53 protein-coding genes (2 of these 53 cut by a window edge) are annotated in these 55,775 nt (G+C 71.2%); 24 read left to right on the top strand and 29 right to left on the bottom strand.

Annotation, left to right across the window (positions count from 1 at the left end; translation table 11 throughout):
• A protein-coding gene (locus KUF83_RS17080) for a site-2 protease family protein (protein ID WP_217455547.1) crosses the window boundary here: on the top strand, positions 1-432 show its 3' portion. It extends 369 nt beyond the left edge of the window; 432 of the gene's 801 nt are visible here — the last part of the coding sequence; its start codon lies off the left edge, out of view; the stop codon is at positions 430-432.
• Here the strand turns inward: KUF83_RS17080 and KUF83_RS17075 are convergent.
• The 3 genes from KUF83_RS17075 to KUF83_RS17065 all read right to left on the bottom strand — a co-directional run bounded on the left by KUF83_RS17075 (position 422) and on the right by KUF83_RS17065 (position 2,561).
• On the bottom strand, positions 422-610 hold the full coding sequence (locus KUF83_RS17075) for a hypothetical protein (RefSeq protein ID WP_217455546.1): 189 nt from the start codon (positions 608-610) through the stop codon (positions 422-424). The genes KUF83_RS17080 and KUF83_RS17075 overlap by 11 nt on opposite strands.
• A gap of 129 nt (positions 611-739) precedes the next feature.
• Positions 740-1,444, bottom strand: coding sequence for an NADPH-dependent F420 reductase (gene npdG / locus KUF83_RS17070; protein ID WP_217455545.1), 705 nt, complete (start codon positions 1,442-1,444; stop codon positions 740-742).
• 37 nt (positions 1,445-1,481) lie between these two features.
• Positions 1,482-2,561 (bottom strand): exo-alpha-sialidase, encoded by a 1,080-nt coding sequence (locus KUF83_RS17065; protein WP_217455544.1) that lies wholly within the window; start codon positions 2,559-2,561, stop codon positions 1,482-1,484.
• Between the two features lie 103 nt (positions 2,562-2,664).
• Between KUF83_RS17065 and KUF83_RS17060 the strand changes: the two genes are divergently transcribed.
• A complete protein-coding gene (locus tag KUF83_RS17060) occupies positions 2,665-3,267 on the top strand; it encodes a hypothetical protein (protein ID WP_217455543.1) in 603 nt (200 codons plus the stop codon).
• 152 nt (positions 3,268-3,419) lie between these two features.
• Positions 3,420-4,694 (top strand): MFS transporter, encoded by a 1,275-nt coding sequence (locus KUF83_RS17055; RefSeq protein ID WP_217455557.1) that lies wholly within the window; start codon positions 3,420-3,422, stop codon positions 4,692-4,694.
• An 89-nt stretch (positions 4,695-4,783) separates the two neighbouring features.
• On the opposite strand, the gene KUF83_RS17050 is transcribed toward KUF83_RS17055, so the two are convergent.
• A complete protein-coding gene (locus KUF83_RS17050) occupies positions 4,784-5,014 on the bottom strand; it encodes a hypothetical protein (RefSeq protein WP_217455542.1) in 231 nt (76 codons plus the stop codon).
• Between the two features lie 58 nt (positions 5,015-5,072).
• Between KUF83_RS17050 and map the strand changes: the two genes are divergently transcribed.
• Positions 5,073-5,930: a type I methionyl aminopeptidase gene (gene map, locus KUF83_RS17045; protein ID WP_217455541.1), complete on the top strand. Its 858-nt coding sequence runs from the start codon at positions 5,073-5,075 to the stop codon at positions 5,928-5,930.
• 200 nt (positions 5,931-6,130) lie between these two features.
• Positions 6,131-6,790, top strand: coding sequence for a heme oxygenase (biliverdin-producing) (locus tag KUF83_RS17040; protein WP_217455540.1), 660 nt, complete (start codon positions 6,131-6,133; stop codon positions 6,788-6,790).
• A 184-nt stretch (positions 6,791-6,974) separates the two neighbouring features.
• Here the strand turns inward: KUF83_RS17040 and KUF83_RS17035 are convergent, their stop codons facing one another.
• From KUF83_RS17035 to KUF83_RS17025, 3 genes are all read right to left on the bottom strand, one after another.
• The gene (locus KUF83_RS17035; protein WP_217455539.1) at positions 6,975-7,619 is read right to left on the bottom strand and encodes a PhzF family phenazine biosynthesis protein; all 645 of its coding nucleotides are present in this window, start codon (positions 7,617-7,619) and stop codon (positions 6,975-6,977) included.
• Between the two features lie 91 nt (positions 7,620-7,710).
• Positions 7,711-9,192: an HtaA domain-containing protein gene (locus KUF83_RS17030; RefSeq protein WP_217455538.1), complete on the bottom strand. Its 1,482-nt coding sequence runs from the start codon at positions 9,190-9,192 to the stop codon at positions 7,711-7,713.
• A gap of 64 nt (positions 9,193-9,256) precedes the next feature.
• Positions 9,257-10,672: an HtaA domain-containing protein gene (locus KUF83_RS17025; RefSeq protein ID WP_217455537.1), complete on the bottom strand. Its 1,416-nt coding sequence runs from the start codon at positions 10,670-10,672 to the stop codon at positions 9,257-9,259.
• Between the two features lie 238 nt (positions 10,673-10,910).
• Here KUF83_RS17025 and KUF83_RS17020 point away from each other — a divergent pair, with 238 nt between their 5' ends.
• From KUF83_RS17020 to KUF83_RS16990, 7 genes are all read left to right on the top strand, one after another.
• Positions 10,911-11,903: a hemin ABC transporter substrate-binding protein gene (locus KUF83_RS17020; protein WP_217455556.1), complete on the top strand. Its 993-nt coding sequence runs from the start codon at positions 10,911-10,913 to the stop codon at positions 11,901-11,903.
• Positions 11,900-13,009, top strand: coding sequence for a FecCD family ABC transporter permease (locus KUF83_RS17015; RefSeq protein ID WP_374106082.1), 1,110 nt, complete (start codon positions 11,900-11,902; stop codon positions 13,007-13,009). The genes KUF83_RS17020 and KUF83_RS17015 overlap by 4 nt, the downstream gene beginning before the upstream one ends.
• Positions 13,006-13,839, top strand: a complete 834-nt coding sequence (locus KUF83_RS17010; protein ID WP_217455536.1) for a heme ABC transporter ATP-binding protein — start codon at positions 13,006-13,008, stop codon at positions 13,837-13,839. The genes KUF83_RS17015 and KUF83_RS17010 overlap by 4 nt, the downstream gene beginning before the upstream one ends.
• Positions 13,840-14,016: 177 nt before the next feature.
• Positions 14,017-15,168: an iron uptake system protein EfeO gene (gene efeO / locus KUF83_RS17005; RefSeq protein ID WP_217455535.1), complete on the top strand. Its 1,152-nt coding sequence runs from the start codon at positions 14,017-14,019 to the stop codon at positions 15,166-15,168.
• Between the two features lie 12 nt (positions 15,169-15,180).
• Positions 15,181-16,599, top strand: a complete 1,419-nt coding sequence (efeB, locus tag KUF83_RS17000) for an iron uptake transporter deferrochelatase/peroxidase subunit (RefSeq protein ID WP_254643960.1) — start codon at positions 15,181-15,183, stop codon at positions 16,597-16,599.
• A gap of 3 nt (positions 16,600-16,602) precedes the next feature.
• Entirely contained in the window at positions 16,603-17,460 is an 858-nt protein-coding gene (gene efeU, locus KUF83_RS16995; RefSeq protein ID WP_217455534.1) for an iron uptake transporter permease EfeU, read from the top strand.
• Positions 17,461-17,611: 151 nt separating this feature from the next.
• Positions 17,612-18,616, top strand: coding sequence for a hypothetical protein (locus KUF83_RS16990; protein ID WP_217455533.1), 1,005 nt, complete (start codon positions 17,612-17,614; stop codon positions 18,614-18,616).
• A 253-nt stretch (positions 18,617-18,869) separates the two neighbouring features.
• On the opposite strand, the gene KUF83_RS16985 is transcribed toward KUF83_RS16990, so the two are convergent.
• Complete coding sequence (locus KUF83_RS16985; RefSeq protein WP_217455532.1) at positions 18,870-19,601, bottom strand: bifunctional DNA primase/polymerase; 732 nt, start codon at positions 19,599-19,601, stop codon at positions 18,870-18,872.
• A gap of 167 nt (positions 19,602-19,768) precedes the next feature.
• Here KUF83_RS16985 and KUF83_RS16980 point away from each other — a divergent pair, with 167 nt between their 5' ends.
• A complete protein-coding gene (locus KUF83_RS16980; protein WP_217455531.1) occupies positions 19,769-20,596 on the top strand; it encodes a glycerophosphodiester phosphodiesterase in 828 nt (275 codons plus the stop codon).
• An 80-nt stretch (positions 20,597-20,676) separates the two neighbouring features.
• Here the strand turns inward: KUF83_RS16980 and KUF83_RS16975 are convergent, their stop codons facing one another.
• A complete protein-coding gene (locus KUF83_RS16975) occupies positions 20,677-21,333 on the bottom strand; it encodes a TetR/AcrR family transcriptional regulator (RefSeq protein ID WP_217455530.1) in 657 nt (218 codons plus the stop codon).
• A 102-nt stretch (positions 21,334-21,435) separates the two neighbouring features.
• Here KUF83_RS16975 and KUF83_RS16970 point away from each other — a divergent pair, with 102 nt between their 5' ends.
• Complete coding sequence (locus KUF83_RS16970; RefSeq protein ID WP_217455529.1) at positions 21,436-21,669, top strand: DUF6243 family protein; 234 nt, start codon at positions 21,436-21,438, stop codon at positions 21,667-21,669.
• Positions 21,670-21,791: 122 nt separating this feature from the next.
• On the opposite strand, the gene KUF83_RS16965 is transcribed toward KUF83_RS16970, so the two are convergent.
• The 3 genes from KUF83_RS16965 to KUF83_RS16955 all read right to left on the bottom strand — a co-directional run bounded on the left by KUF83_RS16965 (position 21,792) and on the right by KUF83_RS16955 (position 25,331).
• Positions 21,792-22,775, bottom strand: a complete 984-nt coding sequence (locus tag KUF83_RS16965; RefSeq protein WP_217455528.1) for a small ribosomal subunit Rsm22 family protein — start codon at positions 22,773-22,775, stop codon at positions 21,792-21,794.
• Positions 22,776-22,857: 82 nt separating this feature from the next.
• Positions 22,858-24,036: a serine hydrolase gene (locus KUF83_RS16960; protein WP_217455527.1), complete on the bottom strand. Its 1,179-nt coding sequence runs from the start codon at positions 24,034-24,036 to the stop codon at positions 22,858-22,860.
• Positions 23,988-25,331 carry a Bcr/CflA family multidrug efflux MFS transporter gene (locus tag KUF83_RS16955; RefSeq protein WP_217455526.1) on the bottom strand — a complete coding sequence of 448 codons (1,344 nt, stop codon included), beginning with the start codon at positions 25,329-25,331 and terminating at the stop codon, positions 23,988-23,990. The genes KUF83_RS16960 and KUF83_RS16955 overlap by 49 nt, the downstream gene beginning before the upstream one ends.
• A 112-nt stretch (positions 25,332-25,443) precedes the next feature.
• On the opposite strand from KUF83_RS16955, the gene KUF83_RS16950 reads away from it, so the two are divergent.
• On the top strand, positions 25,444-26,445 hold the full coding sequence (locus tag KUF83_RS16950) for a Gfo/Idh/MocA family protein (protein WP_217455525.1): 1,002 nt from the start codon (positions 25,444-25,446) through the stop codon (positions 26,443-26,445).
• A 165-nt stretch (positions 26,446-26,610) separates the two neighbouring features.
• Here KUF83_RS16950 and KUF83_RS16945 read toward each other — a convergent pair whose 3' ends face one another.
• Positions 26,611-28,257: an alkaline phosphatase gene (locus KUF83_RS16945; protein WP_217455524.1), complete on the bottom strand. Its 1,647-nt coding sequence runs from the start codon at positions 28,255-28,257 to the stop codon at positions 26,611-26,613.
• A 149-nt stretch (positions 28,258-28,406) separates the two neighbouring features.
• Between KUF83_RS16945 and KUF83_RS16940 the strand changes: the two genes are divergently transcribed.
• Complete coding sequence (locus KUF83_RS16940) at positions 28,407-29,195, top strand: SDR family oxidoreductase (protein ID WP_217455523.1); 789 nt, start codon at positions 28,407-28,409, stop codon at positions 29,193-29,195.
• Between the two features lie 73 nt (positions 29,196-29,268).
• On the opposite strand, the gene KUF83_RS16935 is transcribed toward KUF83_RS16940, so the two are convergent.
• Complete coding sequence (locus KUF83_RS16935; protein ID WP_217455522.1) at positions 29,269-29,595, bottom strand: nuclear transport factor 2 family protein; 327 nt, start codon at positions 29,593-29,595, stop codon at positions 29,269-29,271.
• Positions 29,596-29,745: 150 nt separating this feature from the next.
• Between KUF83_RS16935 and KUF83_RS16930 the strand changes: the two genes are divergently transcribed.
• A complete protein-coding gene (locus KUF83_RS16930; RefSeq protein ID WP_217455521.1) occupies positions 29,746-30,312 on the top strand; it encodes a DoxX family membrane protein in 567 nt (188 codons plus the stop codon).
• Between the two features lie 147 nt (positions 30,313-30,459).
• The gene (locus tag KUF83_RS16925) at positions 30,460-30,783 is read left to right on the top strand and encodes a MazG-like family protein (RefSeq protein ID WP_217455520.1); all 324 of its coding nucleotides are present in this window, start codon (positions 30,460-30,462) and stop codon (positions 30,781-30,783) included.
• Between the two features lie 46 nt (positions 30,784-30,829).
• On the opposite strand, the gene KUF83_RS16920 is transcribed toward KUF83_RS16925, so the two are convergent.
• From KUF83_RS16920 to KUF83_RS16900, 5 genes are all read right to left on the bottom strand, one after another.
• Positions 30,830-32,053 carry a GTP-binding protein gene (locus tag KUF83_RS16920; RefSeq protein WP_217455519.1) on the bottom strand — a complete coding sequence of 408 codons (1,224 nt, stop codon included), beginning with the start codon at positions 32,051-32,053 and terminating at the stop codon, positions 30,830-30,832.
• A gap of 105 nt (positions 32,054-32,158) precedes the next feature.
• The gene (locus tag KUF83_RS16915; RefSeq protein WP_217455518.1) at positions 32,159-32,851 is read right to left on the bottom strand and encodes a response regulator transcription factor; all 693 of its coding nucleotides are present in this window, start codon (positions 32,849-32,851) and stop codon (positions 32,159-32,161) included.
• Positions 32,852-33,256: 405 nt separating this feature from the next.
• The gene (locus KUF83_RS16910; RefSeq protein ID WP_217455517.1) at positions 33,257-35,278 is read right to left on the bottom strand and encodes an FtsX-like permease family protein; all 2,022 of its coding nucleotides are present in this window, start codon (positions 35,276-35,278) and stop codon (positions 33,257-33,259) included.
• 47 nt (positions 35,279-35,325) lie between these two features.
• Positions 35,326-36,051 carry an ABC transporter ATP-binding protein gene (locus KUF83_RS16905; RefSeq protein WP_217455516.1) on the bottom strand — a complete coding sequence of 242 codons (726 nt, stop codon included), beginning with the start codon at positions 36,049-36,051 and terminating at the stop codon, positions 35,326-35,328.
• 141 nt (positions 36,052-36,192) lie between these two features.
• A complete protein-coding gene (locus tag KUF83_RS16900) occupies positions 36,193-36,561 on the bottom strand; it encodes a DUF4333 domain-containing protein (RefSeq protein ID WP_217455515.1) in 369 nt (122 codons plus the stop codon).
• Between the two features lie 179 nt (positions 36,562-36,740).
• Between KUF83_RS16900 and KUF83_RS16895 the strand changes: the two genes are divergently transcribed.
• On the top strand, positions 36,741-38,048 hold the full coding sequence (locus KUF83_RS16895) for a sensor histidine kinase (RefSeq protein WP_374106080.1): 1,308 nt from the start codon (positions 36,741-36,743) through the stop codon (positions 38,046-38,048).
• Positions 38,049-38,138: 90 nt separating this feature from the next.
• Here KUF83_RS16895 and KUF83_RS16890 read toward each other — a convergent pair whose 3' ends face one another.
• Entirely contained in the window at positions 38,139-38,654 is a 516-nt protein-coding gene (locus KUF83_RS16890) for a YceI family protein (RefSeq protein ID WP_217455513.1), read from the bottom strand.
• Between the two features lie 105 nt (positions 38,655-38,759).
• Between KUF83_RS16890 and KUF83_RS16885 the strand changes: the two genes are divergently transcribed.
• Positions 38,760-39,281, top strand: a complete 522-nt coding sequence (locus KUF83_RS16885) for a MarR family winged helix-turn-helix transcriptional regulator (RefSeq protein ID WP_217455512.1) — start codon at positions 38,760-38,762, stop codon at positions 39,279-39,281.
• Positions 39,282-39,419: 138 nt separating this feature from the next.
• Here KUF83_RS16885 and KUF83_RS16880 read toward each other — a convergent pair whose 3' ends face one another.
• Together KUF83_RS16880 and KUF83_RS16875 are read right to left on the bottom strand one after the other, a co-directional pair.
• The gene (locus KUF83_RS16880) at positions 39,420-40,727 is read right to left on the bottom strand and encodes an SGNH/GDSL hydrolase family protein (protein ID WP_254643970.1); all 1,308 of its coding nucleotides are present in this window, start codon (positions 40,725-40,727) and stop codon (positions 39,420-39,422) included.
• Positions 40,728-41,006: 279 nt separating this feature from the next.
• Positions 41,007-42,353 (bottom strand): PHB depolymerase family esterase, encoded by a 1,347-nt coding sequence (locus KUF83_RS16875; protein WP_217455510.1) that lies wholly within the window; start codon positions 42,351-42,353, stop codon positions 41,007-41,009.
• Between the two features lie 344 nt (positions 42,354-42,697).
• Here KUF83_RS16875 and KUF83_RS16870 point away from each other — a divergent pair, with 344 nt between their 5' ends.
• Positions 42,698-43,369 carry an enoyl-CoA hydratase-related protein gene (locus KUF83_RS16870; RefSeq protein WP_217455509.1) on the top strand — a complete coding sequence of 224 codons (672 nt, stop codon included), beginning with the start codon at positions 42,698-42,700 and terminating at the stop codon, positions 43,367-43,369.
• Positions 43,370-43,399: 30 nt separating this feature from the next.
• Here the strand turns inward: KUF83_RS16870 and KUF83_RS16865 are convergent, their stop codons facing one another.
• Complete coding sequence (locus KUF83_RS16865) at positions 43,400-44,167, bottom strand: SDR family NAD(P)-dependent oxidoreductase (protein WP_217455508.1); 768 nt, start codon at positions 44,165-44,167, stop codon at positions 43,400-43,402.
• Positions 44,164-45,141, bottom strand: a complete 978-nt coding sequence (locus KUF83_RS16860) for an alpha/beta hydrolase (RefSeq protein ID WP_217455507.1) — start codon at positions 45,139-45,141, stop codon at positions 44,164-44,166. The genes KUF83_RS16865 and KUF83_RS16860 overlap by 4 nt, the downstream gene beginning before the upstream one ends.
• 450 nt (positions 45,142-45,591) lie before the next feature.
• Between KUF83_RS16860 and KUF83_RS41965 the strand changes: the two genes are divergently transcribed.
• Positions 45,592-46,338 (top strand): TetR/AcrR family transcriptional regulator, encoded by a 747-nt coding sequence (locus tag KUF83_RS41965; RefSeq protein WP_254643959.1) that lies wholly within the window; start codon positions 45,592-45,594, stop codon positions 46,336-46,338.
• 41 nt (positions 46,339-46,379) lie between these two features.
• Here KUF83_RS41965 and KUF83_RS16850 read toward each other — a convergent pair whose 3' ends face one another.
• The 4 genes from KUF83_RS16850 to KUF83_RS16835 form a co-directional block, all read right to left on the bottom strand.
• Positions 46,380-48,053 (bottom strand): 5'-methylthioadenosine/S-adenosylhomocysteine nucleosidase, encoded by a 1,674-nt coding sequence (locus tag KUF83_RS16850; protein WP_217455506.1) that lies wholly within the window; start codon positions 48,051-48,053, stop codon positions 46,380-46,382.
• Between the two features lie 8 nt (positions 48,054-48,061).
• Positions 48,062-48,664, bottom strand: coding sequence for a hypothetical protein (locus KUF83_RS16845; RefSeq protein ID WP_217455505.1), 603 nt, complete (start codon positions 48,662-48,664; stop codon positions 48,062-48,064).
• Positions 48,665-48,830: 166 nt separating this feature from the next.
• On the bottom strand, positions 48,831-49,532 hold the full coding sequence (locus KUF83_RS16840) for a hypothetical protein (RefSeq protein WP_217455504.1): 702 nt from the start codon (positions 49,530-49,532) through the stop codon (positions 48,831-48,833).
• A gap of 1,155 nt (positions 49,533-50,687) precedes the next feature.
• On the bottom strand, positions 50,688-50,945 hold the full coding sequence (locus KUF83_RS16835; protein ID WP_217455503.1) for a hypothetical protein: 258 nt from the start codon (positions 50,943-50,945) through the stop codon (positions 50,688-50,690).
• 459 nt (positions 50,946-51,404) lie between these two features.
• Between KUF83_RS16835 and KUF83_RS16830 the strand changes: the two genes are divergently transcribed.
• Positions 51,405-51,668 (top strand): GntR family transcriptional regulator, encoded by a 264-nt coding sequence (locus tag KUF83_RS16830; protein WP_254643958.1) that lies wholly within the window; start codon positions 51,405-51,407, stop codon positions 51,666-51,668.
• Between the two features lie 219 nt (positions 51,669-51,887).
• On the top strand, positions 51,888-53,069 hold the full coding sequence (locus KUF83_RS16825) for a hypothetical protein (protein WP_217455501.1): 1,182 nt from the start codon (positions 51,888-51,890) through the stop codon (positions 53,067-53,069).
• A 61-nt stretch (positions 53,070-53,130) separates the two neighbouring features.
• On the opposite strand, the gene KUF83_RS16820 is transcribed toward KUF83_RS16825, so the two are convergent.
• Positions 53,131-55,775, bottom strand: partial view of a type I restriction endonuclease subunit R gene (locus tag KUF83_RS16820; RefSeq protein ID WP_217455500.1) — the 3' portion only. It continues 661 nt past the right edge of the window; only the last 2,645 of its 3,306 coding nucleotides appear in the window; the start codon falls outside the window, past its right edge; its stop codon occupies positions 53,131-53,133.

Raw genomic sequence — 55,775 nt, 5'->3', positions numbered from 1 at the left:
TGGAAGCACACCTTGATCTCGGCGGCGGGCCCCCTGACGAACGTGCTGTTCGCGGTGGTCTGCACGGCCCCGTTCTGGCTGGACGCGCTCGACGGCGTCCCGGCGGACTTCCAGTTCGCCCTGGCGTTCCTGGCGTTGCTGCAGGTCACGGCCGCGCTGCTGAACTTTTTGCCGGTGCCGGGCCTGGACGGCTACGGCATGATCGAGCCCTGGCTGTCGTACAAGATCCGCCGCCAGGTGGAGCCGCTCGCACCCTTCGGGCTGCTCCTCGTGATCGCGATCCTGTGGATCCCGGCGGTGAACGGCGTGTTCTTCGACATGATCGACGCACTGCTGCGCGCCCTGGACATCGACGAGATCCGTACGTACTGCGGGCAGAACCTCTACCGGTTCTGGACGGAGACCGACCAGTACTGCTCGGTCAGCCCGTGACGGACGACGCCCTGCGCCGCGCGCGGTCCCGGCGCAGGTAGTACCAGGTGGTGTTGGACGACAGGCCCGCGAGCAGCACCCACACGATCCCCAGCCAGCTGCCCTGGGCGAAGGAGACGACGGCCGCCGCGACGGCGAGGACGCAGACGACGAGGGCGTAGAGGGCGAGTCGGGACATGGGGGTCGGCTCCTGTCGGGGAACTGCGGGCGCGCGGCGGAACCCGGAGGGGGACACTGCTCGGCTCCAGTGTCCCCCACGTCCGGAGCGCGCCCGCACGCCCTCCCCTGCACCCTCGGGTGCGCACGCCTACACGTCGGTCAGGCGCAGACCCGCGTGGGCCTTGTACCGCCGGTTCACCGAGATGAGGTTCGCCACGAGCGACTCGACCTGGTGGGCATTGCGCAGGCGGCCCGAGAAGATGCCGCGCATGCCCGGGATGCGCCCGGCCAGCGCCTGGACGATCTCGACGTCCGCCCGCTCCTCGCCGAGCACCATCACGTCGGTGTCGATCTCGGCGATCTCCGGGTCCTGGAGCAGGACGGCCGACAGGTGGTGGAAGGCGGCGGCGACCCGGGAGTCCGGCAGCAGCACGGCGGCCTGTTCGGCGGCGCTGCCCTCCTCGGGCTTCAGCGCGTACGCGCCCTTCTTGTCGAAGCCGAGCGGGTTGACGCAGTCGACGACGAGCTTGCCGGCCAGTTCCTCCCGCAGCGACTCCAGGGTCTTGCCGTGTCCCTCCCAGGGCACGGCGACGATCACGATGTCGCTGCGGCGGGCGGTCTCGGCGTTGTCGGCGCCCTCGACGCCGTGGCCGAGCTCGTCGGCGGCAGCCTGCGCGCGCTCCGCGGCCCGCGAGCCGATGATCACCTGCTGGCCCGCGCGGGCCAGCCGGTAGGCGAGGCCCTTGCCCTGCGGACCGGTGCCGCCGAGCACGCCGACGACGAGCCCCGAGACGTCGGGCAGGTCCCAGGGGTCCTTCGCGGGGGCCTTCTGTGCACTGTCAGTAGAGGTCATGGGCCGACCTTACGTGCGTGGTTCGCGTCCGTGCAGGTCAGGTGAGGGCGGTCACGGGGATCCGCCGGAAGGTGATCGTCTCGTACGCTCCGAAGTCGCCCGTCTCGTAGAGGAGTCCGAGGGTGTCGGCGTCGACGCGCACGAGGTCGGAGTACGCGGCGGGCAGTCCGTCCACGGTGTGCGCCGGCCGCCAGGTGACGCCGTCGTCGGTGCTGGCGCGGATCGTCATCAGGGCGCGGAAGCCCGGATCGGCGGGCCCGGAGTAGAGCAGGACGTCGGGGTCGCGGAGCTGGAGCACGCTGCCCTCCACGACGGGACCGGTGAGGCCGGCCTGCGGGCGGAAGCGCTTGAGGAGGGTCCGGCCGCCGTCCCGGGAGCAGGCGTCGGCGCGGGTGCCGGGGGCGGTGGAGTCGGTGCGGGTGTTGAAGTAGACGCGGCCGTCGGGGAGTTCGGCGGCGGTGGTCTCGTTCACGTTGATGTAGCCGTCGGTGTTGTCGTCGACGTATCCGATGGTCCAGCTCTCGCCGTGGTCGTCGCTGAGGAGGCAGTGCCCGCCGTTGTACTTGCCCTCGGTGCCGTTGTCGGCGCCGGCCGGCGGGAGGGAGTGGTTGGCGGGCACGACGATCCGTCCGCCGGTCAGCCGGAGGGCGTGGCCCGGGGTGGTGGCGTACCAGCGCCAGGCCGGCTTCTTCGTCTGCCCGGTGATCTCCCTCGGGCGCGACCAGGTCAGCCCGTCGTCGTCGCTGTGGCAGATCCAGACGCGGCGTCCGTCGGCGGCGCTCACCTTGCCGCGGCGGATGGCGTCCTCGGTGGCGAGGGCGGCGTTGCGGACGTGGACGAGCAGGATGCGGCCGGAGCCGAGGACGACGGGGGCCGGGTTTCCGGCGAGTGCGTCGCCGTTCTCGGCGGCGACCTGGAGCGGCCCCCAGGTCAGTCCCCCGTCCGTGGACCGCTTCAGCACGATGTCGATGTTCCCGAAGTCGTCGCGGGAGCCGACCCGGCCCTCGCAGAAGGCGAGCAGGGTTCCTTCGGCCGTGGCGACGACGGCCGGGATCCGGAAGCTCGCACAGCCCTCCTGTCCGGCCCGGAACGGCACGGACACCTCGCTGCTGGTCATGACAACCTCCCCTTGCCGACTGAGTGGGGCACTCTGCCCACGTCGGGCGAATTCATGGTGAACTCCACCTGTCGAGTGGCCGGTTGCGGCAGGATGCGTGCGCATGGATGCCGTACGGGTGGCCTTGTTGCGCGAAGTGCTCGCCGGGACCGAGTGGCTGGGGGCGACCCGGCGGTTCGCGGGGGCGCTGCGGTCGTCCGTGCTGCCCCACGGGGGCGGGCTGCTGCTGGTGGGGACGGCCGAGTACGAGCCGTGGCACCTGGCGGCGCACCTGGTGGACGAGGCCGCCTGGTCGGGCACGCCCGAGCTGACGCCGACGCTCGTACGACACGGGGCGCGGCCCGGGGACCCGGCCCATCTGGCCGTGGGACTCGGCCGGATCGAGGCGGCCCGGCGGGGCGAGACCCTGCTCGTCGTGGCGCCGGGCGCGCCGGGCGCCCCGCTCCTGGAGCGGGTGCACGACGCGCGCCGGGCCGGGGCGACGGTTCTCGCCCTGGACTCGGGCGACCGCGAGCTGCACGCGATGGCGCACGAGGCGCTGGCGGTGCCGTGCGAACCGGACCTGGACCTCGACACCGTGCAGCACCTGGTCAGCGCGGCGGCCGGGGAGAACTCGCTGCCCGCGCCCCGGGGCCGCCGGCGTTTCGGGGACCGGTTGTCGCGGCTGGCCGACCGGTTGACGGCACCGCCGCCGGCGCGCTGGTGACCTGAAAGCCTCTGGCGGCCGGAAAAGCGTTTGTACCGGCCGGGGCCCACGACGGAGCATGTCCCGTCGTGACGGACTTGACGGAACGCGATGCCGACGACGACGCGGGCGCCCCGGCTCCTGCCCCCGGTGCCGGCGCCGGTGCCTCGCGGCTGCGCGCGCTGCTGCCCGATCTCGCCCCGTGGCGGACCTCCCCCGACTTCCGGCGGCTGTGGGTGGCCGGGCTCATCACCAACTTCGGCAGCTTCCTGACGTTCGTCGCGCTGCCGGTGCAGATGAAGGAACTCACCGGGTCCGTGGTGGCCGTCGGCGCGATCGGTGCCGTGGAACTCGTACCGCTGATCGTGTTCGGGCTGTACGGCGGGGCGCTCGCCGACGCCCTGGACAAGCGGAAGCTGATCGTGTGGACGGAGGCGGGGCAGGGGCTGCTCTCGGTCGCGCTGCTCGTCAACGCGCTGCTCCCGGATCCCGTGGTGTGGCCGCTGTACGCCGTCGCCGCGCTCTCCTCCGCGCTCGTCGCGGTCCAGCGGCCGGCGCTGGACGCGCTCACCCCGCGCATCGTCCGACACGAGCACCTGCCGGCTGCCGCCGCGCTCAACTCACTGCGCTGGACGGTCGGCGGGGTCGCCGGGCCGGCCCTCGCGGGGCTCGTCGTGGCGTACGCGGGGCTCGGCTGGGCCTATGCCGCCGACCTCGCGACCTTCGTGGTCTCGCTCGTCCTCGTCCTGGGCCTCGCCTCGTCGCCCGCCGCGCACGAGGCGGCGAAGCCGTCACTGAGGTCGATCGTGGAGGGCGCCCGGTACGCGTGGAGCCGCAAGGAGCTGCTGGGGACGTACGCGATCGACCTGGCCGCCATGTTCTTCGCCTTCCCGCTCGCCGTGCTGCCCTTCCTCGCGGACGAGCTGGACGCCGAGTGGTCGCTCGGGCTGATGTACGCGGCGCTGCCCGCCGGGGCGCTGCTGGTGAGCCTGACCAGCGGGTGGACCTCGCGGATCCACCGGCACGGGCGGATGGTGGTGCTGGCGGCGGCGTTCTGGGGGCTCGCGATGGTGGCCGCGGGAGCCGCTCACAGCGTCTGGCTGGTGCTGCTCTTCCTGACCCTGGGCGGCTGTTTCGACATGGTCAGCGGGATCTTCCGGGCGGCGATGTGGAACCAGACGATCCCGGACGAGCTGCGGGGGCGGCTGGCCGGCATCGAGCTGCTGTCGTACTCGGTGGGGCCCCAGCTGGGCCAGGTCCGGGCCGGCGGGATGGCCGCGTGGATGAACGTGCGGGCGTCGGTGTGGGCCGGTGGTGTGCTGTGCGTGGCCGCGGTGGGCGCGCTGGCGGTGTGCCTGCCCAAGCTGATGACGTACGACGTGCGGACCAACGAGCACGCGGTGCGGCTGAAGGAGGCGCGGGAGGCGGCCGCCGCCGGCGGTTCATAGCCGCGGGCCCGCGCCCCGTCAGGGGCGCGGGGAACTGCGCGACCGGCCACGACGAGCCCGCGGGGGCGACGACCGTGGCCGGTCGTCCGCTAGTCGTTCTCCGAGCCCCGCGCCGCGGAATCGTGCCAGCGGGGGTCGTTCTCCCATTCGGCGTTGCGCTCCCGGGCGGTGTCCATCGCGTGCTGCGCCTCGGACCGGGAGGCGTAGGGACCGAAACGGTCCTTCGCGGGGCACTCGGGGCCTTCCTCGACCTTCTTGTGTTCCAGGCAGTAGTACCACTCGCCCGGTTTCCCGACCGTCCGCTTCTTGAACAGGGCCATGACCAGCTCCTCTCGCCACCGACATGTTCCCCCATCCCCGCTGGTTAGACTCCCTGGCATGTCTGGCCAGTCGCTGCTCGTTCCAGGGGAGCTGTCCCCCATCCGTTCCGTGCCCGGAAACATCCGCCGCCCCGAGTACGTCGGCAAACCCGCGCCGACCCCGTACACCGGGCCGGAGGTGCAGACGCCCGAGACGATCGAGGCGATGCGTGTCGCCGGCCGGATCGCCGCGCGGGCGATGGCGGAGGCCGCGAAGCTCATCGCGCCCGGTGTCACCACGGACGAACTGGACCGGGTCGCCCACGCGTACATGTGCGACCACGGCGCCTACCCGTCCACGCTCGGCTACCGCGGTTTCCCGAAGTCCCTGTGCACCTCCGTGAACGAGGTGATCTGTCACGGCATCCCGGACTCCACGGTCCTGCGGGACGGCGACATCATCAACCTCGACGTGACGGCGTACATCGGGGGCGTGCACGGCGACAACAACGCCACCTACCTCGTCGGCGACGTGGACGAGGAGTCGCGGCTGCTCGTCGAGCGGACCCGTGAGTCCCTCGACCGCGCCATCAAGGCGGTCCGGCCGGGCCGTCAGATCAACATCATCGGCCGGGTCATCGAGTCGTACGCGAAGCGGTTCGGGTACGGGGTCGTGCGGGACTTCACCGGGCACGGCATCAACTCGGCGTTCCACTCCGGCCTGATCGTCCCCCACTACGACAGCCCGCACGCGACGACCGTGATCCAGCCGGGGATGACCTTCACGATCGAACCGATGCTGACGCTGGGGACCCACGACTACGACATGTGGGACGACGGGTGGACGGTCGTCACGAAGGACCGGCTGCGGACCGCGCAGTTCGAGCACACCCTCGTCGTCACCGACACCGGGGCCGAGGTGCTCACCCTCCCGTAGCCCGTGAGGGCCCGCGCCCTCCACCTGCCTTTTCTCCGAAGCCGCCCGCTCGCACAGAGTGGGCGGCTTCTTCATGTGGACCGGGCGGGCATACGGGGTACGATTTTGCCGACAGGACGTCGGGAAAAGCTTTGACTTAGGTAAGCCTAACCATAGAAGATGGGCCCGGCTCTCGTCCCCCTTCGGCCCCGGAGGTCTTCATGAACTCGTCGAGCACACCGTTCTCGACGCTCATCCGCACCGCGTCGCACGAGCAGCACGTGGAGGCGGAGACCTCGACGTTCATGAGCGACCTGCTCGGCGGCAGGCTCGGCGTGGACGCGTACGCGCGCTACACCGAACAGCTGTGGTTCGTGTACGAGGCGCTGGAGTCGGGCGCGCGGGAGCTGGCGGCCGACCCGGTGGCGGGCCCGTTCATCCAACCCGAGCTGCTGCGGCTCACCTCCCTGGAGCGGGACCTGGCCCATCTGCGGGGTGCGGGCTGGCGCGAGGGACTCACCGCGCTGCCGGCGACCGAGGAGTACGCGGCCCGGGTCGCCGAGTGCGCCCGTACCTGGCCCGGCGGGTACGTCGCGCACCACTACACGCGCTACCTCGGTGACCTCTCCGGCGGGCAGATCATCCGCGGCAAGGCGGAGCGGACCTGGGGGTTCGCCCGCAAGGGCGACGGGGTGCGGTTCTACGTCTTCGAGGACATCGGGAACCCGGCGGCGTTCAAGCGGGGGTATCGCGAGCTGCTCGACGGTGTCCTCGCGGACGACCTGGAGAAGCAGCGGATCGTCGCCGAGTGCCGGCGGGCGTTCGCTCTGAACACCGGGGTGTTCCAGGCGCTGGGGGAAGAGTTCCGCCTCAGCGCGTGACGTTCCGCCGAGGGCGTGTTCTCGGGTGCGGGTGGGCTGTGGCCGGTCGCGCCGTTCCCCGCCCCTCAAGGACTGCGCCGTTCCCCGCGCCCCTCAAGGGCACAGGATCGCGGCGTTCCCCGCGCCCTCAAAGGCACGGGATCGCGGCTCTCCCGTGCCCCTTCGGGGTGCGCTCGGGTGGTGTTCAGCGTTCGAGGAACACTCTGCCGCCCAGTTCCACCCAGCCCTCCGGCTGCGGAGCCGTGAGGAGCTGTGAACCGGCGCCCTGGACGATGTTCAGGGCGCGGCCCAGTTGGGCGGTGAGCTGGAGGGCCGCGGCGCCCGTCGCCTCGTCCTCCTGGACGCCGTCGCCCCGGCCGGGGAAGCCACGAGCGCGGACCCGGCCCGCCGCCTCGTCCTCCCACGCCCAGGCGTAAATCCAGTCCCCCGCCGGCGGCACCTCCAGCGCGTCGACCTCGGCGGCCGTGGCGTACCTGCGCAGGGTGCGCGGCTGTGCCCACTCCGGGCGGGCCTCGATCCAGGTGAACTCTCCGTCGAGCCGGGTGCCCACCACGCCCGCGGGCGTGACGAGTTCGGGCACGTCGAGCAGCCAGGCCACACCGACGCAGGGGTATCCGGCGAAGGGCAGCCGCACGCCGGGTGTGTAGATGTCGATGACCCCGCGCTCGGGGTCGTCCACGAACACCGTCTCGCTGAACCCGAGTTTGGCCGCGAACGCCTGCCGCTCGTCCTGCTCGGGCAGTACGGAACCCTCCCGTACGACCCCGAGTTCGTTGCCGTACTCACCGCGCGGCCCGCAGAAGACCCGCAGCACGTCGTAATCAGTCACGCGGGCATTCAAACACCACGGGGCCTGCGCACACGCATCCGGCCGCCGTCCCCGGGGCGGGGGCGGCGGTCGGGTGCGTGCCGTCTTCGGGTCAGGCCTGCGCGGAGCCCGTCGTACGGCGGCGGCGTACGGCGACCACCACGCCCGCGCCCGCCGCGACGGTGACCGCGGCGGCGGCTCCGAGCGCGCCGACGGGGACGTCGGAGCCGGTGGAGGCCAGGCCGCCCGTCACCCCGCCCGTGGTGGAGCCGGTCGTACCCGCACCGCCGGTGGTCCCTCCGGAGGTCGTGCCGCCCGTGGTGCCGGTGGACGACGTCGGGTCGGTGTCCGGGAGTTCGGCGTCCTCGGACAGGGCCACCGAGAGGTCGACCGGGTCGAGTTCGGCGCCGGCCTGGTAGAAGCCGCCGAAGGCCTCGGCGCCCGCCTTCGTGAGGGTGGCGGTGACGTCGTCGAGGGTGATGACGTCGTTCTCCGCGGTCAGCTCGGCGGACTGGGGCCTGAGCTCGGCGAGGGTCACGTCGGCGGACTTCTCACCGAGGCTGTCGACGTCGGCGGTCAGTTTGCCGGAGCGGCCGTCGATCGCCGCCTTGAGGTCGCTGAGGGTGAGGTCGAGGCCGTAACTGCCGTTGTCCTCGTGGCCCTTGAAGTTGACCGAGCCCTTGAAGGAGGCCTTGAGGGTGTCGGCGTCCGTGTCGTAGGTGCCGGTGGCGTCGGCGAAGGTGAAGATCCCGTTGCCGGACGCCTGGGAGGCCCCGCCCGAGACGGTGACCTTGCCCTTGGCCACGCCGTCCACGACGTACGTACGGAAGGACTGCTTGACGCCCCAGCCGAGGGTGCCGTCGGTGATGTCGCCCGCGGTGTCCGCCCCGGTGGGCGAGGGGGTCGGGCTCGTGGACCCCGTCGGGTCCGTGGAGGGCGTGGTGGACGGGGTGCCCGAGGGAGTGCCGGACGGCGTGGTGGAGGGGGTGGCCGACGGCGTCGTGGAGCCCGAGGGTGTCGGCTTCGGCGACTCGGTCTTCTTCTCCAGCACGGTCAGGGGGTCGCCGGCCGCACCCGTGTAACTGGCGCTGCCGAGGGCGTCCCCGGCCTCCTTCGTCAGCTTGGTCGCCATCTCGGTCATCGTGCGGTTGACGGTGACCTCGGCGAGCGGCACGTCCTGCTGGGTCGTGCCGCTCTTCGTCACGTCGGCGGTGACTCTGGCGGCCTTGCTGTCGAACCTCACGTCGGACAGGGCGAGTTCGAAGCCGTGCGGCTTGGAGACGATCTTCAGGGAACCTTCGAAGCCGAGTGCCACGGTGTGGGCCTCGGAGTCATAACTCCCCGTGCCGTTGACGAAGGTGAACGCTCCGTTGTCCTTGGCCTGGGTGGCGCCGCCCTCGGGTGTGAAGCTGCCGCCCGCCATCCCGGTGACGTACGAGCGGTACGACTGCTTGATGCCCCAGGTCAACTCGTAGCCCTTGAGCGGCACTTCGGCGGCCGACGCGGAGGTCGCGGCGATCGCGGTGGCACCGAGCGTGACGGCGGTCGCGCAGGCGGCGGCAAGGGCTATGGGGCGGCGGCGGTTGGCGGCCATGGGCGTGTTTCTCCTCGGTCAGGTGGGTGGGAGTCCGCTCGACCGGCGGACGGCGGTGGAGAGTTCAGCTCTCTTCGGGGGTGCCGTCGGCCGGCCGCGCACGGCGCCTGCGGACGACGAGGAGGGCGGCGGCCACCGCGAGCACGGAGGCGGCCGCGAGGCCGACGGGCAGGGCGGGGAAGCCCGTCCCACTCGCGGTGGGCTCCGCCCTGGGCTCCGCGGTCTTCGGCTCGTCCGCGGCGGCTTCGGGAGTGGCCGACTCCGTGCTGCCCAGATCGGGCAGGGCGGGCAGTTCCGCGCTGTCGGTGAGTGCGACGGCGAGGGAGACCGGGTCCATCGCCGTGCCCGCCTTGTACATGCCGCCGAAGGCCTCGGCCCCGTCGGCGGTGAGCTTCGCGGGCGCCTCGGTCACCCGGGCGAGGCCGGCCTTCGGCGTGAGGTTCTCGGCGGTGAAGGTGACGAGCGGCACCTTCTTCTTCGTGGCGCTGCCGCTGCCGCTGGTGACGTCGGCGTAGAGCGTGCCCTTTCCGCTGTCCGTGACCTCGGCCCGTACCTTGCCGAGCGACAGGTCGAGGCCCTGTTCGCCGGTGAAGCGGACGGCTCCGGCGAAGGTCGCGTCGAGGGTCTGCTTCTTCTCGTCGTAGGTGCCCGCGCCCTCGGGGAAGCGGAAGAGCGCGCCGCCGTCCTGGGCGCCCCCGCTGAGCTTCCATTCGCCGTCGGCGATGGCTCCGGTGACGTACTCGCGGAAGGTCCTGCGCACACCCCAGTCGACGGCGCCGTCCTCGATCCGGCCGGAAGTCTCCTTCTTCGCCCTGGACTTGGACGGGGAGGGGGCCGGCGTACGCGACGGCTCGGCGGCGGCCGGCTGCACGTCCGCGGAGAGGCTGACCGGGTCGAGGGCGGTGCCCGCCGTGTAGTACCCGGCGAAGGACTTGGCGCCCTGGGCGGTCAGCGTGGCGGGCAGGTTGTTCAGCTGGACGGCGCTGCCGCCGCCCTTCATGTCGATGCCGCCCAACGAGAGGGAGGCGAAGGGCACCTGTGAGGACGTCGTGACCGTCCCGGTGCCCTTCGCCTTGCTGGTGACGTCGACATAGAGGGTGCCGCCGCCGCCCGCGAGGCGGACGGTGGGTCGGCTGATCGTCAGGTCGAGCTGGTGGCCGCCGTCGCCCTTCTTGTGGCCGAGGAAGTGGACTCCGCCGGAGAAGCCGGCGTTGAAGGAGCCCGAGGAGCCGTCGTACGTGCCGGTCGCCGAGTGGAAGCGGAACTGGCTGCCGCCGACCGTGGCGGCGCCACCGGTGAGCGAGAAGGAGCCGTTGGCTATCGGTCCGGTGACGTAGCTCTGGAAGGAGGATTTGATGCCCCAGTCCAGGCGGCCGCCCTGCACGGTCCGGTTCGCCGCCTGGGCCTGGCCGGCCGGGAGCAGTGCCACCAGGACCGCTGCGCAGAGCAGGGTCACGCAGGTGCGTAGGTGCGAGGGCATGGATGTCCTCCGGAGCGGGCGGGATCTGGCCGGATGCGATGCCATCCTGGCAAGATAGGTAAGGCTAACCTAAGCTACGTCCGCCGGGGCGGGAAGCACCGGATGAGACAGAAGAGGGACCGCGGGTTCTTGTCGGCAGCCGGCCGTGCGTGACCGGCGTGCGGTCCCCGCGCCCCCGGCAGGGGCGCGGCTCCTGCCGTACCGGTCAACCGGAAGGACGGACGCGGTCGTGCGACGCATGCGTGTACGAGTGGCGGGAGCACTGCTCGCGGTGCTGGCGATCACGGCGACGGGCTGTTCCTCCGAGGAGGGATCGTCCGCGAGCGAGCCCGTGGCCGAGGCCGACGCCGCAGACCGTGTCGAGCCCTTGACGGACACCCCCGCTCCCCAACTCCCGGTCACGGTGCGCTCGTCCGACGGCCGTGACGTCACGGTCAAGGACGCCCGACGCGTCGTTCCGCTCTCCGGCAGCCTCAGCGAGATCGTCTTCACCCTGGGTCTCGGCGACCGTGTCGTCGCCCGCGACATCACCGCCACCTTCACGCAGGCGGAGAAACTGCCGGTGGTCACCCGCAACCACGACGTCTCCGCGGAGAGCGTGCTGTCGCTGAAGCCCGACCTCGTGCTCGCCGAGGCGACGACCGGGCCGGCGGAGGCGATGAGCCAGATCCGCGACGCGGGCATACCCGTCCTCGTCGTCGCCCCGGCCCGGGGCCTCGACGACGTGGGCCCGCGGATCGAGGCGGTCGCCGACGCCCTCGGAGTCGGCGCCGCGGGGAAGGAACTGACCCGGCGCTCCGAACAGCGGATCGCCGCCGTGCGCAAGGACATTCCGCAGCGCACCGACAAGCCGCGCGTCGCGTTCCTGTACCTGCGCGGCTCCGCGTCCGTCTATCTGATCGGCGGCAGGGGCTCGGGGGCGACCTCCCTGCTCGAGGCGGCCGGCGCCGTGGACGCGGGCGCCGAGGCGGGCCTGAAGAAGGACTTCACGGCGATCACCACGGAGGCCCTCGCCCAGGCGGCCCCCGACGCGATCCTCGTCATGTCCAAGGGCCTGGAGTCCGTCGGCGGCATGGACGGCCTGGTCAGGATTCCGGGCGTCGCGCAGACCCCTGCCGGGATGGACCGCCGGGTCGTCTCGGTCGAGGACGGCGTCCTCCTCAACTACGGCCCCCGCACGGACCAGGTATTGAAGTGCATCGTCAGCCAGCTGTACGAGGACACCGAGTGACCGTGACCGACAAGGCCGCCGCCCACGAGGACCTGGTCCCGCAGGCCCCGCCCGCGAGCACCCCTCCCGGCCGGTCCCGCCGCGGCGCCCCCTGGCTGCTCACCGTCGGCCTGGCCGCTCTCCTCCTGCTGCTCACGCTGGCCTCCGCCGGACTCGGCGCGTACGAGATCCCGCCCGGTGACGTCCTGTCGTCCGTCGCGCACCGCGCGGGCCTGGGCGGCGGCGAACTGCCCCGCGTCCCCGAGTCGGTGCTCTGGAACGTGCGCTTCCCGCGGATCGTGCTCGCGCTGCTCGTCGGCGCCTCGCTCGGCTGCGCGGGCGCGCTCATGCAGGGCGTGTTCGGCAACCCGCTGGCCGAGCCGGGCGTCATCGGCGTCTCGTCGGGTGCGGCGGTCGGCGCGGTGGCCGCGATCTCGCTCGGTCTCGGATTCCTCGGCACCTGGACGGTTCCGGCCTTCGCCTTCGTCGCGGGGCTCGGCACGGCGCTGCTCGTGTACTCGATGTCCCGCTCGGGCGGCCGTACGGAGGTCGTGACGCTGATCCTCACCGGTATCGCGGTGAACGCCTTCGCGGGCGCGCTGATCGGCCTGTTCATCTTCCTGGCCGACACCGCGGCGGTGAACCAGATCACCTTCTGGCAGCTCGGCTCGCTCTCCCAGGCGACCTGGCCGAAAGTGCTGGCGGTGCTGCCGTGCGCCGCGGCGGGACTGGTCGTAGCGCCGTTCTACGCACGGAAGTTGGACCTGCTGGCTCTCGGCGAGCGTCCGGCGCGGCACCTGGGTGTGGACGTCGAGCGGCTGCGGATCGTCCTGGTCCTGGTGGTCGCGCTGCTGACCGCCGCGGCCGTCAGCGTCTCCGGTGTCATCGGTTTCGTCGGGCTCGTCGTCCCGCACCTGCTGCGCATGGCGGCGGGCCCGGGCCATCGCTTTCTCCTTCCGGGCAGCGCCCTGGGCGGTGCGGTGGTGCTGCTCGCGGGCGACCTCGCGGCACGGACCGTCGCCGAGCCCGCCGAGCTGCCGCTCGGTGTACTGACCGCGCTCTTCGGCAGCCCGTTCTTCTTCTGGCTGCTGCGCAGGACCCGTCGCAGGCAGGGAGGCTGGGCATGAGGTGGCTCCGCACGAGGACCGCTCCGCCGGGCCCCGTGGCGCCCGGCGACGTACTCGCCGAGGCCGAGGCCCTGCGGGTCCGGCTCGGCGGCCGCGAGGTGCTGTCCGGCGTGGACGTCAGGGCCCGCGCGGGCGAGGTGCTGGCACTGGTCGGCCCCAACGGGGCGGGCAAGTCCACCCTGTTGGGCACGCTCGCCGCCGACGTCCCGGCCGACGCGGGTGTCGTACGCGTCCACGGCCGCCCCGTGTCCGACTGGTCGGCGCACGAACTGGCCCTGCGCCGGGCGGTGCTCCCCCAGTCCGCGTCGCTCTCCTTCCCGTTCCCGGTCGAGGACGTCGTACGGATGGGGCGGGCGCCGTGGGCGGGCGGGGCGCAGGAGTACGCGTCGGAGACGGACGACGCGGCGGTGGCCGCGGCCATGGCGGCGACCGAGGTCACCGAGTTCGCGGCCCGGCCCTTCTCGGCGCTCAGCGGCGGCGAGCGGGCCAGGGTCGCGCTCGCCCGGGTGCTCGCGCAGCAAACCCGGCTGCTGCTGCTCGACGAGCCGACGGCCGCTCTGGACCTGCGGCACCAGGAACTGGTGCTGCGGATCTGCCGGGACAGAGCGCGCGACGGGGACGCGGTGGTCGTGGTGCTGCACGATCTGGGTCTCGCGGCGGCGTACGCGCACCGGGTGGTGATCCTGTGCGCCGGGCGTGCGGTGGCCGACGGGGCACCGGCCGAGGTCTTCACCGACCGACTGCTTTCGGACATCTACAAACAGCCGGTGGAGGTCTTCGCCCACCCGCGCACCGGCGGGGTCCTGGTGGCCCCCGTGCGGGGTTCTTGACCCGTCTTTGACCGTTACGTGGGGGGTGTATTGGGCCTCCGTGACCCGGTCGTGCTCATACGGCGTCCATGAGAGCTGAATCACTGGACGGGCGGCTTTCGGTCAGGTAAGCCTCAGATAAGTTAGGCCAGCCTCACTCGGAACCTTTGCCTGCCCTGTGACCCTCTTGGAGCCTGTATGCGAGCCGTCCGACTCTCCGTCACCGCTGCCGCGACCGTGGCGGCGCTGGCCGCTGTCACGGGTTGCACCGAGAAGAGCGACGCGTCCGGCGACGGCCGTGTCGTCGAGGTGACGGCCACGGACACCAAGTGCGAGGTGTCGAAGAAGGAGTTCCCCGCCGGTCACGTCCAGATCGACGTGACCAACAAGGGCTCCAAGGTCACCGAGGTCTATCTCCTCTTCCCCGACGACCGGATCGTCACCGAGCGCGAGAACATAGGCCCCGGCACCAGCCAGAAGGTCACCGCCGAGGTGAAGGCGGGCGACTACCGGATCGCCTGCAAGCCCGGCATGAAGGGCAAGGGCATCCGTCAGGACGTCAAGGCCACCGGCAGCGGCAAGGTCGCCGAGCGCGACCCGCGCCTGGACACGGCGGTCGCCTCCTACCGGGAGTACGCGCAGGAGCAGGCGGACGAGACGCTGCCCAAGGTCAAGGTCTTCACCGACGCCGTCAAGGCCGGTGACATCGAGGCCGCGAAGAAGGCCTACGCCGACTCGCGCATCGGCTGGGAGCGGACCGAGCCGGTCGCCGAGTCGTTCGGTGACATCGACCCGAAGGTCGACCTGCGCGAGGACGGCCTGGAGGAGGGCCAGGACCTGGAGAAGGACTGGACCGGCTGGCACCGCCTGGAGCGCTCGCTCTGGAAGGACAAGAAGCTCACCGACCGGGACTCCGAGCTCGCCGACCAGCTGGTCAAGGACCTGGAGGACTGGCAGAACCGGGTCGGCAAGGCGGAGATCACCCCGACCTCGATGGCCAACGGCGCCAAGGAACTCCTGGACGAGGTCGCCACCGGCAAGGTCACCGGTGAGGAGGAGCGCTACTCGCACACCGACCTGGTCGACTTCAAGGCGAACGTCGAGGGCGCCCAGAAGTCGTACGAGCTGCTGAAGCCGGTCGCCTCGGAGAACGACGCGGCGCTGACGAAGGAGCTCGACACGCAGTTCGCGGCGCTCGACACGCTGCTGGACAAGTACCGCAAGGACAAGAACTCCTACGAGTTCACCTCGTACGACAAGGTCGGCAAGGCCGACCGCAAGGAGCTCTCGGACGCGGTGAACGCGCTCGCGGAGCCGCTGTCCAAGCTCGCCGCCGCCGTGGTGAAGTAGGGACCTGCCGCCATGACGGACGCCACGAACGCCATGAACACCGCGGATGCCGCGGATGCCGCGGGTGCCGCGGGTGCCGCGGGTGCCGCGAACAGCACGAATGCCGGTGACTCCCTCGGCGAGACCGATTCCGCGGCCCCGACCGGCTCCACGGCCCGGGCGGACTCCGCGGCCCAGGCCGGCTCCGGCTCCCGTACGCCGTCCCGGCGTTCGCTGATCGGCTGGGGCGGCGCCGGGCTCGCGCTGGGTGCCGCCGCGGCCGGCGGGGCGGTGGCCGCGACCCGCAGCGGCGACGACGTCGAACCGACCGCCGCCGGATCGGGCGCCGCGGTCGCCTTCCACGGCACCCACCAGGCGGGCATCGCCACCCCGGTGCAGGACCGGCTGCACTTCGCCGCCTTCGACGTGAAGACGACGGACCGGGCCGCGTTCGTCCAGCTGCTGAAGGACTGGACCGAGGCGGCCCGGCGGATGACCGCCGGGCACGCGGTGGGCGAGGGCGCGTACGGCGGCCTGGCCGAGGCACCGCCGGACGACACCGGTGAGGCGCTCGGGCTCAAGCCGTCGCGGCTGACCCTGACCATCGGCTTCGGCCCCTCGCTGTTCGAGCGGTTCGACCTCGCGGACCGGCGGCCGCAGGCCCTCGTCGACCTGCCGAAGTTCGCGGGCGACAACCTCGACGGGAACCGCAGCGGCGGCGACCTGTGCGTCCAGGCATGCGCGGACGACCCGCAGGTCGCGGTGCACGCGATCCGCAACCTCGCCCGGATCGGCTTCGGCAAGGTCGTCGTCCGCTGGTCCCAGCTGGGCTTCGGCAAGACGTCCTCGACGACTCCGGAGGCCCAGACCCCCCGCAATCTCATGGGGTTCAAGGACGGCACCCGCAACATCGCGGGCACGGAGACGGACCGGCTGAAGAAGTTCGTGTGGGTCGAGGAGAAGGACGGACCGGCCTGGATGACGGGCGGCTCGTACCTCGTGGCCCGGCGCATCCGCATGAACATCGAGACGTGGGACCGGACCTCCCTCCAGGAGCAGGAGGACATCTTCGGCCGTGACAAGGGCGAGGGCGCTCCGGTCGGGAAGGCGAAGGAGCGGGACAAGCCGTTCCTGAAGGCGATGAAGCCCGACGCGCACGTACGGCTCGCGCACCCGGACACCAACGCCGGGGCGACGCTCCTGCGCCGCGGCTACTCCTTCACGGACGGCACGGACGGGCTGGGCCGCCTGGACGCGGGCCTGTTCTTCCTCGCCTACCAGCGGGACGTGCGCAAGGGCTTCATTCCGGTGCAGCGGAGCCTGGCACCCGACGCGCTCAACGAGTACATCCAGCACGTGGGTTCAGCGGTCTTCGCGATTCCGCCCGGCGTCCGTGACAAGGACGACTGGTGGGGCCGGGCGCTGTTCTCGAAGGACTCCAAGGAGGCGTAGGCCGTGTTCGGCAACTATCTGATCGGTCTGCGCGAGGGCCTGGAGGCGAGCCTCGTCGTCTGCATCCTCATCGCCTACCTGGTGAAGACGGACCGCCGGGACGCCCTGAAGCCCGTCTGGATCGGTATCGGCGTCGCGGTCGGGATCGCCCTCGGCTTCGGCTTCGCCCTCGAATTCGGTTCCCAGGAGCTGACGTTCGAGGCGCAGGAGGCGCTCGGTGGTTCGCTGTCCATCGTCGCCGTCGGCCTGGTGACGTGGATGGTCTTCTGGATGCGGCGGACCGCCCGGCACCTGAGGTCCGAACTGCACGGCAAGCTGGACGCGGCCCTGCGGATGGGCACGGGTGCGCTGGTCGCGACGGCGTTCCTGGCGGTGGGGCGCGAGGGCCTGGAGACGGCCCTGTTCGTCTGGGCGTCCGTGCGCGCGTCGGGCGACGGCACCCAGGGCCCGCTGATCGGCGTGCTCCTCGGCATCCTGACCGCGGTCGTCCTCGGTTACCTCTTCTACCGGGGCACGGTCCGCATCAACCTCGCCAAGTTCTTCACCTGGACCGGCGGCATGCTGGTGGTCGTGGCCGCGGGCGTCCTCGCGTACGGCGTCCACGACCTCCAGGAGGCCGACTTCCTGCCGGGCCTGACGAACAAGGCCTTCGACATCAGCGGGACCATCCCCCCGGACAGCTGGTACGGCACGCTCCTGAAGGGCGTCCTCAACTTCCAGCCCGACCCGACCGTCGTCCAGGTCGTCGTGTGGGTCGCGTACCTGGTGCCGACACTCGCGTTCTTCCTGGCGCCCCAACGGTCCGGCCGGGCGGGGGCGAAGCCGTCCGCTCCGCTCCGCGAAAAGGTCGAAGAGGTCTGAGACCGGGCGGAAGCGGTCCGCAACGGACGCCGGGGATCCCGCCGCGAGCGCAATAGATCACAGTGCGGGCCCGGTACGTGATCCCGCCGCCCGCGTCCTTCCCGGCCCCGGTAGGGTTTCGCCTCCGGGAAGGGGAAGGTGAAGGCACCTGATGAGCAGGGATCGCGGCCCACGTAGGCCTCGCAGGCTTGGCCGGAGCGCGCTGACCGCGGCCTCGGTGACCGTGCTGTCGGTGACGGCGAGCGGATGCGTGGTGGTGCACGGGGAACGGGAGATCCTCCCCGGGGCCACGAAGGCCGAGGCCGCGCGCGCCCTGAAGGACTTCACCGCCGCCTACAACGAGGCGAACGGCGCCAACGACCCGTCCCTGGACGCGGACCGGGTCACGGGCGCCCTCGGGGACATCGACGGGGCGAAGCTGAAGGCCGGTGGCACGAACCAGCCGGGCGGCAATCCCGACTACGTGCCCCTGACGCTGACCGACACCGAGTTCACCATTCCCGAGAAGGCCGGCTGGCCGCGCTGGTTCGTCACCGACTCGAAGGCCAACAAGGGCCGTGGTGAGGACCGTTGGCTGCTGGTGTTCACCCGTGGCGAGGCGAACGAGCTGTGGCAGGTCTCCTATCTGACGATCACCGCCGCCAAGGAGATACCGGAGTTCAAGAAGGACGAGGACGGCTGGGCCGAGCCGGTCACGGCGGACGCGGCGGACCTGGCGGTCGCCCCCGGGAGCCTGCCCCAGCAGTACGCGACGTACCTGAAGGACGGCGGCGACGCCTTCGCCCCCGGCGCCCACACCACCAAGTGGCGCTCCGACCGGGCGGCGAGCGCGGCCCGCCCCGGTCTCGCCCAGCAGTACATCGACGAGCCGCTGGCCTCCGGCGACTACGCTCCGGTCGGCCTGCGCACCACGGACGGCGGCGCCCTCGTCTTCTTCACGACCCGCCACTACCAGAAGCAGACGGCGGCCCAGGGCGTTCCCATCAACGTCACCAACGCCGACGTGAAGGCCCTGATGACGGGCGAGCCCAAACAGTCCCTCACCCTGGAGTCCATCTCCAACCAGGCGGTCCTGGACCCGGCGAAGTCCGCACAGAACGCACAGGTGCAGTTCCTGGGCAGAATCCAGGGCTTGACAGCGGCGAAGGGCGAATAGCGCTCAACGGGGGCGCGGGGAATCGGCAGGCTTCTTCTGGGGGCGCGGGGAACTGCGCAATCTTTTCGGACGCCCGGGGGAAGAGCTCACCCCTCAGGGGCGCGGGGAACTGCGCAATCTTTTCGGACGCCCGGGGGAAGAGCTCACCCCTCAGGGGCGCGGGGAACTGCGCAGTCTTTTCAGGGGCGCGGGGAACTGCGCGACCAGCCACAGCCGGCCCGCAGACGAGAAACCCACCCCGACGGAGTCACCGTCACCCCCGCAACGGCCACGCCGCAACCTGCTCCCGCTCGACCCCCGCATACCGAGCACATTCATCGGTCAGCACCTCGAGCAACGACAACGGATCCGGCAACGGATGCTCGGGCCCCCGCGCCCACTCCACGGTCAGGTCCCCGGCCAACCGCGCCGGCGGCACCAGTACATACGACCCCCGGCAGTGCCACCGCAGCCCCGGATGCTCGTCCATCGTCTCGGGGTGACAGTCCAGCTCGCACGGCCACCACTCGTCCTCGTCCTCGGGCGTACCCCGCGTGGCGGTGAAGAAGAGCATCCGGTCACCCCCCGAGAGGGCGACGGGCCCGACCTCGACACCGGACGCGAGCAACCGCTCCAGCGCCTCCTGCCCGGCCTCCAGCGGCACGTCCAGCACGTCGTGCACCATGCCGGTCGCGGTGATGAAGTTGGCCAGCGGCTGATGCCGGGCCCACCGCTCGATCTGCGCCCGGTCGGTCGTGGACTGCGTCTGCCAGGCGAACGAGACCGGGTGGCGCGCGGGGGTGGGACACCCGACGCGATCACAGGAACACCGGTAGGCGGAGGGATGGGCGGCGGGCGCGAGTGGCAGCCCGGCCTCCGCGGCGGCGAGCAGCAGTTCCTCACGGCTCGCGGAGTCGGCCGCGGCGTCCGGCCGTGGACGCCGGCCGCGCAGCCACTGGGAGATCCTGCCCTGCCCGCCGGAGCGGCCGCCCGTCTCTGCGCTCATCGATCCCCTCGCCTGGCTATCGTGCGGAAAGCATGCCTCATGGTCGCACCATCCTGCGCTTCGGGGGGCCGGAGCCCACATCCGGGGGAGGTGGGGCAATGCCCGCCCGGGCAAGGATCGAGTGTCATTACATACTTTGACGTGATTTGGCCGCCTACGGTGTCGGCATGGTCACACGGACTGCGCTGACGGGCATCGCCGGTCTCACGTCACTGGCTCTCGTGGGGCAGGCCGGGGCGGTCACTCCGCTGGAGTGGGGCGCCGGCCCGCTGACGGTGGCCGCGCTCCCCCGCGTCGTCTACACGGCTCACCGCGGCGGCGCCCGGGAGGTGCCGGAGAACAGCATGTCGGGGCTCGTGACCGCGTACGAGCGCGGGACGGCCCAGGTGCTCGACCTGGACACCCGGATGCTGCGCGACGGAACGGTGGTGGTCATGCACGACGCGACCCTGAACCGCACGACCTACATGGGCGGCCCCGTGCACGGCCTGGACCGGCGGGACTGGCAGGGCGTGCGACTGCGCCCCCGGGCCGCGCTGCCGGGCAGCTGGCGTTCGGAGCGTCCGCCGACGCTCGCCGAGGTGCTGGACCGTTTCGGCGGGCGGGTGGTGCTGATGCTGGAGGCGAAGGACCCGCGGAGTCTGGGGGCCCTCGCCGCCATGATCAGGGCACGCGGTCTGACCCGCTCGGTGCTGGTCAACTCCAACCATCCCGCGGTGGCCCTGCGCACCCACCGCATGGGCCTGCTCTCGCAGTTGTGGCGGTCGGCCCGGCAGATGCGTACGGACCGGCCGGAGCGGTGGCGACCGTTCGTGGACGTCCTGGACGTGGACCACAGGGCCCGCGACCGCGATCTCGTCCGGGCCGTCAGGTCCGGCATCCCGCGCGTGTGGGCGCACACGGTGGTGACCCGGGCGCAGCGCGACCGGGCCCTCGCGCTCGGCTGCGACGGCATCATCACGGACGCGCCGGGACGGCTGGCCCGACGCGGGTGAGGCCTCGGCCCCGCTCACGAGGACGCGGGACGAGGGCTCGGGACCAGGACGCGGCCGTGGGCGCCCGTGCGGGCCCGCACTCAGCGGGGAGCGAGGCCGTGGAGTGCGTACTCGACGAGCTTGTCCGTGTACTCGTACGAGATGGGGCCCGTGTACTGGAGCCAGCGCTGGGCGAGCGGTGAGACGAAGAGTTCCAGGGCGACGCGGGGGTCGATGTCGGGGCGTACGGCACCCTGCCCCTGGGCGGCGCGCAGGCGCTTGACGTACAGCTGGAGCTGGGGCTCGAGGAGCTTGCCGACGAACTCGCGGCCGACCTGTTCGTTGACGACGCCCTCGGCCGCCAGGGCCCGTGACGGGGCCTCGAACCGGGGGTCGAGCAGTTCGTCGACGGTGGCGCGCAGGACCGCCTTGAGGTCCGCCTCCAGGTCACCGGTGTCCGGGATCTCGTACTCCGCGTACTCCCCGACGGCCTCGGGCCGGGCCGCGTCCTCGGCCGTCCGGGCGCTCAGGTCGATGAACGCCTCGAGCAGGACCTCGGCCTTCGACGACCACCAGCGGTAGATCGTCTGCTTGCCGACGCCGGCGCGGGCGGCGATGCCCTCGATGGTCGTCTTGGGGTAGCCGACCTCGGTCACGAGCGCGAGGGCGGCGTCGTAGATCGCGCGGCGGGACCTCTCGCTGCGCCGGGCCGAGTCGGGGGCGGGCTTGTGCTGGGGCTGAGCGGACTGTTGGGCCATGGGTCGAACTTAACAGGTTGACAAGACGATACGTCTCGCCGGACAGTGGTGTCACTGAATCGAGACGGTTCGTCTCGTTGGGTCGAGTGGGAGGAGGCCGTGATGAGCCGAGGTGGAGCCGGGAACATGCTGGGAGTCGGCGGCAGCCGCAGCAACCTGAGCCGCAAGGCGCTGCGTGGCGGGGGCCGGGGCAAGCAGGTGGGCGGCGGAACCGACCCGCAGGACCGGAAGAAGGAGCTGCTGCGCAGGTTCCAGGAGAAGCAGGCGAGCCAGGAGGGCACGGCTCGCGACGCGCCGGACGAGGCGACGGAGGAGGCGACGGGCGAGAAGCCGTGAGCGTACGGCCGGGAGATGCGGCCCGGCCGGAGGCGGAAGCCCCGGACGGGCTGCCGTGCTGTTCGAACGCCGGGCTGCCGGACTGCCGGGCTGCCGGACTGCCCGGCCGGGGTTGTCAGGCGCTAGGCCGGCGGCCAGCTGTCGCCCCAGTCCGCGTCGCGGGCCGCCTTGTAGAGCAGGCCGTGGCGCTTCGTCACCGTCGAGCGGGCGAGGCGCTCCGGCGTCTCGCACAGGTCCAGGAGCACCTGGCCCTTGCGGATCTGCGGCCGCCGCACGACCCGCGACGGCGCCGGGGTCACCGGGAAGCGCGTGGCGGCGACGTAGCTGAACTTCTCGTCCTCGTACGCCAGTGAGCCGCCCTTGACCTGCCGGTGCAGGGAGGACCGGCTGACCCGGGCCGAGAAGTGGCACCAGTCCTCGCCCGCGACGATGGGGCAGGCCGAGCTGTGCGGGCAGGGCGCGGCGATGTGGAAGCCTGCGCCGATGAGGCGGTCGCGTGCCTCGATGATCCGGAGGTAGCCGTCCGGTGTGCCGGGTTCGATGATCACGACGGCCGGGGCGGCGGCCGCCGCCGCGTCCACGACCGCGATGCGGGCGGCCTCCGTCAGCTCGCCGAGGACGTACGACACCGTGACGAGGTCGGTGCTCCCGATGGCGAGCGCCGCCCCGATCCGGGCGCGGTGCCACTCGGCCGACTTCAACAGCGGGTTGTGCGAGGCGAGTTCACGGCCGAGGGCGAGCGCGGGGTCGGCCCAGTCGAGCACGGTCACCGGCCGCTCCTCGGGCCAGGTGGCGTTCACGGCCCAGGTCGCCGCCCCCGTACCGCCGCCGACGTCGACGTGACTGCCCGGCACCCACTGCGGCGCGGCGTCCGCGAAGGCGTCCAGCGCGGCCCGTACGGCCTCGAAGGTCGCGGGCATCCGGTACGCGGCGTACGCGGCCACGTCCGCGCGGTCACGCAGGATCGGGGCGTCCGTCGGAGTGGTCCCCCGGTAGTTCGCGATCAGCCGGTCGACGGCCTGCGCGGCCACCTTCGGCGGCAGTCCGTCGAGCAGCCCCGCGAGGGCCGCGCGCAGGGTCTCGGCTGGGGAAACGGGGGCGGTCACGAGGGAATTCTACGAGGGCCACGGGCCCGGAATTCCGCGGGCGTCGCGCACCGGGCCGCGAAGTCCCCGAGCGGTGCGGCTCTCACGCTCCCCGTACCGCCCTGGCCAGCCGGGTGGCCGCCGCCGCGCGGGGTTCGTTGTCCGGGGGCCGGCGGCGCGGGTGGACGGTGTTGGCGAGGAGGACGAGGAACGTGTCCGTCGCCGGGTCCATCACCAGTGACGTACCCGTGAAGCCGGTGTGGCCGGCGGCTCCGTGGCCGGAGAGCGCGCCCATGAACCACGGAGCGTCGAGGACGAATCCCAGCCCGGGCGGCGACAGGAGAAGCTCGACGTAGTCGGGGCCGAGGATCCGGGCGGTGCCGTAGGAGCCGCCCGCCAGCAGGGTGCGGCAGAAGACCGCGAGGTCGCCCGCCGTCGAGAAGAGTCCCGCGTGGCCCGCGACCCCGCCGAGTGCCCACGCGTTCTCGTCGTGGACCACGCCCCGCAGCATCCCGCGGTCCGCCTTGGCCCAGGGCCGGCGCTGGTCCTCCGTCGCGGCCGCGCCCGCGCAGGGCCCGAATCCGGTGGCGGTCATGCCGAGCGGCCGGGTGATCCCGTCCCTGACGAGGACGTCCAGCGGGCGCCGGGTGATCCGTTCCAGGACCTGCTGGAGGAGCAGCATGTTGAGGTCCGAGTAGGTGTGCGCGCCGCCGGGGGCCGTCACCGGCTTCTCGGCCCGCAGCATGGCGAGCCGCGCCCGGTCGTCCGGGCAGTCGTACAGCGGGAGCTCGGGCCGCAGCCCGGAGGTGTGGGTGAGCAGGTGCCGCACGGTGATGCCGTACTCGGCGGCCGCCGTGAAGCCCGGCAGGTACGCCCCCACCCGGGCGTCGATGCCCAGCGTGCCGCGTTCCAGCTGCTGCACCGCGGCGACGCTCGTGAAGAGCTTCGTGAGGGACGCCAGGTCGAAGGGCGTGCGCGCCGTCGCCGGAACCCACGCTTCGCGCGGCAGCTCCACGCCGGCGTCCGTCTCCTCGTCGTACGCGGAATACCGTGCGGCCCATCCCGCCGACTCCTCGACGGCGATCACGGGCCCCCGCCCGGCGACGAGCACGGCGCCCGCGGCCCAGGGCCGGTCCCCGTCGGTGAGCCGACGGAACTCCCTTACGAGACGGTCGAGTTCCTCCGGGTCGAGCCCGGCACGTTCCGGCGTGCCGGGGCGCAGTCGCGGTGCGCTCAGCTGCCTGCTCCCTTCGCGTCCGTCTGATTCCGCCAGGGACGGCACAGTGCCATGAAGCAGCCGACGGCCACCAGTGAACACGCGAGCTGGACGACGGCCATCGGGACGGCCGTGTGCTCCCCGGCGACGCCCACCAGGGGGGTGGCGATCGCGCCGACGAGGAACGAGGAGGTGCCGAGCAGGGCGGACGCGGAGCCCGCGGAGTGCCGGGTGCGCATCAGGGCGAGCGCGTTGGTGTTGGGCATGCACAGACTCATCGCCGACATGAGGACGAAGAGTCCGACGGCGATGGGGACCAGTCCCACCTCGCCGAAGGCTCCGACGGACATCAGGAGCAGCGCGGCCGACGCGACGGTGATGACCGCGAGTCCGACGCCGAGTGCCTTGTCGAGGCTGACCCGGCCGACGAGGATCTTGCCGTTGATCTGGCCGACGATCACGAGGCCGACGGAGTTGACGCCGAAGAGGATGCTGTACGTCTGCGGGGAGGCTCCGTAGATCTCCTGGATCACGAACGGCGACGCGGAGATGTACGCGAAGAGCGCCGCGAAGGCGAAGCCGCCCGTGAGCATGTAGCCGGTGAAGACGCGGTCGGCGAGCAGGCCGCGCATGGTGCGCAGGGCCTCGGCGGTGCCACCCGCGTGGCGGCGCCCGGGCGGGAGGGTCTCGGGCAGCAGCCGCCAGACGACGACGGTCAGCAGGATCCCGATGACGGTCAGGATGTAGAAGACGCCCCGCCAGTCGGTGATCCGCAGGACCTGCCCGCCGATGAGGGGCGCGATGATCGGTGCGACCCCGGAGATCAGCATCAGCGTGGAGAAGAACCGCGCCATGTCCACGCCGTCGTACAGGTCGCGTACGACGGCACGGGCGATCACGATCCCGGCGGCGCCCGCGAGGCCCTGGAGCAGCCGGAAGGCGACGAGGAGTTCGATGGTGGGCGCGAAGGCGCACACGGCGGTGGCCGCGATGTAGACGAGCAGGCCGGCGATCAGGGGCCGCCGCCGTCCCCACTTGTCGCTCATCGGGCCGACGACCAGCTGCCCGAGCGCCATGCCGGCGAGGCACGCGGTGAGGGTCAGCTGCACGGTGGCCGCCGACGCGTGCAGGGCGTCGGTGACCTCCGGGAGCGCCGGGAGGTACATGTCCATGGACAGCGGCGGTACGGCCGTGAGACCGCCCAGGATGAGCGTGACCAGGAGCCCCACGGAGCGCCGGGCGCCCGGTGGCGGGATCGGCGGCGCCGCGGCGGCGGTCGTGCTCTCTTCGGTGACCGCCGCGCTCGGTATGCGTGCCCCCCGGCCGTCCTGGTCCCGCGTGGTGCGGCCCCGCTCGGGCATGTGCCCCTCCCTGTCTGTGGAATCCGCCACCTATGCTCTCAGCTCGTACAGGTGGTCGAGACCATCGAGTCGTCGACCGTCGGGTCGTGTGCTCACGGAGCGAGGGGTTGGGATGGCGGAGGAACGCGTGCGGTGGGGTGTGCTGGCGACCGGTGGGATCGCTGCGGCGTTCACGGCGGATCTGATCGATCTGCCGGACGCCGAGGTGGTGGCGGTGGCGTCGCGCACCGAGGAGTCGGCGAAGACGTTCGCGGAGCGGTTCGGGATACCCCGGGCGTACGGGGACTGGGAGTCCCTCGCGGCGGACGAGGACGTGGACGTCGTGTACGTGGCGACTCCGCACTCGGCGCACCGGGTGGCGGCCGGGCTGTGTCTGGAGGCGGGGCGCAACGTGCTCTGCGAGAAGGCGTTCACGCTGAACTCGCGCGAGGCCGAGGAGCTGGTCGGCCTCGCGAAGGAGCGCGGGAGCTTCCTGATGGAGGCCATGTGGATGTACTGCAACCCGCTGATCCGGCGCCTCAAGGCGCTGGTCGACGAGGGGGCGATCGGTGAGGTCCGCACGGTGCAGGCCGACTTCGGACTGTCGGGGCCCTTCCCTCCCACCCACCGGCTGCGCGATCCGGCACAGGGCGGCGGCGCCCTCCTCGACCTCGGTGTCTACCCGGTGTCGTTCGCGCACCTGCTGCTCGGGGAGCCGTCCGAGGTGACGGCGCGGGCGATGCTGTCGGAGGAGGGCGTCGATCTCCAGACGGGCATGCTGCTCTCCTGGGAGAGCGGCGCGCTCGCTTCGCTGCACTGCTCCCTGGTGGGCGGCACGTCGACCTCGGCGTCCGTCACCGGGTCCGAGGGCCGCATCGACATCCCGTACGGCTTCTTCCACACCGACCGGTTCCTGCTGCACCGCGACGGCCGTGACCCCGAGGAGTTCACGGCCAGCGCGACCGACGGCACCCGCGCCAGCCTCAAGCACGAGGCCGTCGAGGTCATGCGCTGTCTGCGCGCGGGCGAGACCGAGTCCCCGCTGGTCCCCCTCGACGGCTCCCTGGCGGTCATGCGCACACTGGACGCGGTCCGCCACGACGTGGGCGTCCGCTACCCGGGGGAACCGGCCTGACGGCCAAAGAGTTCTCGGGGCGCGGGGAACTGCGCAGTCCTTTGCCTTCAGGGGCGCGGGAAACTGCGCAGTCTTTCGTCTTCAGGGGCGCGGGGAACTGCGCGACCGGCCACGACGGCCCCGCGGCCGGCGAACCACCGCAGTCCCCCGCCCCCCGGCGGAGCCCTACGCCGGCTTCAGCCCCTGGTCACCCACCTCGGTGACGAACGACGCGGCGGTCACGATCGGCGCCCCCGGCGTCGTCACGGCCGCCACCGTCTTGAAGTCGGCCCGCGCCGACTCCCGCCCGAGCCGCACCGTCGTGTAGCCGCGCCGCCCGTTGTAGAACTTCAGATGCGGGTTGGCCTGCATGTACGTGTCCCAGTTGGCGGGCTTCTCCGCGCCGTCCCGGCCGCTGGTGACGGAGGTCGTCACGATCTCCGTACCGAGCGTCCTGGACGCGGGGTCGTCGAAGTCGTCCTTGATGTCGAAGGCGTACCCGACGTGGACGTCCCCGGTGAACACCATCAGGTTGTCGATCCCGGCGGACTTCGCGCCGGCCAGGACCCGCGCGCGCGAGGCCCGGTAGCCGTCCCACGCGTCCATGGACACCCTGGACGGCACGGTCAGGTCGAACTTCCGCTGGGAGAAGATGACTTGCTGCGGCAGTACGTTCCACAGGGCCTTCGAGGCGTGCCAGCCGTCGAGCAGCCAGCGTTCCTGCGTCTCACCGGTGATCGTGCGCGACGGGTCGTCCGTCTCGGGGCCGGGAACGTCGGCTCCGTCGCCGTACGCCTGGTCCGAGCGGTACTGCCGGGTGTCGAGGATGTCGAACTGCGCGAGCCGGCCCCAGTTCAGGCGGCGGTAGAGCTGCATGTCGGCGCCCTCGGGCCGCTGCGGGCGGCGCAGCGGCAGGTTCTCCCAGTAGGCGCGGTAGCCGGCGGCGCGGCGCAACAGGAACTCCTCCGGCGGTACGGCGTTCTCCGGTATGTCGTCCGCGTAGTTGTTCTCGACCTCGTGGTCGTCCCAGGTGACCACGAAGGGGTGCTTGGCGTGCACGGCTATCAGGTCGGGGTCGGTCTTGTAGAGGGCGTACTGCAGTCGGTAGTCCTCCAGGGTGATGGTCTCCCTGTTGAAGAGGTCGGGCAGCACGCGGTCGGTGTAGTTGCGGGCGCCGCCAACGGAGTTGACCGCGTACTCGTAGAGGTAGTCGCCGACGTGGAAGACCACGTCGACGTCGTCCTCGGCGAGATGGCCGAACGCGGTGAAGTACCCGTCGTGGTAGGCCTGGCAGGAGACCGCGGCCAGCTTCAGTTCGGAGACGTCCGCGCGGGACGAGGGCGCGGTGCGCGTTCTGCCGACCTCGCTGATCCAACTGCCCACCCGGAAGCGGTAGTAGAAGACCCGGTCGGAGTCGAGGTGTCCGACCTCGACGTGCACGGAGTGGTGGAACTCGGGGTGGGCGACGGCCGCGCCACGTCTGATGACGTGACGGAACCGCTCGTCGCGGGCCAACTCCCAGCGCACGAGGACGCGTTCCGGCGGGAGACCCGAGTCGGCCTGGTACGGGGTCGGCGCGAGCCGGGTCCACAGCAGCACGGAGTGGGCCTGCGGGTCGCCGGAGGCGACGCCGAGGGTGAAGGGGTTCTCGGTGATCTTCGCCGCGTCGAGCTCGGCGGCGCCCGCCACACCCGCGGTCGGCAGGTTCGTGGCGAAGGCGAGCGCGGCGGCCGCGCCGGTGACGGTGAGGAAGCGGCGGCGCCCGAAGTGGCGGGCTGCGGCCCGCAGTTCGGGAGCGTGCTCGTTCGTTCGCCGGTGACCTGAGGCTGTCATCTGGCTCTCCCCTGACAGTTGTTGTACCAGTTATTGGAGTGGTCAGGGTCAACTGTGGACTGTCGCGGACACAACAGTCGGATGTCGGACGGATGAGTACCGAATGTCGGACCGTCGCCGTCGGATGCCCTCCCGTACCCTGCGGGGCCATGAACGCCAATCGGACGAAGATCGCGATCGTGACAGGCGCGGGCTCGGGCATCGGCCGTGCCGTGGCCGTCGAACTACTGCGGACCGGCTGGTCGGTGACGCTGGCCGGCCGCCGCGCGGAGCGGCTGGAGGAGACGGCGGAGCTCGCGCGGGCGGCCCTCGGCGGGGAGCCGTCGGGGCAGGACAGCACGTCCCTGTGTGTGCGCACCGATGTGGCGCGGCCCGAGGAGGTGGCCGCGCTCTTCGCCGCCGCACGGGACCGCTTCGGGCGGCTGGACCTGCTCTTCAACAACGCCGGCACGTTCGGCCCCGGGGGCGTGCCGTTCGAGGAACTGCCGTACGACGCCTGGCGTCACGTGGTCGGCACGAATCTGGACGGGGCGTTCCTGTGTGCGCAGGCGGCGTTCCGGCAGATGAAGGAGCAGGATCCGCAGGGCGGAAGGATCATCAACAATGGCTCGATCTCGGCGCACACGCCGCGCCCGCACTCGGCTGCGTACACGGCGACGAAGCACGCGCTGACGGGCCTCACCAAGTCACTGTCCCTGGACGGCCGTTCGTACGGGATCGCCTGCGGCCAGATCGACATCGGCAACGCGGCGACCGACATGACCGAGCGCATGCAGACGGGAGCGCTTCAGGCGAACGGGGAGACGGCGCCCGAGCCCGTGATGGACGTCGCCGACGTGGCCCGCACGGTGCGGCACATGGCGGAACTGCCCCTGGAGGCGAACGTGCAGTTCGCGACGGTGCTCGCCACCGCGATGCCCTATGTGGGCCGCGGGTAGCTCCTCGGGGTGGGCCGGGTTGGCTCCTCGGAGTGGGCCGGGTTGGCTGCTCGGGTGGGCCGGGCGTGGAGGGCTACGCCTGGCCGGTCGCGAAGTGGGTGATCCTGCCGCCGTCGTCGACCGTGAAACTCCACCTCGTCCGCATCTCGCCCCAGGCGTCGTTGCTGTAGCGGGCGAGGAGGGCGAGGCCGCCGTCCGCCTCGTTGTCGACCTCCATGTGACCGTGCGAGTCGAAGATCTCCCGCGCGGTCCAGTCGTCGAGGTCACGCTCCGAGCCGTCGTCGGACATCGTCGCGCCGGACGCGAGGACGGCCCGGAGGGCGTCGCGGTCGTGGGCGTTCACGGCACTGACGAAGTCCCGGACGGCGGGGTGGCTCAGCCTGGCAACCTGAATCGTCATGTCCGCCAGACTCACACCGCCCCGGCGCCCCCGCCACCCGAACGGCGGCGCGGGCCGGGACCCGGGTGAGTGTTCGGTGCGACGGTGGGCAGGCGCGTACGAGACCGAAGCGACCGTTCGAGTGTGGATGTGCGAGGAGTGACGCGAACCGTGACCTCTTTCGACCGACGTGATCTGGGACTGCTGCTGCTCCGCCTCGGTACGGGCGGAGTACTCGCGGCGCACGGGGCACAGAAGCTCTTCGGCTGGTTCGGCGGTGGCGGGATCTCCGGCACCGGCGAGTTCATGGAGTCCGTGGGGTACGCGCCCGGCAGGGCGAGCGCTGCTGCGGCGGGCCTGGCGGAGGCGGGCGGCGGCACACTGCTCGCGCTGGGCCTCGCGACCCCGGCGGCCGGAGCGGCCGCGGCGGGGGCGATGGCGGGAGCCTCCGCGGTGCACGCGCCGAACGGCTTCTTCGCCCAGAGCGGCGGCTACGAGCACGCGGCGTCGCTCGGACTCGCGGCGGCGGGCCTGGCCGTCACGGGCCCCGGGCGGCTTTCCCTGGACCATGTCCTCGGGCACCGGGTCGACCGCGGCTGGATGGTGCCGGTCGCCCTCGCCGGGACGGCCGCGGCGACGCTGGCCGTGGTCGGCGCCCGCTACAAGCGGGTGCGCGACGAGAAGGAGGGCCAGCAGGGGGAGTTGTTCGACGAGGAGGGCGTGGCGTACGGGTCGTAGGACGGGCGCGACCGGCGACCGGCGGTCAGCGGCCGGCGGTCAGCGGCTGGCAACTCCTGGGCCCGCCCCGGGTCCGTGCCCCGTACCCATGGCCGAACCGGACCGGACCGGACCGGCCTGTCAGCGGCTCATGGCAGGCTGATCGCCATGAGCGACGACGATCTCTGGGAGTCCATCGACCGTCTCCAGGACTGGCTGGTGAGCTCCCAGCCGTCCCGGCCTCCTCAAGAGGCCCTTCTGCTGCGGATGTTGAAGCTTTCGGAGGAGGTCGGCGAGGTCGCCGAGGCGGTGATCGGTGTCACCGGGCAGAACCCTCGCAAGGGCACGTCGCACACCTGGGACGACGTCCGGTCCGAGCTGTGCGACGTGATCATCACGGCTGCGGTCGCGCTGCGGACGCTGACACCGGAGGCCCGCGAGGTTTTCACGACGCACCTGGCACGGGTGACCGACCGCTCGCTGGAGCCGTGACGGCCCGCTCCTGAGGGGTGTGGGCCCCTCGCCCCCGCCTCACCCCTCAGGAGGCGGCCGCATGTTCATGTTCGTGTTCGCAGGTGTCGTCGATACCCGCGGTGTCCCAGGTGGGGAACGGGTCGTCGTACGGCGGGCGTTCGGCCTGGGTCAGGAGGCACTTCGTCAGCGCCGCGCGCAGGGGCTCGGCGCGCAGTCCGACGCCGATGAAGACCAGCTCCTGCCCCTGGACGGCCTCGGGGTCCTCGGCCGCCGACGGTTCGAAGCGGGCGACGGAGCCGGCCTGCGACCAGAGGCCTGTCACGTACGGACGGCCGGCCAGCCGGAAGAACCCCTTCGAGCGCAGGACCCGGCCGAAGGCCCCGCTGTCGAGTTCCTCGGTGACGAACGTCCACAACCGGCCCGGATGGAAGGGCAGTTCGGAACGGAAGACCGTGCTGGAGATGTTGTACTCCTCGGTCTCCGGCACGTGTTCGCCGTTGAGCTCCATGACCCAGCCCGGCGCCTGCTGGGCCCGCTCCAGGTCGAACAGTCCCGTGCCGAGCACCTCCGTCAGGTCCACGCGGCCCAGTGTGGCCGTAAGGACACGGGCCATTGGGTTGAGGCGGGTCAGCGCGGCCCGTAGCTCGTCGGCGGTCTCCGTGTCGACGAGGTCGAGCTTGTTGAGGACGATGACGTCGGCGAACTCGACCTGGTCCACGAGCAGATCACTGACGGTCCGCTCGTCGTCCTCGAACGGGGCGAGCCCGCGCTCGGCGAGCTCGTCCCCTGCCGCGAGCTCCGGGAGGAAGTTCACTGCGTCGACCACGGTGACCATGGTGTCGAGGCGGGCCAGGTCGCCGAGCGTGGCCCCGTCGTCGCGCGGAAAGGCGAAGGTGGCGGCGACGGGCAGTGGTTCCGAGATGCCACTCGACTCGATGAGCAGGTGGTCGAAGCGGTCCTCGCGGGCCAGCCGGTCGATCTCCTCCAGCAGGTCGTCGCGCAGGGTGCAGCAGATGCAGCCGTTGGTCATCTCGACCAGCCGTTCCTCGGTGCGCGAGAGGGCGGCCTCGCCGCCGCGGACCAGCGCGGCGTCGATGTTGATCTCACTCATGTCGTTGACGATGACGGCGACGCGCAGCCCTTCGCGGTTGCCGAGGACGTGGTTGAGGAGGGTGGTCTTGCCCGCCCCGAGAAACCCGGAGAGCACGGTCACCGGGAGCCGGGTGTCGGGGCCCGCGCCGCCGCCCCCGTCGCGGTCAGGGTTCTGAGTGGTCGCGGGGACGGTCATGTCACGCTCCTGGTCCGGTCGCTCCCCCGGCCGGGTGAGCGACCCACACGCTACATGAAAATGGATCCCATTTACATGTAGGGCTCCGGGGGTGCTTCCCGTCCGCTACGACAGGCCGTCCGCGTGCCCGGTACGCCAGGCCCAGGCGGCGATCTCCACGCGGTTCCGGGCCGGCAGCTTGTGCTGGACGCTGGTGAGGTGCGTCTTCACCGTCGAGAGGGAGACGAACAGAGACGCGGCGATCTCGGCGTTGGTGTGTCCCAGGGCCACCAGCCGCACGACGTCCAACTCCCTCTCGGTCAAGGGTTCCTGGGGCTGCGCGGGCGCGGACGCGAGGGGTGACGGCGCCGGTGCCCGGGTGGCCGTGACGTGCTTGAGCAGGCGCACGGTGACGGACGGGGACACCAGCGAGTCGCCGACGGCCGCGGCCCGGACGGCCTCGGCGAGGAGGACCGGCCCGGAGTCCTTGAGGAGAAAGCCGCAGGCTCCGCCGTTCAGGGCGCCGTAGACGTACTCGTCGAGGTCGAAGGTGGTGACCACGACGACCCGCATCGGGTCGGGGACGCCCGGCCCCGCCAGCAGACGGGTGGCCTCCAGCCCGTCCAGCTTGGGCATACGGATGTCCAGGAGGCACACGTCGGGCCGTAGCCGCCGGGCCAGCGCCACGGCCTCCTCGCCGTCGGAGGCCTCGGCGACCACCGTGATGTCGGGCTGCGCGTCGAGGAAGAAGCGGAATCCCGTACGGACCATGTCCTGGTCATCGGCGATCAGGACACGGATCGGGGTGCGGTCGGTCATGGGCGCATCTTGCCTGACGTGAAGGACGGAACGGGAGAGAGGCCTGGACGGGGTGCGCCCGGCGGGGGGGGGTGCGGGGCTCGGGCGTACCCCGCTCGGGGCTCGGGCGTACTCCGCTCGGGGCGCTGGTGCGCCTCGCCCTGGACTCGCCTCGCACCCCGCACCCCGCACCCCGCGCCCCGGCCCCCGCCGCGCACCCCGCACCCCGCGCCCCGCGCCCCGCTCGGGGCTTGGGGCTTGGGGTGCGTGCCGGGGGCCGGAGGTTATGAGCCGGGCCGGTGCTGGGCCGGTGCTGGGCCGGTGCTGGGGGGAGCCGGACCCGAGCCGGGCCAGTGCCGGGCAGCCATGAGCCGGGCCGGAGCCGCGCGCTCAAGGGCCGCCTCCCCTCGGCGCTTGCGGCGGGGGTCAGTCCGGCTGCTGGGACGGGTTGTCGGTGACCGCGCGGAGCAGCGGGCGGCTGGCCCCGATCGCCGTGAACATCGCGGCCGCGCCGAGCAGGGCGCAGAGCCCCAGTTGCAGCGCGCCGGTCGCGTCGAGCGTGGTGCCGCCGGCCTCGTTCAGCTTCACCGCCGCGTACACACCGCACCCCGTCATGGTTCCGGCGAGGAGGACGAGCGGGACCACGGTCTCCCGGACCCTGGCCCGGTCCAGTACCCGGAGCGGCGTACCGGCCAGTCGGAGCAGGCCGTAGACGCGGCGGCGGTCCAGGACGTTCGCCGCGGCCGTGAGGCCGGCGGAGGCGGTGGCGACGACGAAGCTCACCGCCATCGACGCGAGGCTCAGGCCCCGCAGCTGGTCCTGTACGAGATCGTCCACCGCGGTGAGGCTCTTGTCGGTGTACGGAGGTGAGGCGGGGTTCAGCGGCGCCAGCGCGGTCGTGGCGGCGTCGAGCCGTGCCGGGTCGCTTCCGGAGATCCGGACCAGGACACCCGGTCCGCCCAGCAGCAGTGACTCGTCGGACCGGGCCCCGGTGAGGGCCTGGACGGTGGCGGGCACCCCGGCGTCCTTGAGCAGCTCGCGGGCCCGGTCCGCGCTCTGCCGTACGGCGGCCCGCCCATGTGCCCCGTCCGGGGCGGCGACGGCGACCTGGTCCGGGTGCTCGAAGGTGTCGAAGCTCAGGTGCGCGACGGAGAAGAACCCGGCCACGAAGCCCGCCAGGACCAGGCCGCTGACGGTGCGCCAGGCTCCGCGCGGGTCGTCGCTGAGCCTGCGCGCGGCCAGCAGGGTGGCGGGCCTGCGGGCGAACCGGCCCAGCACCCTGCCGATCCGGTCGGTCGCCCACGGGCCGACGATCCAGAAGGCCCCGTAGAAGAGGATCAGCAGCGCGACCTGCTGGGAGATCTTCAGGCCGCCGTCCCGTGCCGTGACGACGACGTACAGCACGAGGCCGGCGAAGAGGACCAGGCGGATCATGCGGGTGCGCCGCGGGTCGGACTGCTGGGCGACACCGAGAGGCGAACGCACCACCTCGCGCAGCGCGCTGACGGCGCTGAGGGCGGTGAGCGAGGCCACCCCCGCGACCACGGCGGCCGCCCCGGCCACGCCGACCCACAGGTCCGCGGTGAACCAGGTGCCGATACCGAACGGCAGGCCGGCCAGGGCGGGCAGCAGCGCCGCGTAGGCGAGGGCCCCGGTGGCCGCGCCCACCGCGCCGACGGCCGCCGCCTCGGCGCCGGTCATCGCGAGGATCTGCCGGGGTGTCGCCCCGGCCAGCCGCAGCGCGGCGAGGCGCTGTTCGCGGCGGGCGGCGCCGAGCCGCCCGGCGGCGGAGGCCAGCACGATCACCGGCACGACGAGCAGGCCGATGCCGATCAGCACCGTGGACCGGTCCTGTGCGGTGAACACGCTCGGGGCGGTGCCGGAGAAGCCGGAGACGACCGCGCGGTCGGCGAGCCCGGAGTCCATCACCGGCTGACCCGCGGCCCCGGACACCGCCGGGTCCGAGGGAGCCCGGCCGATCACGGCGAGGAGTTCGCCGGGGGCGGCCAGTCCGGCGGCACCGACCGTCCCGTACTCCCGGGGCTCGGGAAACCGGTCGGCGAGCTGGTTGCGGGGCAGCCCGTGCACCAGCTCGGCGAGGGCGGGCGAGAGGTAGACCTGGCCCGGTTCGGGGAAGGCGGCCACTCCCGGTGGCGCGGGGGTGGCCTTACGGCCCGGCAGCTGGGCGAGGTCGACGACGGTGACGGGTTCGCCGCGTACGAAGGTGGTGGACAGGGTCTGGACGGCGGTCCCGTTCCTGTCGGGCTGCGGTGTCCGCCAGTCGGTGCGGTCGGCCCGTGTGCCGGCCCCGGACCACGCGGCGAGCAGGACCAGCAGCACCAGGGCGCTGACGGCGGCGGCTCCGGCGGCCAGCAGATGGGACTGCAGTCCGCGGCGGCCGGAACGGCGGGCGAGATGCCAGGTCAGGGGCAGGAGGGGGGAGGACATACGGGGCTCCGGTGGTACGGGTCGGGGGTGGGCGGCGGGGCTCTCGGTCAGGGGGTCACCGTGTACTGGCTGTACCCGAGGACCCGGCCGTCGCGGACCTGGAGGACCCGGTCGCAGTGGGCGGCGACATCCGCGTCATGCGTGACCATGACCAGCGACGCACCCTGTTCGCGGGTGACCCGGGTGAGCAGCCGGACGACTTCCTCGCCGGTGGTCTGGTCCAGGGCGCCGGTCGGCTCGTCGGCGAAGACCACGTCCGGCTCGACGGCCAGCGCGCGGGCGGTGGCGACCCGCTGGGCCTGTCCGCCGGACAGCTGTCCGGGGCGGCGCTGCTCCAGCCCGTCCAGGCCGAGCGGGGCGAACCAGCGCCGGGCCCGGGCGACGGCCTGCTTGCGCGGTACGCCCTCCAGCATCAGCGGCAGGGCGATGTTCTCCTCGGCGGGCAGCTCCGGCAGCAGTTGGCCGAACTGGAAGACGAAGCCGAACCGCCGCCGACGCAGCGCGCTGAGCCGGTTCTCGCCCAAGGTGTCGATGCGCCCCCAGCCTTCGGCCTGGGGGACCCCCGTCTCGCTTCGCTCGCCCCGCAGCAGGACCTGTCCGGCGTCCGGGCGGATGATCCCGGCGAGGGTGTGCAGGAGTGTCGACTTGCCGGACCCGGACGGGCCCATGATGGCCAGCGACTCGCGCTCGCCGACCTCGACGTCGACTCCGTCGAGTGCCGTGGCGGACGCGTACTTCTTGACCAGGCCTAGCCCGGACAGGACGGTGCCCATGATCGTGTGCCGTTCCCTTCTCACTTCTCAATTCGCCGTGCCCGGTTCGCGGCTCGCGGCTCGCGGCTCGCGGCTCGCGGCTCGCGGCTCACGGCTCACGGTTCGCGGTTCGCGGATTTTCGCCGGGCGTCAGGACGCTTCTCAGCGTTCGAACTTCCAGGTGATCGACGTGCCGGTCGCCTCCACGGCACGCACCGGGATCTCCACGCGCTTGCCGTCCGCCGTCTTCGCGGTGCAGGTGACGGACGCGCCGGTCACCGCCTTCAGGCCGCTCGGGCAGGACACCGCACCGATGTCACGGCCGACCCACGGCAGCGGCTGGTACTTGGACTCGATACGGCCCTGGAGGATGTCGGCGCTGAGGGCCTTGTGGCCGTCGACGGTCACGCTGGAGTACTTGTCCAGCCCCGTGGTCGACTGGGTGCCGCTGACCGCGTAGGTCACTCCGGCGCCCGCGCCGACGAGGACGGCGGCCGTGGCACCGACGACGATCATGTGCTTGCGCTGCATGGGGTTCTCCTTGGAGCCGGGGGGGGGTTGGCGTCGAGGTGTTCGACATGCCTCGACTCTCGCCTCCGCCCCGCCCCCGGCACCTCGGCCGAACGGCCACTGTCCCCGGGGCGCGCGGGCCACCGGGTCAGCCGATCGGCCGATCCACCCGCCCTCCCCCGCTCCGTACGGTGAGCGACGTGAACCTCGCGCGTCCGACCGACGACCCCACCACGCCCCGTTCCCGCCGGCAGAGCTGCCTGCGGGCGGTCGGCGTCACCGTCCTGGTCCTGCTGACTTTCGCGGACCTGCTGATCGCGGCCTCGGGGAACAGCGCCGTGTGGCCGCTGTTCGTGGTGCTGCCCCTGGGGCTCGCGGCCCTGCTCTGGCCGGTCGACCGCCGGCCCGCGTGGCTCACCCCACAGGTGCGTACGGGCGTGCCCGCGGGCGTCTCCCTGGTACTGACCGCCGTGGCCGCACCAAGTGGCCGGATGGACGGGTTCGGCCCGGGCGAGATCGCGATCCTGCTCTGTCTGCTGCTGGTGGCCGTGCGCGACTGTCCGCCGCGATGGGCGGTCATGTGTGCCGTCCTGGACGGCACGGCCGTCGTGGTCCAGCCGCTGCGCATGGTCCGGGACGCCCTCGACCGCGACGACACGGCGAGCCTCTTCGGGGCCACGCTGGTCCTTCTGCTGCTGGTCGGCATCATGGCCGGGCTCGGCGGCTACCTGCGGACCCTGGACCGCCGGAGAGAGGTCGCGGTCACCGAGATCCGCCGTTCCGAACGCCTCGCCATGGCCGCCGACCTGCACGACTTCGTCGCCCACCACGTCACCGGCATCCTCGTCCAGACCCAGGTGGCCCGCATGATGGTCGCCACCGAGCCCGAGAACCTGGACCCGGTCCTGGCGGGCATCCAGAACGCCGCCACCGAGGCCCTCGCCTCGATGCGCCGTACGGTCGGCATCCTGCGCGAGGCCCCGCACCCGGCCGTTGGACCGGAGAGCGCCGGACCGGACGGCGGCGGACCGGATGGCGGCGGGCCGGCGAACACCGGGCCGGAGACCGCCGGTCTCCACCCCTCGGGCGACCTGGCGGCGCTCGCCGAACTGGTCGAGAGGTTCGGCGGTCCGGCCGGGCCCCGGGCGCTGCTGGACCGCGACCCCTCGGTGCCCGACGGCCTGCCCCACGAAGTGCAGGCCGCCGCGCACCGGGTCGTCCAGGAGGCGCTGACGAACGTACGCCGCCACGCGGCCGACGCCACCGAGGTCACGGTCCGTCTGACCTACGCGGAGGGCACCCTGCGGGTGCTGGTGCGCGACGACGGCCGGGGCGGCACACAGATGCCGCACGCGGCCCGTGGCGGCGGCTTCGGGATCGTCGGCCTCACCGAACGCGTCACCGCGCTCGGCGGTGCACTGCGCACCGGGCCACGCCCGGACACCGGCTGGGAGGTCACGGCCCTGCTCCCCGCGGCAGGGACACGTGGGAAACGCCCGACACCCTGACGCGGGAGCCGGCCGACCTGCCGGCGGTGGGTGCAGGTCGGCCTGGCCGCGGCGGGTGCAGTGCGCTGTCGCCCCTCCCGCGCGGGCCCCCTACGCGGGCGTGCGCGTGAAGCCGAGCGTCGCCGTGACCGTGGTCAGGCCGCGGATCATGCCCAGTTGGTTCCAGCCCATGCCGAACTGGTCCCGGTCCACGGTGAACTCCGCGGTGAGCGTGACCGCGTCGGCGCTCGCTCCGGTGACCCGGGCGGTGACGGACTGCGGGCGGCTGATGCCGCGGACGGTCAGCTGACCGGATATCTCGGCCGTGTCGTCCTGGCGGACCACGGCGTCGCGCACGGCGAAGACGAGCGAGGGGTGCCGCTCGGCGTCGAAGAAGTCGCCGCCGCGCAGGTGCTCGTCCCGCTTGCCGTTCTTGGTGTCCAGGGACGCCGCGTCCACGGTGATCGTGCCGCGCGCGGTGCCGTCCGGCCGGACCTCGCCCTCGCCGGTGACGCCGCCGAAGGCACCCTTCACGGTGACCATGCCCCACATCGTCCGGTGCTTGATGGCGACGGTGGAGCGGGCGGGGTCGAGCTGCCACAGTCCGGTTTCCACGGCAACGGTCATGGGACTTCTCCTGGTGGTTGCGAGCGATGCACTCAGTAATCCAAATTTGGATGACCACACGCTAGCTCATCATCCAAATTTGAACAATGGGTAGACTGGGTGACTATGGCCGCCTCTTCCGACCCTGCTGACCAGCCCGAACACGAGCCGACGGGTGACGCCGGGCTGCTGCCGGCCGAACTGCGGTCCTGGATGCGCCTGTTGGCCGCGGCCGGGGCGATCGAGCAGCTGCTGCGGTCCCGCGTGAAGGACGTCATGGGCGTCTCGCACGACGAGTTCCTGGTCCTGTGCCTGCTGGCCGACCAGCCCGGCGCCAGCTTGCGGATGACCCGGATCGCCGAGCTGCTGGGCCGCCCGAAGACCCGGCTGACCTATCAGGTGGCCTGTCTGCAGCACGCCGGGCTGATCACCAAGAACGCGGCGTGCGGCGACCGGCGCGGCATCGAGGTGGCCCTCACGGACAAGGCCCGCCGCCTGCTGAGCGAGTCCACGGGTCCGCTGGCCGACGCCGTCTCGCAGGCCATCGCGCAGACGGCCTGCGCCCAGCGGTACACACAGCTGCACGACCTGCTGCCGGTACCGCCGGACCCGGGCACCGAGGGACACACCGCCGAAAAGCCCGCCTGACCGAAGGCCGCGTGACCTAAGGCCGCGTGGCCGAAGGCAGGGACGCCGAGAAGCCCGCGTGACCGAAGGCCGGGACGCCGAGAAGCCGCAGTGCGGGATCGGCGGAGCGTCCGGGCCTTCGGACGGGAGCGGACCCGGTCAGCCCGCCCGGCCGTGGAAGAGCCGCAGGGGCACCGCCGCCGCCAGGGTCCGGTAACCCTCGGGGTTGAGATGCAGCCAGTCCCCGTCGTGCAGCGTGGGCCGCAGGCGCCGCGGGTCCTGCGGGTCGCGTACGGCACGGTCGAAGTCGACGACCGCGTCGAACCGTCCACTCGTACGGATCCAGGTGTTGATCTCCTGCCGGGACGCCTCGCGATGCCCGGCGGGATCGTCGTACATCGTGTTGCCGCCGAACGGGGTCAGCGTGGCCCCGTACACGCGGATGCCCTGCGCGTGCGCCCGGACGACGATCTGTTCGTACGCGGCGATCAGTTCGGCCGTGACGTCGCGCTGGGCCGCGGGTGTGGCGGCGGCGGTGCCGATGTCGTTGACCCCTTCGAAGAGGACCAGCCAGGAGACTCCGCTGCGGGACAGGACGTCCCGGTCGAGCCGGGCGAGGACGTTGGGGCCGAGGCCGTCGTTGAGGACGCGGTTGCCTCCGGCGGCCTGGTTGAGGACCGCGACCTCGTCGGTCGCGGGGTGCGCGCGCAGCCGGTCCAGGAAGCGGTCGGTCCACCGGTCGTTGCCGTTGGTGGTGGAGCCGCGGCCGTCGGTCAGCGAGTCGCCCACGACGGCGACCGCAGCAGCGTCGGGACCGGAGAGCACCTCGACGTCGCTGAGCAGGTACCAGTGGTTGACGGCGGTGGCCTGCGGGAGGTCCGGGTCCCGGGTGTGGTCGGCCTTCTGGAGGTACGAGGTGGTGCGCGATCCGGGATGCGAGGTGAGCGCGCGGGAGGGCTGGCCCTCGGCGAGGTAGGCGGTCACGGTCAGGTTCGAGCCCGGCCGCAGGCCGAAGTCCAGTGGGTCGGAGACGAGTTGGGCCCCGACGGGCACGGTCGCCGACGCCCGTCCGGAGAACGTCACCTGTCGCAGTGAACCCGGTTCGACCGCGCTGACACCGGCCCGGCCGTCGAGCGGAAGGGCCACGGTCACCGCGGTCAGGGGCAGCGGGGTGTCGCCGAAGGCGTTGGAGAACCGCAACCGCACGCGTCCGCCGCCGGTCGAGACGCGCACGGTCTGCCGCAGGGTCGTGTCGACCAGGACGGCACGGTCCTCGGTGAACGGCGGAGGCGGCATGTTGCCGGGCTCGGTGAGCTGCGGCATCGCGGTCCAGGTGTTGACCCAGTGCCGGGCGGAGGACGCGGCCGGAGCGGCGGCACGGTCCGCGGGCCGTGGACCCTTGGCGAGGGCCACTACCGCGGAGGCCGTCACGAGGAGGGCAAGGGCCAGTACGCAGGTGGTGATCAGATGGGAGAACGACGGCGTTCTGGACGAGGCCGGTCCTCTCGGCGGTTTCACGATGGACGGCGGCTTCACGGAGGACGGCGACTTCGCGGATGTCGACGGTTTCACGGGCGCGGCTTCTCCTTCTGGACTGCCGGGCTGCTGGACTTCTGGACTTCTGGACTTCTGGACTGCTGGACTTCTGCTTCTGGAGCGGAATGCGGGCCCCGGCGGCCGGGAACTCCTCACCGGCCACCAGGACATGACGGGACGTCAGCAACTCTCGGATGGGGAGACGGGCCCTCAACTGCTGGTGCAGGTCGTCCCGTTGAGGGTGAAGGTGCCGGGGCGCGCGCTGTTCCCGGTGTGGTTCGCCTGGTATCCGATGCTGACGCTCGCGTTCGCCGCGATCGTGCCGTTGTACGCGGCGTTGGTGGCGGTCACCGCGCCGCTCGCCGGGGCGTACGTGGCACCCCAGCCGTTGGTGATGCTCTGCCCGGACGGCAGGGTGAAGCCCAGTTTCCAGCCGTCGATGCGTGTGGTGCCGGTGTTGGTGATCGTCACGGAGCCGGTCAGCCCCGTGCTCCAGGCACTGGTCGTGGCGGTCACCTTGCAGGCGCCCGGCTGGGGTTGGGGCGCGGGTCCCGAGCTGTCCAGGCCGAAGAAGGTGAGGGCCCGGGCCGCCATGCCGTTGGAGTACAGGTTGTGGCCCACGCCCTGGAGGCTGATCGCCTCGACGGGGGCCCGGTCGCCGGTGGCGCCGTAGCGGGTGCGGGTCCAGCCGGACTGGGGTGAGTCGGTGGCGGCCGGGGTCTGGCTGACGCCCAGCACGTTGGTCCACTGCTTGATCTGCTCACCGAAGTTGGGGTAGCGCAGCACGTCGTCCTCGGTGCCGTGCCAGATCTGCATGCGCGGCCTGGGGCCGGTGTAGCCGGGGTAGGCGTTGCGGACCAGGTCGCCCCATTCCTGCGGGGTGTGGATCGAGTTGCCGCCGGAGCACTCGCTGTTCCACTCGGAGCCGTTGGTGGTGGCGAAGCACGCGAACGGCACGCCGGAGAACGCGGCACCCGCCGCGAACACGTCCGGATAGTCGCCCAGCAGGACGTTCGTCATCATCGCGCCGGAGGAGATGCCGGTGGCGAAGATCCGGCCGGTGTCGGCGGAGTAGGTGCGGGTGACCCAGTCGACCATCGACTTGATGCCGACGGGGTCGCTGCCGCCGCCCCGCTTCAGCGCCTGGGGCGAGGCGACGTCGAAGCACTTGCTGGCGCGGGTGACCGACGGGTAGACGACGATGAAGCCGTAGCGGTCGGCGAGGGAGGCGTACTCGGTGCCGGAGTACATCGCCGGGCCTGATCCCGTGCAGTAGTGGACGGCCACCACGACCGCGGGGTTCGCGGTGACGCTGTCCGGTACATAGAGGTACATCTGCAGGTTGCTGGGGTTGCTGCCGAAGTTGGTGACCTCGGTGAGCGCCGCGGTGGGAGCCGCGGTGGGAGCCGCGGTGGGAGCCGCTTCGGCGCTTTCGCGAGCGGCGGCTCCGGGGGCACTCAGGAGCATCGCGGCGAGCAGGGACACGAGCGCTCCGAAGAGCACTGCGAGCCCCGAACGCGACGGTCTCCTGACGGTGTTGCTGCCTGTGGCGGACATGTCGGTCCCTTCCGGATCACGACTGGGGGATGGCACGGCGCAGCGACACCACGCGACGGGGCCGGTCGCATGGCATGGTCATGACTGTCGTGGAAGCGCTCCCACAGGGTGGAGACCGAAACCGGCCACTACGCGTGGCGCGTTTCGACGGACCGCCCCAACAGGCCGTATCGACAACGCGTTTCGGCGGACCACCCCGACAGGCGTATCGGCAACGCGTTTCGCGGACCTCTTGCAGGCCCTATGCCCCGTGTCATAAGTTACCGACAAGTAGCTTCATGGTCGAGGCTCGGCCCGCCCACGCGCGTCGGCGGAGGCTCGCCACCCAGCCCGAAGGGGGCACCATGCCCGTACTCGACCGCCAGGACGACGTCTTCGTCCTCGACCTCGGAGACGGCGAGAACCGCTTCCACCCCGACTGGCTGGCCTCCGTGAACGCGGCCCTGGACGAGGTGGAGAAGGCGGAGGGTCCCCGGGCCCTGGTGACCGCCGCCACCGGCAAGTTCTACTCCAACGGCCTGGACCTGGACTGGCTGTTCGCCCACGCCGACCAGCACCAGGAGTACGTCGTCGGCGTCCACGCGCTGTTCGCGCGGACCCTGTCCCTGCCCCTGGTCACCGTGGCCGCCCTCCAGGGGCACACCTTCGCGGCCGGCGCGATGTTCTCCCTGGCCCACGACTTCAGGGTGATGCGCGCCGACCGCGGCTACTGGTGCCTGCCCGAGGCCGACATCAACATCCCCTTCACCCCGGGCATGTCCGCGCTGATCCAGTCCCGGCTGACGCCGCGCACCGCGCACGAGGCCATGGTCACCGCCCGCCGCTACGGAGGCGACGACGCCCTCGCCGCCGGGCTCGTCGACCACTCGGTGGCCGAGGACGCCGTACGCCGCACCGCCGTGGAGCTCGCCGGGGCCCAGGCCGGCAAGGCGGGCCCCACGCTCGGCACCATCAAGGCCCGTATGTACGCGCCCGCCCTGGACACTCTGCGGAACGGGGACAACCCACTCGGCTGAACCCGGTTCCGGCCTCGCCCGGGCGGGGCCTCAGACGGCGGACCAGCCGTTGTCGACCGGGAGGATGACGCCGTTGATGTTGCTCGCGGCGTCGGAGGCCAGGAAGACGATGGCGGCCGCCTGCTCGTCCGCGGTCGCCGTACGGCCGACGCTGCCCAGGTGGCCCATGATCACGGACGGTCCGTGCGCGTCCCGGTCCAGCTCGACCTGGATGTTCGTCACGGTGCCGCCGGGGGCGATCGCGTTCGTCCGTACTCCCTTGTCGCGGTACATGACGGCAAGGGACCTGGTGAGACCGGCGATGCCGTGCTTGGCGACCGTGTACGCGGTACCGGCCGCACTGCCGCGCAGGGACGCCTCGGAGGCGGTGAACACGATCGCGGCGTTGCCGCTCGCGAGGAGGTGGGGCAGCGCGGCGCGGCTGAGCAGGAACGGCGCGGTGAGGTTGATCCCCAGGACGCGCTCCCACTCGGCGTCGGTCGTGTCGGCCGCGGCCGACATCCTGTCCATGACGCCCGCGTTGTTGACCAGTACGTCGATGCCTCCGAAGGCGTCCGCGGCAGTGGCCACGACCTGGTCGACGACCTGCTGGTCGCAGAGGTCCCCGATCACGGTGACGGCCGTGCCGCCGGCCTCGGAGATCTCCCTGGCGGCCGCCTCGGCGCCCTCGCCGTTGATGTCGGCGAGGACCACGCGGGCGCCCTCCGCCGCGAACCGCAGGGCGGCGGCGCGGCCTATGCCGGAGCCGGCCCCGGTGACGACGACCGACCTGCCCGACAGACCTGTGGTGGAACTCATCGCTTCTCCCTGGGAGTTGTCTCGTCTGTCCCGTCGGGCGTGGTGGCCCGTCGTACGTGCTCGGCGATCAGGGCGTACACGCCCCTGGCCGTTTCGGCGTCCTTCTGGTCGTAGCCGTGATCGGCGCCCGGAACGTCGTAGTGGTCGAGCAGCGCGCCGGCCCCGCGCAGCCGCTCGGCGTAACGGACGCCCTCCGCGCGCAGGAGATCGTTCCCGGCGGTGACGACGAAGGCGGGGGCGATACCCGTGAGGTCGGCCGTGTCCGACGGATGGGCCGGAGAGACCAGGGGGTCGGTGCGGCGACGCGGATCCGGTACGTACGAGGAGTCGAAGACGTCCGCCATCCAGGGGCGGAGCATCGGCTTGGCGATGGCGGCACGCTTGTCGCGGGCGCCGGTCGCGAGGTCGAGGGGCGGGTAGTGGAGCACCTGGAGCGCGATGACCGGCGCGCCCTCGCCCCTGGCGTCCAGGGCCTGCCGGGCGACCGCGGCCGCGAGACCGCCGCCGGCGCTCTGACCGCCCACCGTGAGCCGGGTGCCGTCCCAGCCGTGCTCAGCGCCGTGTTCGGCGACCCAGCGGACGATCTCGTACGCCTGTCGGGGCGGGGCGGGGAACGGATGCTGGGGCGCGACGGCGTAGTCCACGTTGACCACGGCCACCCCGGCCTCCGCGGCGAGGAACCGGCACAGGGGGTCGTCCAGCCCGATCGGCGGCAGGACGTAGCCACCGCCGTGGAAGTTGACGTGCACCGGCACAACCGGCGCAGGCGTGCCCGGGGCGGTGTCCGGCAGGTAGACCACGGCACGGGCCGGCGCGACCGAGGTCGGGACGGTCAGCTCGCGGGTGGTGCGGGGGTACTCCGGATAACGCTTGTAGAGGGAGGACGCGAGGTGCCGTTCGATCACCAGGGCGTTGACCCGCTGCATCGCTCTGGCGACGAGGGAGGCCACCGCCGGGCGGGCGAGGAGGGGCATGACTTGCTCCGTTCGGTGGGGCGAGGAGGCGGGCCGTGAGGGGCGGCCGATGTGACAGATCCGGCTCCGTCGGCGGGGGCGGGGGCGGGGACCGGATCCGGCCTCAGCCGATCATGATGTGCCCGGCCTGCGGGGACTCGGTGGACGCGCGCCGGAGCGGTCGCGCGGGGCGACGGCCGACTCCGTCCTGCCGGCGCCAGACGCGCCGTCGCTGACGCTGACGCTGACGTCGGCGCTGACGCTGGTGCCGACGCCGACGCCCACTGCGGTGCCGTCCGGCACGGATGGCGCGGATGCCACGGGTTGCGCGGATGGCGCGGATGCCACGGGTGGCACGCTTGGCTCGGTTGGCACGGCCGCTCCTCCTCCGGCAGCGCCGGGCGCTCCCCGGGGCCACTATCCAGCACGTGTCGGTTATCCGACAAGTGGCGGAAAGGCTAAGCTCGGCCCATGCCCGCGTCCGCCATGGATCCCCGTACCCGCCGTTCCCGCTCGGCCCTGGAGACAGCCCTGCGGGAACTGATCACCGAGCGGGACCTCAGTCAGATCTCGGTCTCCGACATCACCAAGCGCGCGCGTGTCAACCGGTCGACGTTCTACGAGCACTACACGGACGTGCACGATCTGGCCGCCGCCGCGTGCACGTCGGTCTTCGACGAGTTGGTGGCCACCAGTCCGGTGCCCCTCGCGCCGCTCGACGCCGAGGGCGTTCCCGTGGCCGACCCGTTGCCGGACCTGTTCGCACACGTCGCCGAGAACGCCCCGCTCTACCGGGCCCTGTTGGGCGACGACGGCAGCGCCCGTGTCATCAACCACCTGCTCCACCGCATGGCGGTCGCCGCCCTCGTGCGCCGCATCCCGGCCGACGCGGAGGCCCCGCTCGCCACGATCCGTTCGGCCGGACCTGTCGGACCTGTCGGATCTGTCGGGCCGACCGTGCCCCTCACCCCGTTCGGCGCCGAGGATTCGGTGGACGTCCCGCACGATCCGGCCGCCGTGTTCGTGGCGGGCGCGGTTCTCAACACCGTCATCGACTGGCTGCGCCGCGACTGTCCCGGCACGCCCGAGGCGATGGCCGCCGCCCTCTGGCCGCTCCTCATCGGCACGGCGAGGGCGGCGGGTTGGGCACCCGGGGCACAAGGGCCACAAGGGCTACAAGGGCTACGCAGGACAGCGGGGACCGCGGATCCCGGATGACCACGGCGCCGGGCTCCGCGAAGGCCCCGGTCAGCGCGGCGCTACCCGTTCCACTGCCACACCCGCACCAACTCGGTACTGCCCACGGCGGCCAGCAGATCGCCGTCGGGATGGACGGCGAAATCGTCGTAGCGACCGGCCTGTTCCAGGTGCGTGATCTCCCGGCTGCCGGTCACCTCCGACAGAAGACCGCGCCGCAGCCACAGCACACGGCCCTCGTCGGCGCACACCAGACGCATGCCCTTGGCCCCGAACCCGTCGAAGCGTTCCTGCCCGCTGAACTCGCGGTGCAGGATGACGTCGTCGGTGCCCGTCCGCCAGACGATCAGCTCACGGAAGCTCGCACAGGCGACATACCGGCCCGACGGTGAGACGGCGAGCCAGCAGCCCGGCTTGAGGACCTCCATCCAGTTGCGGATCCGCTTCTCGACCGACGGCGCGTTCTCACGGTGGATGTGGACCCGGTTGGTGGTGGCCATGGCGACCACCGAACCGTTCGCGCTGATCGAGGTCGCCGCGAGCCCGGCCGGGCACAACACCTCCCGGAGGATGCGGCCGTCGTCGAAGCTGCGTACGGCCAACCGTCGCTTGTCGTGAGTGGCGAGCACCTCTCCCCCGCTGGTGACCAGGAACTCGTCGGTGCGCAGCGGGACCGACCGGAACTGATGCTCGCCCGACCTGCCCGAGAAGTTCACGACATCCAGGCTCCTGGGACGGGCCACCGCGACACTGTGCCGGGTCGGGGACACGATGGCCTGGTGGCCCAGGCGCAGTTCGGCTCCGCCAGGCACTCCGGGCAGTTCCTCCCCCGAGTTCAAATCCCACCGCTCGACCGCGCCGTCCCCCGCGACGACGACGGCCGTGTGGTCGGGGCCGAAGCCGATCGTCGACTGCCCGTCGGTCCGGCGGGTCCGCCGCATCTGCCGGACACCGTCACCCAACCCCGCCCGGGAGGACGGAGAGACGGTGAGGTTGTAGAGCAACTCGAAGGTGAACGCGGCGGCGTGGCGGGAGGCAGCGGGCTGCCAGACGCGGTCGTTGTCGTCACCCTTGTCGGAGAGCCGGTCCGAGATCCCCCGCACCACGAGGGCGCCGGTTCCCGCGTTGAGGTGGGCGCTCTGCAGGAACCCGTAACCCTCCATCTCGACGGCCACCGCATCACCGCAGTGCTGCCGCAACAGCCGGGCCGTGGCGGAGCGTTCGTCGGCCACCACCTTGGAACCGGCGGCCAGCGGCTTCACGTGTGCCTGCGGGACGGAGTCGGCGAGCGGTGACTTGATGCGGTCGCGCCAGTCGTCGTCCCGGGCGACCGCCTGGGCGCGCTGGACGAGGCGGAAGGCCGACAACTGGGTCGTCATGCGCGGCGCGAAGCCATCCGCGAGATCCTTCCCGCTCTCGTAGTCGTAGATGTGCCGCGCTGCGACCACGTCTCCGAGCGCGGCGTCCTTGAGGCCGCCGGCGATACCGACGAAGAAGATGTCCCGAGGCCGGAAGGCCGCGACCGCCCGCTCGACCAGCGCCGCCGCCGTGGTGGGCCCCGGCCCCGTCTCGTGGCACACCACCTTCCACTGGGCGTGCTTGCCGCTGAATGTCCCGAACTCGAACAGGGCTCCGCCGACGTCGTACTCGGTGAACGGCCCCTCCACGTGCTCCTTCACCGCCTTGTACTCCTTGCCGAGCGCGGTGAAGACGATGACATCGGCTCTGGGATACATGTGCGCTCTCATTCCGACCGGTGCCGCTGGGCACCGATACTCAGGTCTGCGTACACCGCTATCTGGGTGGCCAGGGCCACGACCGCCGCACACTCGACGAGCGAGACGGTCAGCAGCGTGGCGGAGGTCCGGCCCGTCGCCCAGAAGACGGTCAGCGCGGCCAGCGACGCGCCGCAGAACGTCAGCAGGTCGACGAAGAGTTGGAACCATTTGCGGGACCGGCGGCGACGGTCGCTGCGGTGCGCCACCTCCCAGCCGAACACCGTCCCGCGGAACACCGCCCCGCCGGGCACCTGCGGCCCGAGCGGTGTCACGGCCGCGAGCCGAGGAGTCAGTTCGGTGCTCACATAGCGGCCGATCTCCGAGATCTTCTGGTCGTTGACCAGGTAGGTCCAGCCGAGCACGAGACACACAGGGGGCAGGAGCAGCAGGAGGCCGACGCGCACCGGCCCCTGCAAGGCCGCGGCGATCACCGCGGCCATGGCCGCCAAGGTGGCGTAGAGCAGGTTGTCCCGGAACCCGATGCGCGCCTTCTGTTCGTCCTTCACCTGCGTGTACTCGACCAGCAACAACTGGCTGACGGTGACGCCCTCGTGGTCGGTGTCCGGCACGGCCCCTCCTTCTCAGAGTCGGGTCTTCCACTCACTCTGAGGATGCGACAGCACACACCGCGCGAAACGGGAAGGGCCGATGCCGGAACCGCGATCTCAGGACTGCACTCTCAAGGCAGCGGCCTCAAGAAGGCGACCTCAAAGAAGCGGCCTCAAGGAAGCGATCTCAGGACAACGCGGCATTCCCCAGACCGCTGTAGAAGTGGGAAGAGGACTCGTCGCCCGACTTCGTCATGACACAGGTGATGCGGATCTGGTCCTGCCCGGAGATGTCGACCGAGAGATCCTCGATCGCGCTCGACCGGATCACCACCTCTTCACCGATCGGATTGCCCGCCGCGTTGGCGACCTGGATCGACCCAACCGAACCGATCGCGTTGTGGGAGTCGGCCAGGATGCCCACCTTCGCCTCCAGCCGGGTGTAGCCGCTCGTGCTGTAGACGGCGCTCTCTCCGGCGCCGTTGCACCCGAGCCGGACGCTCTTCGCGAAGTGCTTCGCGCGAATGGTCACGGGCTGGGCGTTGGCGTCCGAGCCACCGTCGATGACATCACGGTCCGAGAGATAGACCACGGAACCGGGCGGGGGCGACTCCGGCCCGCCGGACTCCTCCGGATCGCCACCCACACGCGGCTCGTTGTCCGTGTCAGTATCCGTATCCGCGCTGTCGCCGGGCTCGGGCGTCGCCGTGACCGTCGTCGTCGCGGTGACCGTCACCTCCGGTTTGGGATCATCGGCTCTGACGACCGTTTCCCGGCCTCCGAAGAACCCCGCGGCGATGGTAGCCGCGCAGATGGCGAGCAGTTCGAACCACTTCGGAATGACGCCCCAACGGCGTCGAGCACGGCGCTCCTGCTTGGTGAGATCCATTCCCGCCCTCGTGTTTCGTTCTTTCCGGCCAGGCCGGGAAACGCGCCACCACCGAACGCCGTCGAACACCCCGTTGGAGTACGACGCATTGAGGTCCGCCCCAACGGAAGTACGGCCAAAGGAAGCGCGACGAGAAAGCGGTGATGATGGATGACGGCCACAGAGGGCGCGAGGGAATTCCGGCCTGCCCAGCCCTCCTGTTTCCCCCCGGGTCAGGTCCGTCCACCCACCGCTGCCTGCAACTGCCGACCGCGACCACAGTAAGTACAGTGCAGGGTGATAACAGCGAGGTATGAAATACCTCTTGAAATAACAGAAGCGCGAGGCTCCCGTGGGGCGCTCGCTCTGGTCGCGCGCCCCTGTTTGCGCCCTGGTTCACGCCGGTCGACAGGTCTTCGGCAGCAGACCATCCACGTTTGCGGACGTCGGCAGGTGTTTCGGGAAACAGTCGGCCCCAGCACCAAGGGTGCGCGCACGATGGCCACAGCGCGCTGCGATAAAAGTGTGATGAGCGGCAGACGGGTCGGGCTGCACGCCGAGCGCGTCACCTGATTCCGGGGGCGACCTTCGAGCGCGTCACCTGATTCGAGTCGGCGACCTTGCCTTACCTCGAACGGTGCACGGCCCTGGACGGGTCTGCTCTGTCCCGTATAAACACGTTCCCGCGCCTACTTTCCCTCTCCTTGCCCGATACCGGCCAGGCATCGGACCTCGACGCGGGAGGAAGCATCATCGGCTGCCGCCTAGGGGGCAAGGACGACTCCTGAGCTGGCGTCGACAGGGCCGTGTCCAACAGACGGGCCCACGCAAACCGTGGGACATGGCGGATGCCGCGCATGCCTATTAGCACGCCAAGGGCCAGCCGGGGCACGAGCGGTTCGGTCTCACCGTTGACTCGGGCGGACAGCGGCTTTGGTTGGACGAACTGGACCAGGCCGTACCCGTCGTCAGTGGGTAAAGGGTGCCGCACGGGGTACTTCCCAGCAGTCTTCACTCACAGACTTGTGGGTATGGCTCACCATCGCTACACGGGTGCGGTCGCCGCCGTAGCGGTATGGCGAATGCCGGGTGCGACCCTTGCTCCGCGAGGCCTTGGGGCTTCGCCGTCGAGATCGCACCCGCCCGCCGCCGCCGCGGCAGGACCCCTAGACGCCGTTACGTTCTGTCAGCGACCATGATTCCGACGCACTCTTCGAGCGCCGCGTGCAACGACGGTACGAAGGCGGCGAGTTCGACGTCCGACGCCTTGCCGCCCTCCAGCACGGCACCAACGACGATCGCCAGGACGGCGGCGGCCTTGAGGGCATGAGCATCGGCCAGCTCCTCAAGGAAACCGCCCGGCTGCGCGACCACAAACGCCTCCTTGCCAGTAGCTGGATCGACACCGACGCTGCGAAAACGCCTCGCGCTCATGCGACCTCCGCCGGGATGTAGTCCTGCCCGAGGGTCGCGAGGACGGCCGCTCGGCGCCGGTTCCGCTGGAGGCGCCTGTGGTCTTGTTCGTCCCGCTCACGTTCCCATACGCCGAGGTAGGGCCGGACGAGGGGGAAGCCATCAGCGAGGACGATGTCTGCAAGGTACGCCCGCGTTCGCCGGGCGGTAGGAGCAGGCTGGTGCGCGGGAGTAGACGGAGTGGAGTTGAGGGACGGTGGCCTTCCGGTGGCACGGTGCACGCCACGGGAAGGCAGGAAGAGGCTCAGGATCGCAGTCAGTAGGCTGCGCATAGGTCGACTCCTAGTCAGTCGGCTCAGGCCCCGGTGAGGAAGTAGCCGCTTCCCATCGGGGCCGTTCTGTGTCTGGAACCCAAGATACCGCGGATAACTACAGATAACCACGGATGCGCAGAATGCCATGGTCACCCACGCTGAGCCCATGGAGCTAGATCGCACACGCCCGCTATGGCGGCAGATTGCGGCGGAAATCATCCGGCGGATCAAGGAGGGCACGTACCCGCCTGGCAGCCGCGTGCCCTCCACTCTGGAAATCGCCCAGGAGTTCGGCGTGGTGAACGCGACAGCGGCGAAGGCCATGCGGCATGTGCGGGAAGAGGGTTGGACGCGGGGCGAGGTCGGGCTGGGGACCTTCGTGGTCGACCCCGTGCCGCCGCCCTCCGAACCCCCCCAGCCTTCCACCTAAACAGCGTCCTCAAAGTCAAGTACGTCCACCGCCACATCTCCGCACCCGCACCGAGGCCGCATCAAGATTGCCACCTGGATCACCGACTTCTACAAGGCCAGACGGCTGCACAGCGTGTGCGGGTTCAAGAGCCCGATCGATTACGAACGTGACTACCGAGCCACCCTCGCCGAGGGACTGGCCGCATAGATCGTCTCCACCCTGCGAGGGGATTGACAGATGGATCTGCAACGGTATCCGTGGAGCAGCGAGTCTTCAGGAATGGGACACCTCCTCGCGTACCAACGTGCCGAGGCGGCGCTGCACGCACGGCATCCCGAGTTGAGCGACCGGATCGAGATGCATTCGCCGCTGAGTTCGCTGCCGGCGATGCTCTCCGTCCAACTTTCTAGCGACCGCAGGGTTTGGCTGTGGCTGACGCGTTTCGCCCGCCCGCACGACTTCTATCCCTTCTGGTTGATCGTCGGTCCCGACGACGAGGGGCTGCCTCGAATATGGGACGCCGTGACCAGCCCCGAAGTGCTGGCCGACGCAGTCCGGGAGCGTGTCCGGGCGTTCGAGGAACAGCGTGTAGAGGCGAGTCCGTGGCGATGGGACGAGCCGGACGAGCAGGCGTCGATCATCAGGCTGGCTGACACGCTGGCGGAGAGTTCATTCGACGTCCGGCTCGTCGTGTCCGGGAATCGGATCCGTACGACGCAGACAGTGGACGGTGTCGAGGCGTTCCCTTTTCGAGAGCACGAGGGAGGCTTCCTGGAGTTCAAGGCCGGACACCACTCGGTGCGGATCTCCCGGAAGAAGGAGATCGGCTGGCTCGCGGATGTGTACGACCCGGAGCTGGATGTGCAGTGGCGCATCGATCTCCACTGGCTCCTCGACAAGCAGGCCGGGAGCCTTCCCGGTTACACCGAGGATGACCAGGTCCTCGGTAGGCTCCATCAGGTCATCGAGGCCGCTGTACGGGACGGACCATCCGAGAACGTGGTCAACTCGCCTATGCGTAAAGGAGATCGGCCGCGCATGGCGGCAGACCGCGACCGAAGCGACTCGCTGAGTCCACAGCAGGCGCTGCAGGTCACGATGAGGGAACTGCTCGCTCTGGGCTTCGCGGATGTGACCATCGAGGGCGACGCCGAATCCGCATCCCTGACGTCGGAAACCTTGTCCATCGCCTCGACGGCGCGTCCCAAGGCGCTTGGTCTCGCGGATGTCAAACACCTATATGCGGATGCCTCCATCGCGAAAAAGCGGCTGATGGTGCTGCGAACGGGGGGCATGACACGTCCCGCGGAGGAGTTCGCGAACCGGGCGGGAGCCCTCGTGTTCTGGGCGGACAAGACGACTGGCCTGCTCGCGCCCTACGGCGGGCTCGCCCGCGAGGTCGCGTTCTCCGAGGTGTAGGCGTAGCAGCCGGTCCAGGGCCTCTCCTGTCCTGAGTGAAAAGCCCTGGACCGGCGGTCGGTCAGCGCGCGGCGGTGCCGTCCGTGGACCACTCGTTGGCGAAGTGTTCCATCTGCTTCAGCACAAGCTCGATGGCTGCCGGGGCCTGCTTCGGCGGGTAGCCGCGGCGGGCGAGAAGACGCTTGATCGTGGTGCGGAGCTTGGCGCGGACGGGTTCACGAGATATCCAGTCCGGCTTGAGCTGCTGTCGGATCTGCACGACGAGTTCGCGAGCGATCTCCGCGAGGGTCTCGTCGCCCATGAGCTCGCGGGCGCTGCCGAGGTCAGCCACGGCGTCGTAGAAGGCGAGTTCGTTGTTGTCGAGGGCAGGCGTGAACTGTTCGCCTCGCCTGGCGTCGTTCGCGATCTCCTTGGCCATCTCGACCAGCTTGGCGATGATTTCGGCGCTGGTGAGCTGCTGACGCATGTAACGCACCATCAGCTCCTGCAGGCGGTCGGAGAACGCCGTCTGACGGACGATGTTGTGCCGGGTGACCTCGCGCATCTTCTGCTCGACGAGTCGGCGCAAGGCCTCCGCAGCCAGGTGCGGGGTCTCACTGCCCTGCAGCTTGGCGACGAGCGCGTCGTTGAGGTAGGTCAAGTCCGCGGTCTCCAGGCCGGCTTCGGCGAAGAGGTCCGTCACACCTCCCGTCTCGACGACCGCGGAAGTCAGCTGGGAGAGGTACAGCTGTACGTCGCGAGAAATCGGCAGACCCCGCGCCTCGCGTTCCATGGCGTCGAGCTTCGCCATGTACGCCCGGACCTCGACGAAGAACTGGATGTCCCGCTTCCAGTACGGCTGATCCTCGAAGCACGCCCCGATGTCCGCCGACGAGCCGACGAGCGCGAAGAAGCGTTCAAGGCGATGTGCGTGGTTACGGAAGCGGCGGGCGAGTGTCTCCTCCGGGTTGTCGAGTTCCTCGGGGTTGTTGCCCGGAGTCTGTGGACTGCGCAGGTAGTTCGCGGTGCCCAGGGCAGCGTCGATGAACGCCGTCCGGGTGGGCCGGGCGAGCCGCTCCCGCCAGTCCCAGCCGTGGAGCATCTCGTCGAGGATGTCGTACTCGTTTCGCAGTTCCTCCAGGGCCCGGTCGATGTCCTGGCCGAGAGTACGGTCCTTCTGATCGGACTCCGAGTACTCGGCGATGGCCCGCTGCAGGTTCTCGGTGAGCGGGGCGTAGCCGACGAGAAGGCCGTCCTCCTTCATCCGGTAGCGGCGGTTGACGCGGGCGAGGGCCTGCATCAGGTTGGCGCCCTTCAGGGGCCGGTCCAGGTACATGGTGTGGATCGGCGGTGCGTCAAATCCGGTCAGGAGCATGCTGTGGACGATGAGCAGCTCCAACTCGTCGTCGGGATCCTTGGCCCGGTTGATGACGGCCTTGCGCTGGCTGTCGCGCAGGGCGTGGGGCTTGAGGTGGTCCTTGTCCTGACGGCTGTTGAACGAGAACACGATCTTCATCGCGCCCTTGTCGATGTCGTCGCTGTGCCACTCGGGCCGCAGCGTGCGCAACTGGTCGTAGACCTGGACGCAGATGTCGCGGGTGGCACAGACGATCATCGCCTTGCCCGGTGCACCGCCGCTCTCGGAGACGCCGACGAAGGGCTGCATCCGTGTGCGCCGCGCCTCCCAGTGCTCGACCAGGTCCCGGGTGAGATCCCGTATCCGGGCCGGGGCACCATACATGGCGTTCATGGTGGCCACGGCCTGCTCGATACGGGAGCGCTCGGAGTCATCGAGACCGTCGGTGATCCGGTCGGCTTCCTCGTCGATAGACGTCGGGTCGACGTCCCTGTCGAGGACGAGCTGCACCACGCGGCTCTCGTGGTAGACCTTCACGGTCGCGCCGTCGTCGGCGGCCCGCTTCAGGTCGTATACGTCGATGTAGTCGCCGAAGACCTCGCGCGTGTCGCGGTCGGACTCGGAGATCGGGGTTCCGGTGAACGCGAGCAGGGTCGCGTGCGGAAGTGCGTCGCGCAGGTGGCGGGCGTAGCCGTCGAGCTTGTCGTAGTGGCTGCGGTGGGCCTCGTCGACGATGACGATGATGTTGCGGCGGTCGGAGAGCAGCGGGTGATCCGTGCCCGACTCCTTCTCCGCCTTGGTCTTGCCGAACTTCTGCAGGGTCGTGAAGAGGATGCCGCCGGTACGCTTGGCGGCCAGCTCCTCGCGCAACTGGGCGCGGGTGACGACCTGTTGGGGCTTCTCCGGCAGCACCTCGCTCTCCAGGAAGGTGCCGTACAGCTGATCGTCGAGGTCGTTGCGGTCGGTGATGACGACGATGGTCGGGTTGTGCAAGGCCGGGTCGCGGGAGACGAGGTTGCTGGTGAGCACCATCTCCTCGGACTTGCCCGAGCCCTGTGTGTGCCAGACCACGCCCGCCTTGCCGTCGCTGGCCGCGGCCTGCCGTACCTTGTCGGTGGCGCGGGTGACGGCGAAGTACTGGTGCGGCTTGGCGATGCGCTTCGTCTTCTTCGACGGTACGAAGTTTATGAAGCTGCCGATCAGGGCGAGGAATCGCGGCTGGGTGAACAGGCCGTGCAGGGCGAGATTCTGAGCCGAGTCGACGATGCCCTCGCCTCGGAGAGGGTCCACGCGGGCGCCGAACTCGTCGGTGTTCCACGGGGCGAAGTGCTCGTACGGCGTGAACGGGGTGCCGTACTTGGCGGTTATCC

This window comes from Streptomyces sp. BV286 (assembly GCF_019090165.1).
Lineage (GTDB): Bacteria > Actinomycetota > Actinomycetes > Streptomycetales > Streptomycetaceae > Streptomyces.
The sequence above is the reverse complement of the archived record's forward strand: the minus strand, read 5'-3'. Positions and strand labels throughout refer to the sequence as shown.

Coding starts and splice junctions, on each gene's coding strand:
- KUF83_RS17075 (WP_217455546.1), bottom strand. CDS start 610: ATGTCCCGACTCGCCCTCTACGCCCTCGTCGTCTGCGTCCTCGCCGTC.
- npdG (WP_217455545.1), bottom strand. CDS start 1,444: ATGACCTCTACTGACAGTGCACAGAAGGCCCCCGCGAAGGACCCCTGG.
- KUF83_RS17065 (WP_217455544.1), bottom strand. CDS start 2,561: ATGACCAGCAGCGAGGTGTCCGTGCCGTTCCGGGCCGGACAGGAGGGC.
- KUF83_RS17060 (WP_217455543.1), top strand. CDS start 2,665: ATGGATGCCGTACGGGTGGCCTTGTTGCGCGAAGTGCTCGCCGGGACC.
- KUF83_RS17050 (WP_217455542.1), bottom strand. CDS start 5,014: ATGGCCCTGTTCAAGAAGCGGACGGTCGGGAAACCGGGCGAGTGGTAC.
- map (WP_217455541.1), top strand. CDS start 5,073: ATGTCTGGCCAGTCGCTGCTCGTTCCAGGGGAGCTGTCCCCCATCCGT.
- KUF83_RS17040 (WP_217455540.1), top strand. CDS start 6,131: ATGAACTCGTCGAGCACACCGTTCTCGACGCTCATCCGCACCGCGTCG.
- KUF83_RS17030 (WP_217455538.1), bottom strand. CDS start 9,192: ATGGCCGCCAACCGCCGCCGCCCCATAGCCCTTGCCGCCGCCTGCGCG.
- KUF83_RS17025 (WP_217455537.1), bottom strand. CDS start 10,672: ATGCCCTCGCACCTACGCACCTGCGTGACCCTGCTCTGCGCAGCGGTC.
- KUF83_RS17020 (WP_217455556.1), top strand. CDS start 10,911: ATGCGTGTACGAGTGGCGGGAGCACTGCTCGCGGTGCTGGCGATCACG.
- KUF83_RS17010 (WP_217455536.1), top strand. CDS start 13,006: ATGAGGTGGCTCCGCACGAGGACCGCTCCGCCGGGCCCCGTGGCGCCC.
- efeO (WP_217455535.1), top strand. CDS start 14,017: ATGCGAGCCGTCCGACTCTCCGTCACCGCTGCCGCGACCGTGGCGGCG.
- efeB (WP_254643960.1), top strand. CDS start 15,181: ATGACGGACGCCACGAACGCCATGAACACCGCGGATGCCGCGGATGCC.
- KUF83_RS16990 (WP_217455533.1), top strand. CDS start 17,612: ATGAGCAGGGATCGCGGCCCACGTAGGCCTCGCAGGCTTGGCCGGAGC.
- KUF83_RS16985 (WP_217455532.1), bottom strand. CDS start 19,601: ATGAGCGCAGAGACGGGCGGCCGCTCCGGCGGGCAGGGCAGGATCTCC.
- KUF83_RS16980 (WP_217455531.1), top strand. CDS start 19,769: ATGGTCACACGGACTGCGCTGACGGGCATCGCCGGTCTCACGTCACTG.
- KUF83_RS16975 (WP_217455530.1), bottom strand. CDS start 21,333: ATGGCCCAACAGTCCGCTCAGCCCCAGCACAAGCCCGCCCCCGACTCG.
- KUF83_RS16970 (WP_217455529.1), top strand. CDS start 21,436: ATGAGCCGAGGTGGAGCCGGGAACATGCTGGGAGTCGGCGGCAGCCGC.
- KUF83_RS16955 (WP_217455526.1), bottom strand. CDS start 25,331: ATGCCCGAGCGGGGCCGCACCACGCGGGACCAGGACGGCCGGGGGGCA.
- KUF83_RS16950 (WP_217455525.1), top strand. CDS start 25,444: ATGGCGGAGGAACGCGTGCGGTGGGGTGTGCTGGCGACCGGTGGGATC.
- KUF83_RS16945 (WP_217455524.1), bottom strand. CDS start 28,257: ATGACAGCCTCAGGTCACCGGCGAACGAACGAGCACGCTCCCGAACTG.
- KUF83_RS16940 (WP_217455523.1), top strand. CDS start 28,407: ATGAACGCCAATCGGACGAAGATCGCGATCGTGACAGGCGCGGGCTCG.
- KUF83_RS16935 (WP_217455522.1), bottom strand. CDS start 29,595: ATGACGATTCAGGTTGCCAGGCTGAGCCACCCCGCCGTCCGGGACTTC.
- KUF83_RS16925 (WP_217455520.1), top strand. CDS start 30,460: ATGAGCGACGACGATCTCTGGGAGTCCATCGACCGTCTCCAGGACTGG.
- KUF83_RS16920 (WP_217455519.1), bottom strand. CDS start 32,053: ATGACCGTCCCCGCGACCACTCAGAACCCTGACCGCGACGGGGGCGGC.
- KUF83_RS16915 (WP_217455518.1), bottom strand. CDS start 32,851: ATGACCGACCGCACCCCGATCCGTGTCCTGATCGCCGATGACCAGGAC.
- KUF83_RS16910 (WP_217455517.1), bottom strand. CDS start 35,278: ATGTCCTCCCCCCTCCTGCCCCTGACCTGGCATCTCGCCCGCCGTTCC.
- KUF83_RS16905 (WP_217455516.1), bottom strand. CDS start 36,051: ATGGGCACCGTCCTGTCCGGGCTAGGCCTGGTCAAGAAGTACGCGTCC.
- KUF83_RS16900 (WP_217455515.1), bottom strand. CDS start 36,561: ATGCAGCGCAAGCACATGATCGTCGTCGGTGCCACGGCCGCCGTCCTC.
- KUF83_RS16890 (WP_217455513.1), bottom strand. CDS start 38,654: ATGACCGTTGCCGTGGAAACCGGACTGTGGCAGCTCGACCCCGCCCGC.
- KUF83_RS16885 (WP_217455512.1), top strand. CDS start 38,760: ATGGCCGCCTCTTCCGACCCTGCTGACCAGCCCGAACACGAGCCGACG.
- KUF83_RS16875 (WP_217455510.1), bottom strand. CDS start 42,353: ATGTCCGCCACAGGCAGCAACACCGTCAGGAGACCGTCGCGTTCGGGG.
- KUF83_RS16870 (WP_217455509.1), top strand. CDS start 42,698: ATGCCCGTACTCGACCGCCAGGACGACGTCTTCGTCCTCGACCTCGGA.
- KUF83_RS16865 (WP_217455508.1), bottom strand. CDS start 44,167: ATGAGTTCCACCACAGGTCTGTCGGGCAGGTCGGTCGTCGTCACCGGG.
- KUF83_RS16860 (WP_217455507.1), bottom strand. CDS start 45,141: ATGCCCCTCCTCGCCCGCCCGGCGGTGGCCTCCCTCGTCGCCAGAGCG.
- KUF83_RS41965 (WP_254643959.1), top strand. CDS start 45,592: ATGCCCGCGTCCGCCATGGATCCCCGTACCCGCCGTTCCCGCTCGGCC.
- KUF83_RS16850 (WP_217455506.1), bottom strand. CDS start 48,053: ATGTATCCCAGAGCCGATGTCATCGTCTTCACCGCGCTCGGCAAGGAG.
- KUF83_RS16840 (WP_217455504.1), bottom strand. CDS start 49,532: ATGGATCTCACCAAGCAGGAGCGCCGTGCTCGACGCCGTTGGGGCGTC.
- KUF83_RS16835 (WP_217455503.1), bottom strand. CDS start 50,945: ATGAGCGCGAGGCGTTTTCGCAGCGTCGGTGTCGATCCAGCTACTGGC.
- KUF83_RS16830 (WP_254643958.1), top strand. CDS start 51,405: ATGGAGCTAGATCGCACACGCCCGCTATGGCGGCAGATTGCGGCGGAA.
- KUF83_RS16825 (WP_217455501.1), top strand. CDS start 51,888: ATGGATCTGCAACGGTATCCGTGGAGCAGCGAGTCTTCAGGAATGGGA.